Annotated in this window: 50 protein-coding genes and 1 pseudogene (2 of these 51 running past the window's edge); 39 read left to right on the forward strand and 12 right to left on the reverse strand. The window is 46.9% G+C overall.

Annotated elements, in window-relative coordinates; genetic code table 11:
• From aroF to AAIH57_RS14090, 5 genes are all read left to right on the forward strand, one after another.
• Positions 1-151: the 3' end of a 3-deoxy-7-phosphoheptulonate synthase gene (gene aroF / locus AAIH57_RS14070; RefSeq protein ID WP_175399549.1), read on the forward strand. 914 nt of this gene lie to the left of the window's left edge; only the last 151 of its 1065 coding nucleotides appear in the window; its start codon lies off the left edge, out of view; it ends in the stop codon at positions 149-151.
• 404 nt (positions 152-555) lie between these two features.
• Positions 556-1980, forward strand: a complete 1425-nt coding sequence (gene glnA / locus AAIH57_RS14075) for a type I glutamate--ammonia ligase (RefSeq protein WP_095288270.1) — start codon at positions 556-558, stop codon at positions 1978-1980.
• A gap of 232 nt (positions 1981-2212) precedes the next feature.
• Positions 2213-3301 (forward strand): 3-phosphoserine/phosphohydroxythreonine transaminase, encoded by a 1089-nt coding sequence (gene serC, locus AAIH57_RS14080; RefSeq protein WP_430022019.1) that lies wholly within the window; start codon positions 2213-2215, stop codon positions 3299-3301.
• A 147-nt stretch (positions 3302-3448) separates the two neighbouring features.
• Positions 3449-3913, forward strand: coding sequence for a tRNA (uridine(34)/cytosine(34)/5-carboxymethylaminomethyluridine(34)-2'-O)-methyltransferase TrmL (trmL, locus tag AAIH57_RS14085; RefSeq protein ID WP_175399552.1), 465 nt, complete (start codon positions 3449-3451; stop codon positions 3911-3913).
• Between the two features lie 171 nt (positions 3914-4084).
• Positions 4085-4339, forward strand: a complete 255-nt coding sequence (locus AAIH57_RS14090; RefSeq protein WP_024629045.1) for an AbrB/MazE/SpoVT family DNA-binding domain-containing protein — start codon at positions 4085-4087, stop codon at positions 4337-4339.
• Between the two features lie 105 nt (positions 4340-4444).
• Here the strand turns inward: AAIH57_RS14090 and AAIH57_RS14095 are convergent, their stop codons facing one another.
• Positions 4445-5362, reverse strand: coding sequence for a serine hydrolase domain-containing protein (locus AAIH57_RS14095; RefSeq protein WP_175399553.1), 918 nt, complete (start codon positions 5360-5362; stop codon positions 4445-4447).
• Between the two features lie 509 nt (positions 5363-5871).
• Here AAIH57_RS14095 and AAIH57_RS14100 point away from each other — a divergent pair.
• The 7 genes and pseudogenes from AAIH57_RS14100 (at position 5872) to AAIH57_RS14130 (ending at position 17013) form a co-directional block, all read left to right on the forward strand.
• Positions 5872-6593, forward strand: a pseudogene (locus AAIH57_RS14100) (alpha/beta hydrolase).
• Between the two features lie 11 nt (positions 6594-6604).
• On the forward strand, positions 6605-7564 hold the full coding sequence (locus tag AAIH57_RS14105; RefSeq protein ID WP_175399555.1) for an ABC transporter permease: 960 nt from the start codon (positions 6605-6607) through the stop codon (positions 7562-7564).
• An 18-nt stretch (positions 7565-7582) separates the two neighbouring features.
• Positions 7583-8485, forward strand: coding sequence for a carbohydrate ABC transporter permease (locus AAIH57_RS14110; RefSeq protein WP_430022020.1), 903 nt, complete (start codon positions 7583-7585; stop codon positions 8483-8485).
• Between the two features lie 54 nt (positions 8486-8539).
• Positions 8540-10138: an ABC transporter substrate-binding protein gene (locus AAIH57_RS14115; protein ID WP_175399557.1), complete on the forward strand. Its 1599-nt coding sequence runs from the start codon at positions 8540-8542 to the stop codon at positions 10136-10138.
• Between the two features lie 133 nt (positions 10139-10271).
• Positions 10272-12437: a beta-glucosidase BglX gene (bglX, locus tag AAIH57_RS14120; RefSeq protein ID WP_430022021.1), complete on the forward strand. Its 2166-nt coding sequence runs from the start codon at positions 10272-10274 to the stop codon at positions 12435-12437.
• Positions 12438-12564: 127 nt separating this feature from the next.
• Positions 12565-15936: a GH36-type glycosyl hydrolase domain-containing protein gene (locus AAIH57_RS14125; RefSeq protein ID WP_430022022.1), complete on the forward strand. Its 3372-nt coding sequence runs from the start codon at positions 12565-12567 to the stop codon at positions 15934-15936.
• 60 nt (positions 15937-15996) lie between these two features.
• Positions 15997-17013, forward strand: a complete 1017-nt coding sequence (locus AAIH57_RS14130) for a LacI family DNA-binding transcriptional regulator (protein ID WP_175399560.1) — start codon at positions 15997-15999, stop codon at positions 17011-17013.
• A 354-nt stretch (positions 17014-17367) separates the two neighbouring features.
• On the opposite strand, the gene AAIH57_RS14135 is transcribed toward AAIH57_RS14130, so the two are convergent.
• Both AAIH57_RS14135 and AAIH57_RS14140 read right to left on the reverse strand, forming a co-directional pair.
• Positions 17368-18432: a phosphodiester glycosidase family protein gene (locus tag AAIH57_RS14135; protein WP_175399561.1), complete on the reverse strand. Its 1065-nt coding sequence runs from the start codon at positions 18430-18432 to the stop codon at positions 17368-17370.
• Positions 18429-18839, reverse strand: a complete 411-nt coding sequence (locus tag AAIH57_RS14140; protein WP_430022023.1) for a hypothetical protein — start codon at positions 18837-18839, stop codon at positions 18429-18431. Before AAIH57_RS14140 ends, AAIH57_RS14135 begins: the two co-directional genes overlap by 4 nt.
• Before the next feature lie 441 nt (positions 18840-19280).
• Between AAIH57_RS14140 and AAIH57_RS14145 the strand changes: the two genes are divergently transcribed.
• From AAIH57_RS14145 to AAIH57_RS14155, 3 genes are all read left to right on the forward strand, one after another.
• Positions 19281-19937: a response regulator transcription factor gene (locus tag AAIH57_RS14145; RefSeq protein WP_430022024.1), complete on the forward strand. Its 657-nt coding sequence runs from the start codon at positions 19281-19283 to the stop codon at positions 19935-19937.
• Between the two features lie 139 nt (positions 19938-20076).
• Positions 20077-21300, forward strand: coding sequence for a PLP-dependent aminotransferase family protein (locus tag AAIH57_RS14150; RefSeq protein WP_175399564.1), 1224 nt, complete (start codon positions 20077-20079; stop codon positions 21298-21300).
• Positions 21301-21495: 195 nt separating this feature from the next.
• Entirely contained in the window at positions 21496-22173 is a 678-nt protein-coding gene (locus tag AAIH57_RS14155) for an FMN-dependent NADH-azoreductase (RefSeq protein WP_430022025.1), read from the forward strand.
• Positions 22174-22262: 89 nt separating this feature from the next.
• Here AAIH57_RS14155 and AAIH57_RS14160 read toward each other — a convergent pair whose 3' ends face one another.
• Positions 22263-23123, reverse strand: coding sequence for a DUF2161 domain-containing phosphodiesterase (locus AAIH57_RS14160; RefSeq protein WP_175399566.1), 861 nt, complete (start codon positions 23121-23123; stop codon positions 22263-22265).
• Between the two features lie 358 nt (positions 23124-23481).
• Here AAIH57_RS14160 and AAIH57_RS14165 point away from each other — a divergent pair, with 358 nt between their 5' ends.
• From AAIH57_RS14165 to AAIH57_RS14180, 4 genes are all read left to right on the forward strand, one after another.
• Complete coding sequence (locus AAIH57_RS14165; RefSeq protein WP_175399567.1) at positions 23482-25377, forward strand: PrkA family serine protein kinase; 1896 nt, start codon at positions 23482-23484, stop codon at positions 25375-25377.
• A gap of 244 nt (positions 25378-25621) precedes the next feature.
• Positions 25622-26626 (forward strand): globin-coupled sensor protein, encoded by a 1005-nt coding sequence (locus tag AAIH57_RS14170; RefSeq protein WP_175399568.1) that lies wholly within the window; start codon positions 25622-25624, stop codon positions 26624-26626.
• Positions 26627-26754: 128 nt separating this feature from the next.
• Positions 26755-27759: a LacI family DNA-binding transcriptional regulator gene (locus AAIH57_RS14175; RefSeq protein ID WP_175399569.1), complete on the forward strand. Its 1005-nt coding sequence runs from the start codon at positions 26755-26757 to the stop codon at positions 27757-27759.
• Positions 27760-28130: 371 nt separating this feature from the next.
• Positions 28131-30614, forward strand: a complete 2484-nt coding sequence (locus AAIH57_RS14180; RefSeq protein ID WP_430022026.1) for an EAL domain-containing protein — start codon at positions 28131-28133, stop codon at positions 30612-30614.
• 80 nt (positions 30615-30694) lie between these two features.
• On the opposite strand, the gene AAIH57_RS14185 is transcribed toward AAIH57_RS14180, so the two are convergent.
• Positions 30695-32131: a SpoVR family protein gene (locus AAIH57_RS14185; RefSeq protein WP_430022027.1), complete on the reverse strand. Its 1437-nt coding sequence runs from the start codon at positions 32129-32131 to the stop codon at positions 30695-30697.
• Positions 32128-33294 (reverse strand): sporulation protein YhbH, encoded by a 1167-nt coding sequence (gene yhbH, locus AAIH57_RS14190; protein ID WP_095288248.1) that lies wholly within the window; start codon positions 33292-33294, stop codon positions 32128-32130. Before yhbH ends, AAIH57_RS14185 begins: the two co-directional genes overlap by 4 nt.
• A 259-nt stretch (positions 33295-33553) precedes the next feature.
• On the opposite strand from yhbH, the gene AAIH57_RS14195 reads away from it, so the two are divergent.
• From AAIH57_RS14195 to AAIH57_RS14235, 9 genes are all read left to right on the forward strand, one after another.
• Positions 33554-34891 (forward strand): MFS transporter, encoded by a 1338-nt coding sequence (locus AAIH57_RS14195; protein WP_430022028.1) that lies wholly within the window; start codon positions 33554-33556, stop codon positions 34889-34891.
• A gap of 364 nt (positions 34892-35255) precedes the next feature.
• Entirely contained in the window at positions 35256-36527 is a 1272-nt protein-coding gene (locus tag AAIH57_RS14200; protein ID WP_430022029.1) for a sulfotransferase family protein, read from the forward strand.
• Complete coding sequence (locus AAIH57_RS14205) at positions 36524-38461, forward strand: asparagine synthase-related protein (RefSeq protein ID WP_430022030.1); 1938 nt, start codon at positions 36524-36526, stop codon at positions 38459-38461. Before AAIH57_RS14200 ends, AAIH57_RS14205 begins: the two co-directional genes overlap by 4 nt.
• A gap of 58 nt (positions 38462-38519) precedes the next feature.
• Positions 38520-38651 (forward strand): paeninodin family lasso peptide, encoded by a 132-nt coding sequence (locus tag AAIH57_RS14210; RefSeq protein WP_175399575.1) that lies wholly within the window; start codon positions 38520-38522, stop codon positions 38649-38651.
• 137 nt (positions 38652-38788) lie between these two features.
• Positions 38789-39730, forward strand: coding sequence for an HPr kinase/phosphorylase (locus AAIH57_RS14215; protein ID WP_175399576.1), 942 nt, complete (start codon positions 38789-38791; stop codon positions 39728-39730).
• A complete protein-coding gene (locus AAIH57_RS14220) occupies positions 39727-40026 on the forward strand; it encodes a lasso peptide biosynthesis PqqD family chaperone (RefSeq protein WP_430022031.1) in 300 nt (99 codons plus the stop codon). The genes AAIH57_RS14215 and AAIH57_RS14220 overlap by 4 nt, the downstream gene beginning before the upstream one ends.
• Positions 40027-40030: 4 nt before the next feature.
• Complete coding sequence (locus AAIH57_RS14225; RefSeq protein WP_175399578.1) at positions 40031-40513, forward strand: lasso peptide biosynthesis B2 protein; 483 nt, start codon at positions 40031-40033, stop codon at positions 40511-40513.
• Positions 40503-41693, forward strand: coding sequence for a nucleotidyltransferase domain-containing protein (locus tag AAIH57_RS14230; protein WP_175399579.1), 1191 nt, complete (start codon positions 40503-40505; stop codon positions 41691-41693). Before AAIH57_RS14225 ends, AAIH57_RS14230 begins: the two co-directional genes overlap by 11 nt.
• A 6-nt stretch (positions 41694-41699) precedes the next feature.
• Entirely contained in the window at positions 41700-43535 is a 1836-nt protein-coding gene (locus AAIH57_RS14235) for an ABC transporter ATP-binding protein (protein WP_430022158.1), read from the forward strand.
• 116 nt (positions 43536-43651) lie between these two features.
• Here the strand turns inward: AAIH57_RS14235 and cysC are convergent, their stop codons facing one another.
• Positions 43652-44287 carry an adenylyl-sulfate kinase gene (gene cysC, locus AAIH57_RS14240; protein ID WP_175399580.1) on the reverse strand — a complete coding sequence of 212 codons (636 nt, stop codon included), beginning with the start codon at positions 44285-44287 and terminating at the stop codon, positions 43652-43654.
• Between the two features lie 148 nt (positions 44288-44435).
• Between cysC and AAIH57_RS14245 the strand changes: the two genes are divergently transcribed.
• A complete protein-coding gene (locus AAIH57_RS14245; protein ID WP_175399581.1) occupies positions 44436-44834 on the forward strand; it encodes a hypothetical protein in 399 nt (132 codons plus the stop codon).
• Between the two features lie 122 nt (positions 44835-44956).
• Entirely contained in the window at positions 44957-45739 is a 783-nt protein-coding gene (pdaA, locus tag AAIH57_RS14250; RefSeq protein WP_430022032.1) for a delta-lactam-biosynthetic de-N-acetylase, read from the forward strand.
• A 108-nt stretch (positions 45740-45847) separates the two neighbouring features.
• On the opposite strand, the gene AAIH57_RS14255 is transcribed toward pdaA, so the two are convergent.
• Entirely contained in the window at positions 45848-46696 is an 849-nt protein-coding gene (locus AAIH57_RS14255; protein WP_175399583.1) for a DegV family protein, read from the reverse strand.
• Between the two features lie 54 nt (positions 46697-46750).
• Complete coding sequence (locus AAIH57_RS14260; protein WP_175399584.1) at positions 46751-47188, reverse strand: hypothetical protein; 438 nt, start codon at positions 47186-47188, stop codon at positions 46751-46753.
• Between the two features lie 279 nt (positions 47189-47467).
• Here AAIH57_RS14260 and AAIH57_RS14265 point away from each other — a divergent pair, with 279 nt between their 5' ends.
• Complete coding sequence (locus tag AAIH57_RS14265) at positions 47468-47854, forward strand: DUF423 domain-containing protein (protein WP_430022033.1); 387 nt, start codon at positions 47468-47470, stop codon at positions 47852-47854.
• A gap of 234 nt (positions 47855-48088) precedes the next feature.
• On the opposite strand, the gene AAIH57_RS14270 is transcribed toward AAIH57_RS14265, so the two are convergent.
• Positions 48089-48664 carry a hypothetical protein gene (locus tag AAIH57_RS14270; RefSeq protein WP_175399586.1) on the reverse strand — a complete coding sequence of 192 codons (576 nt, stop codon included), beginning with the start codon at positions 48662-48664 and terminating at the stop codon, positions 48089-48091.
• 244 nt (positions 48665-48908) lie between these two features.
• Here AAIH57_RS14270 and AAIH57_RS14275 point away from each other — a divergent pair, with 244 nt between their 5' ends.
• Positions 48909-49211, forward strand: a complete 303-nt coding sequence (locus tag AAIH57_RS14275) for a YunC family protein (RefSeq protein WP_175399604.1) — start codon at positions 48909-48911, stop codon at positions 49209-49211.
• A 151-nt stretch (positions 49212-49362) separates the two neighbouring features.
• On the opposite strand, the gene mtnA is transcribed toward AAIH57_RS14275, so the two are convergent.
• Both mtnA and mtnK read right to left on the reverse strand, forming a co-directional pair.
• Entirely contained in the window at positions 49363-50436 is a 1074-nt protein-coding gene (gene mtnA, locus AAIH57_RS14280) for an S-methyl-5-thioribose-1-phosphate isomerase (protein ID WP_430022034.1), read from the reverse strand.
• A gap of 21 nt (positions 50437-50457) precedes the next feature.
• The gene (gene mtnK, locus AAIH57_RS14285) at positions 50458-51675 is read right to left on the reverse strand and encodes an S-methyl-5-thioribose kinase (protein WP_430022035.1); all 1218 of its coding nucleotides are present in this window, start codon (positions 51673-51675) and stop codon (positions 50458-50460) included.
• 296 nt (positions 51676-51971) lie between these two features.
• On the opposite strand from mtnK, the gene AAIH57_RS14290 reads away from it, so the two are divergent.
• From AAIH57_RS14290 to sufB, 7 genes are all read left to right on the forward strand, one after another.
• Positions 51972-52433 carry a Dps family protein gene (locus AAIH57_RS14290; protein WP_175399607.1) on the forward strand — a complete coding sequence of 154 codons (462 nt, stop codon included), beginning with the start codon at positions 51972-51974 and terminating at the stop codon, positions 52431-52433.
• A 134-nt stretch (positions 52434-52567) separates the two neighbouring features.
• Positions 52568-53143, forward strand: a complete 576-nt coding sequence (locus AAIH57_RS14295; RefSeq protein WP_175399608.1) for a DUF1802 family protein — start codon at positions 52568-52570, stop codon at positions 53141-53143.
• Between the two features lie 368 nt (positions 53144-53511).
• Positions 53512-54294, forward strand: a complete 783-nt coding sequence (sufC, locus tag AAIH57_RS14300) for a Fe-S cluster assembly ATPase SufC (protein WP_095359039.1) — start codon at positions 53512-53514, stop codon at positions 54292-54294.
• Positions 54295-54318: 24 nt separating this feature from the next.
• A complete protein-coding gene (gene sufD, locus AAIH57_RS14305; RefSeq protein WP_430022036.1) occupies positions 54319-55623 on the forward strand; it encodes a Fe-S cluster assembly protein SufD in 1305 nt (434 codons plus the stop codon).
• On the forward strand, positions 55620-56840 hold the full coding sequence (locus AAIH57_RS14310) for a cysteine desulfurase (RefSeq protein WP_175399610.1): 1221 nt from the start codon (positions 55620-55622) through the stop codon (positions 56838-56840). The genes sufD and AAIH57_RS14310 overlap by 4 nt, the downstream gene beginning before the upstream one ends.
• The gene (gene sufU / locus AAIH57_RS14315) at positions 56830-57261 is read left to right on the forward strand and encodes a Fe-S cluster assembly sulfur transfer protein SufU (protein WP_430022037.1); all 432 of its coding nucleotides are present in this window, start codon (positions 56830-56832) and stop codon (positions 57259-57261) included. The genes AAIH57_RS14310 and sufU overlap by 11 nt, the downstream gene beginning before the upstream one ends.
• Positions 57262-57281: 20 nt before the next feature.
• On the forward strand, positions 57282-57671 hold the beginning of the coding sequence (gene sufB / locus AAIH57_RS14320) for a Fe-S cluster assembly protein SufB (RefSeq protein ID WP_175399611.1). The gene runs 1008 nt beyond the window's last position; the window shows 390 of its 1398 coding nt (coding positions 1-390); its start codon is at positions 57282-57284; the stop codon falls past the right edge of the window.

The following is a 57671-nucleotide window of genomic DNA, read 5'->3' on the forward strand; positions in this document are numbered from 1 at the left end:
TTCCATGACCGGTGACGGGGTACAATCGCTGTTCCCTGACCAATTTGCCAACTTGCTGCAGGATCTGGAGAAACTAGCCCCAATTGTGGGCAAAACGTTTAATACGACCAAACAACCGGCTGAGTTTTTCCCGGCAAGAGTAGGCGTTTAATTTTCAAGAATATTGTGAATATACCCGGGCATTTCCCATGTTTCCGTTCTTAGTGAATGGAAGTGGGGGATGTCCGGTTTTTCATATCAAGGGGCTGCTGAATGCATTTATTAATCAATAGTGATAAGAAACATTTATGATGTAATGTTTTTCCCATGTTTTAGGAAATTAAATCAGTCACTTTACCGCATTAACTCAATTAAATGCTATATAAATTCGTTGTTATATGAAGTTTTGGTATTTATAAAATGTGAGTATAGCTAACATACTCGCAAAAAATACCTTACATAAGTATTGACGATGTCATGTTTGAGATTTTATAATGACGACAGAAAAAAATTCGAATATGGACATTTTCTTTCGTGGGGTTGTTTATTGTTCGGAATATTTGGGAGGACGAATACATGTCGGTTGAAAACGTATTGAAATCAATTCAAGAGAACAACATCGAGTGGGTAGATTTTCGTTTTGTAGATTTAGCTGGTCGTGCACATCACATCTCGTTGCCAGCTTCGGCTGTTGATGCAGACACATTCGTAAATGGAGTAGCTTTTGACGGTTCTTCTATCCAAGGTTTCCGTGGAATTGAAGAGTCCGATATGGTTATGATGCCAGATCCTGAAGCGACTTATGTCGATCCGTTCACTGCACACCCTACATTGAATGTTATGTGCGATATCTTTACACCAGATGGCGAGCGTTATGAGCGTGACCCACGCAGCATCGCTGTTAAAGCTGAAGCTTTCCTGAAAGAGAGCGGAGTAGGTACAGCAGCATTCTTCGCACCTGAATCCGAGTTCTTCATCTTCGACGATGTACGTTATGAGAGCGGCACGAACAGCTCTTCCTACTACGTTGATTCCGAAGAAGCATCATGGAACACGAACCGCAAGGAAGAAGGCGGCAACCTGGGCTTCAAAGTTCGCACTAAAGGCGGATATGTACCAGTGGCACCAGTCGACACACAACAGGATATTCGTAGTGAAATGTGTCGTTTGTTGGAAGAAGCTGGCCTGTCGATCGAGCGTCATCACCACGAAGTGGCAACAGCCGGTCAAGCCGAAATCAACTTCCGTTTTGATACATTGAAGAAAACAGCAGATAACCTGCTTGTATACAAATACATCGTGCACAACACTGCACGTCAATATGGCAAAGTAGCTACATTCATGCCGAAACCATTGTTCGGTGATAATGGTAGCGGAATGCACGTTCACCAATCCATCTTCGATGGTGATTCCCCATTGTTCTATGACAAAGCGGGATATGCGAACCTAAGCGAAATGGCTCTGCACTACATCGGAGGAATTCTGTACCACGCACCGGCTCTGATCGCCTTGACTAACCCAAGTACGAACTCATTCAAGCGTCTTGTACCTGGTTACGAAGCACCGGTAAACCTGGTTTACTCCAAAGGTAACCGTTCTGCAGCAGTACGTATCCCGGTTGCAGCCGTGACACCTAAAGGTTGTCGCATCGAATTCCGTACGCCTGACTCCACAGCTAACCCTTACCTGGCATTCTCTGCAATGCTGATGGCGGGTCTGGACGGAATCAAACGCAAAATCAATCCAACTGAGCTTGGATATGGTCCGCTCGACAAGAACATTTATGACTTGTCAGATGCAGACAAAGAAAACATCCGCAGCGTACCAGCTTCCCTGGAAGAGGCACTTGATGCACTGGCAGCGGACAACGAGTTCTTGACTGAAGGTGGCGTATTCACCAAAGAATTCATCGAGAACTACATCAACCTCAAACGTGATGAAGCAAAAGCAGTGGCGATTCGCATTCATCCGCACGAGTACAGCCTCTACTTCGACTGCTAATCCGGTCGGAACAGATTCTGTTCCCAAAATAAAAGCCTCCGGGACTCGCTCTCGGAGGCTTTTCCATGAATGGGTGATGTAGTGCGTTAACTTTGCAGGGTGATAAAGTAATTTGATAACCCTAATCGGTGGCTTCAGTGCTTATTGCCCTTGAAGCGGATGGGGAATACTGATATCATAGCGATAATATTCACTTCATATGTAAGCTACGGATGGAAAGGGTGGGGGAAAAATGACAAATAGAGCGTATAATTTTAATGCAGGACCAGCGGCACTGCCACTTGAGGTTTTGGAGCGCGCGCAAGCAGAATTTGTTGATTTTCGTAATACAGGCATGTCGATTATGGAGATGTCACACCGTGGGGCAGTGTACGAGTCCGTACATAATGAAGCTCAGGAGCGCTTATTGTCGCTGCTAGGCAATCCGAAGGGGTACAAGGTTCTATTTCTTCAGGGCGGAGCAAGCACACAGTTCGCCATGCTGCCGATGAACCTGCTCGGGGCTGGCCAAACTGCAAGTTACGTAATGACGGGCAGCTGGGCCAAAAAGGCGTTGTCTGAAGCGAAGCTGATTGGTGAAACCCACATCGCGGCTTCTTCCGAAGCAGATAAATACATGAAACTGCCGGATGTATCCAATTTGAGTTTGCCTGATCGTACCGCTTACGTGCATTTGACATCCAATGAGACGATCGAGGGTACGCAATTCAAGTCTTTCCCGGATACAGGATCTGTACCGCTAATTGCTGACATGTCGAGTGATATCTTCTGTAAACCATTCGATCTTAATCAGTTTGGCATGATTTATGCGGGTGCACAGAAAAACCTTGGACCGTCCGGAATTACCGTGGTGATTGCCCGTGAGGAGCTGGTAAAAGAATCACCAAAAACGATTCCAACGATGCTTCGTTACAGTATCCATACCGAAAACAATTCCCTGTATAACACCCCGCCTTCTTTCTCTGTTTATATGGTGAATGAGGTTTTGAAATGGATTGAAGAACAAGGCGGACTGAAGGGTATCGAGCAAAAGAACATCAAAAAAGCGGAATTGCTTTATAACACGATTGATTCCTCTGGGGACTTCTATCGTGGTTGTGTGGATGCTGCAGACCGATCCCTGATGAACGTGACGTTCCGCCTTGCTTCGGAAGAATTGGAGAAACAATTTATTAAAGCTTCCGAACAGGAAGGGTTCGTTGGATTGAAAGGACACCGCAGCGTTGGGGGCCTTCGTGCTTCCATCTACAATGCAGCTCCTTATGAAAGTGTTAAGGCACTGACAGACTTTATGAGCCACTTTCAGCAAACAAATGGATAATTGATAAGGGACAAGATGATGAACCTTAGCATTCACATCTAAGCCCTTCCAGAGCCTTCCACATTGACGTGTGGGAGGCTTTTCTTTAGAATTAGAGGATTGCAACAGATACAACAGATACATGAATGTAAAGGAGATTGAACACATATGGCTTTGCATATCGTTCTGGTTGAACCGGAGATTCCCGCGAATACCGGCAATATTTCTCGCACATGCGCGGCTACGGGCACTCATCTGCATCTGGTTCGCCCGCTCGGATTCCGGACGGATGATGCTACCCTGAAACGGGCTGGCCTGGATTACTGGCATGCAGTTCACATTGAATATCATGATTCATTCGCTGAGGTTCAGGAGCAATACCCTGAAGGACGCTTTTTTTACGCAACCACGAAGGCGAAGAACCGATATACCGATTTTACATTCCAGGATGGAGATTTTTTGGTTTTTGGCAAAGAAACCAAAGGGCTGCCTCCCGAACTGATTGCTGCTAATCCGGATACTTGTATGAAAATGCCCATGACAGGGGATGTTCGTTCGTTAAACCTGTCCAATTCGGCTGCGATTATCGTGTACGAGGCATTACGACAGCTTAATTTCCCGGGTATGGATTGATCCTATTTCGTGATCAGGTGACTGTTAGAATTCGCTAAAAAAACATTTTTCAAAAAAAAGGACAAAAAATGTTTATTTCCAGCAGGATTCGACAAAATCTTGGCGAATCTTTAAACATAGTACAATTGTACCTAGAAATTTAGAGTAAGATAGGAGAGGTGTGCCGTAGCTATGAAGCCAGCTGGAGTAGTTCGCAAAGTTGACCAATTGGGTAGGATCGTATTGCCTAAATCTTTGCGTAAAAGGTATCAAATGAATGAGGGAGATCCTGTAGAGATCTTAGTACAAGGGGACCATATCATTCTGGAGAGATACCGTCCAAAATGTATTTTCTGCGGATCGATGGAAGAAGTCAATGAGTTTAAAGAGCGTTACATATGCGCACAATGTCTGGATGAAATGACCCAGCTTCCACAGCACGGGTAAGTAAAATAAAGAAGTATCATGACCGATAAAGGCATGATGCTTCTTTTTGTTATCCGATATTTTTTTGCTGAATAGGGCTAGTCTTGAATAACTTATAAATCAGCTCTATAGATTGGTTTCAAGATGGGGGAGGATCTCGGACCAGATCAGGTCCAAAATGGCCTGCATGTTCAGTTCATCACTATTGATGGCAACAACAGCGTTGAGTTCGGGAAGGACCACGCATAATTGGCCATAGGCCCCGTCAGCGCGGTAGGCGTTATGGGAACACAGCCAAAACTGATAACCGTAGCCTTGACCCCAATCCCCTTCTCCAGACGTGGCGATCTGTCGAGTTGTGGCGAGATCTATCCATTCCGCAGGAATCAGTTGAGTGCCTTTCCAGTTCCCTTTTTGAAGCAATAGCTGTCCAAATCTGCCTAATTCCTCAGTTGTAAGCTGCAAACCCGCACAACCCAGGGTAATGCCCAAGGGAGAGGTCTCCCACTCCACGTTGAAAATCCCCAGTGGTTCAAACAATTTGGGAATTAAATAGTCCTTCACTGTCTGACCTGAGGCTGCCTGGAACATGGCCGAGATCATAAAAGTATCGGCACTGCTGTATGTAAATGCTTCACCAGGGACTCTGTCGAGTGGCAGTGACATGTAATATTTAGCCCAATCCTTTTCCTTAAGAGTAGCCCGCTCCTCTGCCCAGAGCACTGGAACGTCATGCCCTGAAGACATCCGCAGCAGGTCATACAACGTGAGGTCTGAAGGAGAAAAGGCTGTTAAATCAGGGGCAGGTGTCGGCCAAGTAAAATATTCTCCCAGCTTGGATTCAAGCGTCAATATACCTTCATCAAGAGCCATTCCTATAGCCATACAGGTAAACGACTTACTTATAGAATGCTGTAAGCGGCGAGTATCCTCGGTGCGGTTCCACTGTTCCCTTGTTTCACCGTGCTGCAGCACCCGAACAGAGAGTACGTTTAATTGCTGAGCTTCGATATGATGAACAAAAGTATTTACGATGCTGGACATAATAACATCCTTTCTGCAAAAAAAGACGCAATTTTAGAGTTGGTGAAACGTTTCCGCAATCTGTAACCAAAATTAGGGTTTATGTTATTACAAACCTGAAGTGATGTCAATGAAAGATGTGCAACCGGTTACCAAAAGATTATATTTTCACAATAAAAGTGCCTTTTGACGCAAATTTACACTTGAACAAGAAGTTTTTTGAGTAAAAAACGCGAAATTTGTAAAAAGGTTATTGACAGGATTTACTCATCGGGATTATGATTTATTCGAAACGATTCGAAGAAATCGCTTCCAAGTAATAAGTGCTGTTTTTAAGACCATATGAATCAACGTTAGCTATGTTTTGAAACGATTCGAGAAAATCGTTTCGATGACCTAGTAGGCTACGGGGGAATGGCAAGGAGTTGTAGCAGGAAAACAAAAGTAGAGAGAGTACAGGCGACAACTGATGATGAAAGGGGTTCCATATGGCGCACATAACGATCGAAACCGGATCGCCTACACTATGCATGAACACAAGCATACATGTAGTGTCCTGTGACTCCGGAGAGACTTCAGGCGGTACGCTATATCTGCTGCATGGGGCAGGTGATAATGCGAGTACATGGCAACGATTGACTACAATCGAAATGTACGCTGCACAATATGGCTGTACCATCATCATGCCAGAGGCAAACCGAAGCTACTACACCGATATGGAATACGGCCTGAATTACTTCCATTACATTACTCAGGAATTGCCTGAGTTTTGCAGGCGTCAGCTCAACCTGAATACGGATCCTGCGAAGACTTACATTGCGGGTTTGTCCATGGGGGATATGGTGCTTTAAAATGCGCACTGACTTATCCTGAACGTTATCGCAAAGTGGTCTCCTTATCCGGGGTAACCGACATTCGGACACGGCTTCATGATCCTCATATGCCACCAGGCATGATCAAGGAAATGAAAGCGGTTTTTGGAGAACGGTTACAGGTGAAGCCCGATCAGGACATCTACGCACTGACAGCAAAATTGCTGCAAGAGGGCCGGCCCTTACCAGAAGTACTTAGCTGCTGCGGTGAAAGTGATCCATTTGTTGAAATGAACCGCAGATTCGCCGCGTACATGCAGGGGACTGCGTATCAATTCCGGTATGTTGAATCTCCGGGAGCTCATGAATGGAGATTTTGGGAGCAGCACCTGAGAACCATGTTTGATTTTCTGTATAACGACAAGACCATAGTAGAGTGAGGAGATGCAAATTGAAACCTGCAGCCGAAGGACCTAGCAAAAAGCTGAAGGGAAACTTGAAAGGCAATTCGCTCTGGAGTGAAATCTGGAAGCACAGAATGACGTACACCCTGCTTATTCCGGGGCTTGTCTGGCTAATTCTGTTCGCCTACATGCCAATGGGCGGCCTGTCCCTGGCATTCAAAGATTACAAGGCGAACCTGGGCATCTGGGGAAGTCCATGGAGCGGATTTGAGAACTTCAAATACGTTTTCCGGGATCCGACGTTCATAGATGCGGTATGGCGGACATTGTATATCAACATTTTGAAGCTGATTATTCAATTCCCGTTCCCGATTATCCTGGCCCTTTTACTGAACGAATTGCGGATGCGCAGAGGGAAAAAGTGGTTCCAAACCGTTCTTACTTTCCCACACTTCCTGTCCTGGATTATCGTATCCGGGGTTGTCATCAACGTACTGGCGTATGACGGTTTGGTGAATAGTACGCTTGCGCTGCTTGGATTGCCAACCATTAACTTCCTTGGTTCCGAGTCGAACTTTGTACCGATGCTTCTGTTAACTGATATCTGGAAGTCAAGTGGTTGGAGTGCCATCATCTTCCTTGCAGCGATCTCCGGTATCGATCAGGATCAATACGAATCCGCACAGATCGACGGAGCGTCCCGTTTGCAGCAGATGTTCCGAATCACATTGCCGAACATCATGCCGACCATTACGGTTATGTTTATCCTGTCTGTCGGCGGATTAATGTCTTCCGGTTTCGATCAGATCTTCAACTTGGCGAATGCCGCTACCAAAAACGTATCGGAAGTACTCGATGTATACATCTATCGGATTACGTTCCAATCATCAACCGACTTCTCCTTCTCAACGGCGGTCAGCTTGTTCCGTTCCCTTGTGAATATGGTCTTGCTGCTTCTTGCTGACAGATTTGCGAAGCTGCTTGGCGGAGACGGATTGTTCCGATAAGAAAGGAGGAAAAATGAAATGAGCATGAAAGCTACCAAAAAGTCGAAGATTGGTACAGAACGAATGACGCTTCTCGATTATGTTATCTTCGCCATATTACTTGTGCTTGCCTTGATGATCCTGATTCCGTTCTGGAATGTCATTATGATTTCGTTCGCAACACAAAAAGAATATGCCGACAATCCATTATTGATGTTTCCTAAAGAGTTCACTCTGGATTCCTATAAAGCGCTGTTCGCTGACGGAACTATTCTTTCGGGGTACAAAAACACACTGATCCTGCTTGTTATCGGCTTACCTCTTAGTATGTTCCTGACAACAAGCATGGCGTATGGACTAAGTCGGAGCAACTTTCCGTTTAAGAAATTTATCTTTTTCCTGGTGCTGTTCACCATGATTTTCAATGGTGGTATCGTACCACTTTACCTGATCATGAAATCACTTCACCTGACAGGGTCGCTATGGTCCGTTATTCTGGCGGGAAGTTTCAGTGCATTCAACATGATCCTGATGATGAACTACTTCTACACTTTGCCGGAATCGCTAATGGAATCAGCGCGACTGGATGGTGCAGGAGAGTGGAGAATACTGTTCAACGTCGTTCTTCCGCTCGCTACACCTATTATCGCAACGATCACACTGTTCTACGGCGTGGCCTACTGGAACAGTTGGTATGATGCGATGATCTTCCTGCGAAAGGCGGATCAGTTACCACTGCAGAATGTACTTAGGACGATTATCTCTACATCGCAGACCAATGCCTCCAATGCTTCCAGCGTGGATGCAACCCAAGTCAGCAATTTCTCAATGGGTATGAAAATGGCCGCGGTATTTGTCACTATGGTACCGATTATGTGTTTCTTCCCAATGCTGCAAAAACATTTTGCCAAAGGGGTATTAACAGGGGCTATCAAGACCTGATTATACGTATAGGATTTTGACTTAAAATTCTACTAAAAACATGGGGGTAAAAGCATGAAGACGAACAAAAAGTTGTCTGTTAGATCCATTTTTGCCATCACGCTCTGTCTGTTGATGTTGGTGGTGACAGCTTGTTCCAGTGGCAGTTCAGAAGGCAGCAACGAGAAGGATGCAGAGGGAAATTATACAGATAACCTGACCATCTCTGTAGCTAACCTGACGGAAGTGAAAAACGGGAACATGGATAACGAGTTCCATAAATTCTGGACAGACAAATTCAATGTAACTTGGGATTACAACTATATTGATTGGGATTCCTGGGGCGAGAAACTTCGCCTGTGGATCAACTCAGGTGATTTGCCGGATGTATCCGTATGGAACTATGTTCATGGTGATGCCTTGAATAATATTGATCAAGGACTCTTCTACAAATTCCCGGATGACTGGAAGGAACGCTGGCCAAACGTGGCAGCAGCCTACAACTTGACAGGACTCGGAGATAAGTTGGAAGAACTGACTGGCGGAACGTATCTCTTGCCTAGACCAATTTATTATGAGAACAAACCTGCTGATCCGCTGACAAACCAAATCGGGGTTATTGCTCTCCGTAAAGACTGGGCTGAAGCGGTTGGTTTCGAACTGAAAGATGCGTATACAACATCTGAAATTAATGAATATGCTGCGCTTGTGAAAGAAAAAGATCCAGGCAAAGTAGGCAGCAAACTTGTACCTCTGTCCTACAATGCGGCAGACGCTATGACAAACATGATTATGCCGAACAGCGTGCATGCCATGACGGATTCTCCGTTCTATAAAGGTGAAGATGGTCAGTTCCACTGGGGACCAGCAGATCCTGAGACGCTGACAGGACTGAAATTGATGCAAAAAGCCTATAAGGATGGATTGCTCAATCCAGAGTTCTACACATGGAAAAACAATGAAGGTCAAAACAACTTTAAAGTAACAGGTACTGCTGCAGTTACAAGTTTGGGTGGATTGGCTTCATACAGACAAGGTTTGGACACTGATATGAAGAAGAATCTGGGTGTAGATAGTGATGAGCTGGTACACACTGCAATCGTTCTTGGAGATGACGGGAAATACCGCAACCTGGAGCAAGCAAACTTCTGGTCCGCGCTGATTTTCAACCCTGAGATCAGTGACGAGAAATTTGAACGAATTATGGATCTGATCGACTACTCCGCGACAAAAGAAGGACAACTGCTTATTAACATGGGCTTCGAAGGAACGGACTGGAAATATGATGAGAACAACGAACTGGTTAGCTTGTTGCCAGAAGGAACAGTTCTGGAAGACAAATACCCAGCACGCTTCGAAGGTCTGTATCTCTTGGGTGACGACTTCAGTGTTGTAAACCCTGCTATTAAAAAGGATTACCGTGATAGAGCTGTAAAACTGTTCGAGGAAAAAGCAAAACTCGGTACAGAAGGTCAATCGCTCGCAACATACGACTGGGATGTCAACCTGTACGATTCCAAAGCTAAGAGTCAAGCTTCATTCGATTACCAGAACGAATATGCCAACCTGATCCTCAAAAGTGGAGATCTGGAAGCTAACTGGAAAGAATGGGTGAACAGCAAGATGTCCCTGGTTCAACCTTACCTGGATGAACTGAACAGCGAATTCAAGTAATCATTCAGTAGTTAACAAGATGGGACATGACAGGACGATTCTGTCAGCCCACCATTCTGAACCCGGTGCGCGGTCTCTCCCCGAACGCAGCCGGGTTCTTTATTTCAACAACGTGCAGTGGAGGATAATAGATATGAACAATGAGCAGCTGCTTGACCTTGTCAAACAAATGACGCTGGAGGAGAAAACCGCCCAGCTTCTTCAGCTGACCGCCAATTTTTACGAAGGAACAAATGTGGAGGGTCAGATTACAGGACCGATGGAAGAGATGGGCATTACAGAGCAATCTGTCGATGCCAGTGGCTCGATCCTGGGCTTGTCAGGCGCACAGGCCATTATTGATGTGCAGCAAGCTTATATGAAAAAAAGCCGACTTGGCATTCCGCTTTTGTTTATGGCAGACGTGGTTCATGGTTTCAAAACCATTTTCCCGATCCCGCTGGCTATTGGCTGTTCATGGGATACGGACTTGGCAGAGAAAAGTGCAGAGATTGCAGCCCGCGAATCGGCAGTATCCGGTTTGCATGTCACATTTGCACCAATGGTCGATCTGGTTCGTGACCCGCGCTGGGGCCGTGTAATGGAAACGACAGGCGAAGATCCTTATCTCAACAGCCTGTTTTCGGCTGCCTTTGTACGCGGATATCAGGGAGACAGCCTCAAGGATGAGCCGGACCGTCTGGCTGCTTGTGTGAAGCACTTTGCGGCGTATGGAGCAGCAGAGGGTGGACGCGACTACAACACAGTAGACATGTCCGAACGAAACCTGCGTGAATACTATTTGCCGGCTTACAAAGCTGCTTTGGACGCAGGCGTGGAAATGGTGATGGCTTCGTTCAATACTGTAGATGGCATTCCAGCGAGTGGAAATGAGAAGCTGATGCGCGACATTTTACGTGACGAGTGGGGCTTTGATGGTGTATTGATCTCGGATTGGGCCTCCATCCGCGAGATGATTGCACATGGCGCAGCTGAAGATGACCGTGAAGCTGCATACCGTGCCATCCGTGCAGGAGTGGATATCGAGATGATGACTCCTTGTTATGTTAGTCATCTGCCTGAACTGATCCAGAGTGGTGAAGTGGAAGAAAAGCTTATAGATGAAGCGGTATTGCGTATTTTGCAGCTGAAAGAAAAACTGGGATTGTTCGACAATCCAATCCGTGCAGCGGATCCGGAACGTGAGAGCGAAATTGTATTTTCGAAGGAACATCGTCAGGTATCCTATGAGCTGGCAACCAAATCGGCAGTCTTGCTGAAAAATGAGAACGGTGTTCTCCCGCTTCAGCCAGAAGCGAATGTGGCGTTGATTGGTCCCTTTGCCCAAAGCGAAGACATTCTCGGCTGGTGGTCCTGTGAAGGCGTGAAGGAAGATGCTGTCAAACTGGGATCCGCACTGCAGGAGCGTCTGCATGACGGACAGGTTCACATTGCCCAAGGTAGCGGTGTTCACACCATTACAGCGGAACAAATCGCTGAAGCACTGGAAACGGCGAGCAAGGCAGATCTTATCGTTCTGGCTCTGGGAGAAGACGCTGAAATGAGCGGTGAAGGCGGTTCGCGTACCGATATTCGTCTGCCAGCAGCTCAGCTTGAACTCGTCAAGCAGTTGAAGGCAACCGGTAAACCAATTGCCAGCGTGATTTTCAATGGCCGTCCTTTGGATCTGCATGGTCTGTTCGAAGAATCGGATGCCGTGCTTGAAGCATGGTTCCCGGGCAGTGAAGGCGGAGCAGCGATTGCCGATGTTCTTACCGGTGTGGTGAATCCATCCGCACGTCTGACCATGTCGTTCCCGCAATCCGTAGGTCAGATCCCGGTATATTATAACCATTTCAATACCGGACGTCCTCTGAATCCGGAGAAAACAGAAGAACGTTATGTTTCGAAGTATATTGATAGCCCGAACGAGCCGCTGCTTCCGTTTGGTTATGGCTTGTCGTACACCACGTTCGAATACGGTGATTTGGAAGTATCGAGCCAAGAAATGACTGCCAATCAACCGATCAGCATTCAGGTTCGTGTAACTAATACCGGCCAGCGCGCAGGTGTGGAGACTGTTCAACTATATGTACGTGATGTATCCGGTGAAGTGGTACGACCAATGCGAGAGCTGAAGGGTTATGCGAAACTTGCACTCGCACCGGGCGAGAGCGGTACTGCAACATTTTCTTTAAATGAGAAACAACTTCGTTATCATCATTCCGATTTGAGTTATCGCAGTGACAAAGGGACGTTCCAGATTTTTGTCGGTCCTAATAGCCGCGATACGCTGGAAAGTACGTTTAAGCTGGTGTAATTGCTCAGAACGTTAAGAACATTTCAGGTGAATGGACTTCACATAAAAATGCAGTGAAGCTGCACTGCCTTCTTCCTTTGCTGATCGGTAGAGGGACTAGGTAGGATAGGAGGATAAGAAAAAATATATGAATACGATGACTAAGTCGCAAATTAACGTTCAAGCCGGCGAACTGAGTTTTACGTTCTGGGAGAGCGGTGATTTGTTCCAGGCCGTAAGTGGACAGGCCATGATCAATCAATTAATGACGAGCCCGGTGGACGGTGCTATGAACAATCTCTATTTGCGTTTTCATAACAAATCCGGTATTCGTTTTGTTCCAATGCTTGGCATACATTCCGACAGTCAGGTCCATCATGACGGAGACCGTTTGGTGTGGACGGGAAATGCCGAAGGTGTGACGTATCAGGTTGTTTTAGCACCTGCTGCCCAAGGAGTTTGGTTCTGGGATGTCACGGTTAACGGGGAAGGGGAAGAAGTAGATGTTATCTACGGCCAGGACATCGGCATTGCCGATCCGGGAGCTGTACGTAGTAACGAAGCTTATCTGTCGCAATATATTGATCATGCCGTGTTTGAAGATGACAAGCTGGGCTATATTGTAGCTTCCCGGCAAAACCAACCTCAGGGCGGGGTGTTTCCTTATGTGCAGCAGGGTTCATTGACCCGTGCCATCGGTTATTCGACAGATGGTTTCCAGTTCTTCGGCTTAAGTTACAAGGAAACGAATATTCCGGAGAGCCTGCTTAAGCCGTCACTGGCCAATGAAGTATATCAGTATGAATTTGCGTATACGGCCCTCCAGTCGGAGAAAGTGGTTTTGAATGGCGAAACCCGCTTTGTCTTTTATGGCCTTTTCCAGGCGAATCACGCAGCAGCCGTGAAGGAACTGGAATATAAGGAAGTTGTGGAACAAGCCTGGGACGAATATGAAGCGAAACGTACAGCGAACGCAGCTGCAGCAGCTGGCTCTGCCAACGCTTTGCCCAAAGTTTCCCTGAACCCGGCTCTGGGTGAGCCGCTTCGTACTTTGGCTATGTCCGAAGACGAAGTGAATTCCCGTTTCCCGGCTTCAAAAAGACATCAGGAAGAACGCGTCGATGGCGAGCTGTTGGCTTTTTTTACAGACAAGTATGAACATATAGTTCTCAAGGAAAAAGAAATGCGCGTGGAGCGTCCACACGGCCATATTCTGATGAGTGGCAACAATGTGAAACTGGGTCAGAACGTGATCACAACCACTTCATATATGTACGGAATTTTCAACTCCCACATTGTTGTTGGTAATACGAATTTCAACAAGATGATGAGCAATGCGCGCAGTGCGTTGAATGTCGCCAAATCCTCCGGCCAGCGGATTTACGTGGAGATGGATGGAGTCTTCCATTTGCTTACGATGCCTTCCCTCTTCGAGATGGGCTTCAACTATGTACGCTGGTATTATAAAACGGCTCAGGACACGCTGATCGTCACCAACTATACAACATTGGATACTCCCGAAATACGTTTGCATGTGAAATCGGAAAAAGGAATTGCCTATCGCTATCTGATTACCAATCAGATCACCATGAATGTGAATGAATTCGAGCTGCCTGCCCGTGTAACCGAACAGAATGGCGAACTGAGCATTAAGGCAAATCCAAGTTCTCTTAGTGCCAAAGAGTACCCGAATCTGGAGTACCGCATGTCCGTAAGCGGAGCGGCAGTGAAGGTTGGGGATGAAACCCGACTGGCGAGTGGTGTAAATTCGGGCGATGGTTCACTCTTTACATTGCAGCTGGGCAGTACGGAAGAATGGACAATGACGATTCAAGGTCTGCTTGAAGGTGGACATGTGGTGTTGTCCCCACGCAGCTTCGAGGAAGAAGTTGACGCGTATCGTGCCTTTTATGGGGAAGTCATGAACGGGTTCCATCTGTCACGTCCTGGGAAGCAAAATGCGGAAGAGCTGTTCAAGGTCAATGCACTTGCATGGTGGTATACCCACAATATGCTGGTACATTACTCTGTTCCACATGGTTTGGAGCAATATGGCGGTGCTGCTTGGGGAACGCGTGATGTATGTCAGGGACCGGTCGAATACTTCATGGCTACACAGAAATATGAACAGGTCCGCGATATTCTGAAAATGGTGTATTCGCACCAGTATGAGGATGACGGCAACTGGCCTCAATGGTTCATGTTCGATCGTTATTTCAAAATTCAGCAGGAAGAGAGCCATGGAGACATCATTGTATGGCCGCTCAAAGTACTGAGTGACTATCTGATCGCCACCAAAGATTATTCCATTCTGGATGAAAAAGTTCCTTACACCGTTAAACACGGTTTCCACTTCAGTGAGGCTAAGGCAACGGTGCTGGAGCATGCACAAAAAGAGCTGGAGTATATCCGCAGTCACTTCCTGCATGATACGTTCCTTTCTTCATATGGGGACGGAGACTGGGATGATACACTTCAACCGGCAAATGCCCAATTGAAACAGTACATGGTCAGCAGCTGGACCGTTGCTCTTACGTATCAAACGCTGAGTCAGTTATCCAGAGCACTTGTGCCTGTACAGCCGGAACTTGCAGCAGAATTAAGCAGCATGGCAGCAGGTGTGAAAAAGGATTTTAACAAATACATGCTGGATACAGAGGTTATCCCTGGTTTTGTATATATGGAAGACCCGGAACAGGCTAAACGCATGCTGCATCCGGATGACAGCGAGACAGGCATCCAGTACCGCCTTTTGCCGATGACGCGCAGCATGATTGCCGAGCTTCTGGAGCCTGAACAGGCCGCTTCCCACTATCGTCTGATTAAGGAGAAGCTGTTCTGCCCGGATGGCGTAAGGCTCATGAACCGTCCAGCACAATACGATGGCGGGGTCAGCACACATTTCAAACGTGCAGAACAGGCATCGAACTTCGGACGGGAAGTAGGTCTGCAATATGTGCATGCACATATCCGCTACATTGAGGCAATGGCGAAGCTTGGTCATCCAGAGGAAGTCTGGAATGGTCTGGGCATCATCAACCCGGTAGGTATTCAGCAAGTCGTGCCTAACGCGGATCTTCGTCAAAGCAATGCTTATTTCAGCAGTTCTGACGGCAAATTCAACAATCGATATGAAGCACAGGAACAGTTTGGTAAACTTCGCACTGGTGAAGTTCAGGTAAAAGGCGGATGGAGAATCTACTCCAGCGGACCGGGGATTTACATCAACCAGCTGATTTCAAACGCGCTGGGCATTCGTCAAGAGGAAGAAGATCTCGTACTTGACCCGATCTTGCCAGCCAGTCTGGATGGATTGCATTTTGACTTCCAACATAACGGGAAGAAAGTGACATTTGTCTATCATCTTACCGGAGAACCGATACAACACATGCTGTTGAATGGCAAGGAACTGGAAGCGACGAGACTGCAACAGCCATATCGTCAAGGAGGACTGCGCATTTCTCGCACAACCCTTGAACAGAACCTTGGCGAGAGCAATGTGATTGAGATTTACTGCTAAAAAAGAAGTCAGGTCCTCCAACCCGGAGGGCCTGATGAACATAACAGGGGAGCGAAGATTGTGGTCAGTATCAAGGATATCGCCAAAAAGGCGGGAGTTTCGATCTCTACCGTGTCGTATGCGCTGAATGGCAGCAATAAAGTGACTGACGAGACCAGCTCCAAAATTTTGGCCATTGCCAAAGAGCTGAACTATGTTCCAAACGCTGCCGCGAGAACGTTGAAGAAACGCGAGTCCAAAATTCTCGGTGTATTTCTGACAGACTTTAGCGGAGATGTATACGGGGATTTGCTTAGTGGTATGAAGACCGTTTGCAATGCGCAAGGTTATGACCTGATTGTCTGCAGTGGTGAGCAATCACATCGGATGCTTCCGGAGCGAATGATTGATGGAGCGGTTATACTCGACCACACATTTGCCAGCAAGGAACTGCTGCAATATGCCGATCGGGGTCATAAAATTGTCGTTCTTGACCGGGAATTGGATCATCCCAACATTAATCAGGTACTGCTGGATAACAAGGCAGGAGCTACACTGGCAATGGAGCATCTTATTGAACAGGGACATACGAAGATATATGTTGTTACAGGGCCAGAAGGTTCATTTGACTCTGCCCAGCGGATGAAAGCGGTGAGGCAGGTCACCGAGCGTGAAGCGAATGTGGAATGGATAGAGATTGAGGGGGATTTCGAGAAAAGTGGCGGAGAACAGGCAGCTGAGTTGATTATTCGGGACTATACGGAACCCGTTGCAGTATTTTGTCTTAATGACGAGATGGCGATTGGGCTATGTAACCGTCTTGCGGAAACCGATCTGCAGATCGGCCGGGATGTTGACGTTATCGGTTTTGACAATATTGAACTGAGCAAATATGTTCAGCCGAGATTGGTTACTATCGATTATTCCAAACGGAAATGGGGCTCCCTCGCAGCCGAGCAGTTAATCAAAATTATCGCGGGAGAACCCGTGGATCATGAACGGATCTACGTCACTCTGGTGGAAGGCGGCTCCGTTCGCAGCCAGGTTCAACAAGAGACTCGTTTGCCGAATCGCCATGAACGGGCGGTCAGCTATTAATGGCAGGGATTGTTTATTCAAAATGGTTAATCAAGACCAGCTATAAACCGTGCTGTTGCTGCACCTCAAGAGACAAGGCTTAGAAGAATTACAGCATTCTTTTAAGCCTTGTCTCTTGGTATATACACGTATCTAGGCATAAAAAAACCTCTCCTAAGAGAGGCTCGGCCTTTAGAGGCCCTTGGTTTTGTCGTTGTTGTAGGATGCAGTGAAAATGCCTGTCATATACAATGCGAGTACAATTGCAATAATCCAGAATGTCAATGAGAACGACATACACTTGCCACCTCCTGCACAATTAGCACTTTCTTCTATTATAACCAATAAAGGAAGAAAAGGAATGCCTATTGAGGATCATTTGTAAAATAAAAAGTGAGTAGGCACGGGTCTGAGATTGCCATCCGATGGATTGTTCACAACCCGGTTGTTCAGGATCAGCGAGGAGGAACCGCCGCCATCCAGATTATAGGCATCAACCACGCCCAGCTTGTACAACCGGCCTTGAAGCTCTTCAAGGGTGGCTCCCGAGCTGCCGTTTTCGTTATATCCATCCACAACAATAATGAGCAGCTGATCGTCCTTATAATTACCGATCACGGTACGAGGGGCTCTCTTGGGTGAAACTTTCCATTTGGCTGGGATAACTGTTTTCTTACCGTTCTGGAGCAGGACAGGCACAAAGGTTGCTCCGAATTGTGGTTTTAGGCGATCCAGCGAACTTTTATCGAAAAATTTACCGCCGACCAGTTTGCCGGTATCGTTGAGTCCTACAAAAAACAGGTCCTTGAAGCTGGCCTGGAAGCCGTTCACATACTTACCGTCCATGACCGTGGTACTGAGCGGGTAACGTTTGCCGCCACTATCTGCGAATCCGCCGGCATTGATTCCGGCGATTGCACCATTTCGCTTGACGGCCTGCATGGTCGTTTCGGCTTTTCCTGGTTCGCTGCTCAGAGCCATTTTCATGGCCGTAGGGTCTTTGAGTTTTATTTTCATGGCATAGCCCTTATACGAGCCTGGGTTCACTCTGTAGAGTTCGATCGTAAGCCGATCACTGTTAACCCGTTCGAGCGGAACGCCCAGCTTGGCTGAAATACGCTGATTGTAAATTGTTTCCGGACGTGCTGCCTGAACGGATGCCGATTGTACAATGGTAGACATCGTACTGGTCGTTCGATTATACAGCTCTGTCGTTCTTTTAATAGAAGAAGAAGTTTGAACGGCAGCTTCCTTAGCCCCAGCTAGCTCCTGACGAATGGCCTGGGTTTGGGGAGTAATGGTTTCCTCCGACAGTTCAGAATAAATGAAATCCCCGGTTTCGAGCGGGGGACGAAGCAGCAGCAAACAGAAGATCAGTCCAATAAAGGGAGCAAGTGCAAGCATAAAAAAACGATTAACCTGTTTGACGGGTGTAATCATTTGAGCAGGTCCATCTTTTTCTGGAGAGTTTCCAGTTGCTTTTTGACTTCGCTCAGTTGGGTGTACAACTTGTTGCTGTTATCCGTTTTGTCGCTTGCATTATCCTTGGTAAATGTCAGCAGCTCATTGAAGGATTGTACTTGTCCCTGCAGGTCCGCTACTTCCTTAGATATCGTTGTTAGCTGCTTTTCATAGTCCGCCTTTAGCGCGGCAATCTGCTGCTGATTATGGGCCTGAATCTGACTAATCATCTGTTTCTGAAGGTGGTTGCTATAATAGTAGGTTCCCACAACTCCCAGTGCAATGAGAACAATCCACATGACCAGAAATAGCTTGACTGAAGATCCGGCCTTGCCTTTGGCGCTCCGGGTGTGATGGATGTCAGAAGGTTGAGCAGAAGGTTTCATATCATCACTCCTGGTTATTAATAGGTACTAAAAAAATTCCAGTCCTCATTCTATCATGCCACTATTGATTACGCAAAAATGAAATTCTTTAAGTAATAGGATAAAAAGAGATTGCATCGGAAGGAAGTCCTAGGATACAATTTCTTATAGATGCAATAAGTAGGAACTTTGGGCAGGATTTTCGACTTTTTTAGCTAGTGATGCAGGAAAATTATACTATATTTTGCATGGATGAGGTATATGAAGTCCAGTGTCATGACGCTGTTGTGGTGAAATAAAGAAGAAAAATAGAAGCTATGCAGCTGTATCAATTGTTTTCCATCATATTTCGACATTTTTCGACTGTGCTTCCTCTATAAGCGGACTGTCGCAGGTATGGTGGCGAATCAAGGCAAAAAAGCAGAAAAGTATTTGTCCAATACATAACCAGGGGGAACAACCATGAAAAAAGTATGGCAGGTGGTCATCGTAGATATCCACCCGACCAGCATGCTGGGTACCAAATTGATATTGGAAGAGCAGCAGGATTTGCTTGTACGGGGCATGACATCAACAGGTACAGAAGGACTAGAGTTGGTTAAAATCCATCAACCCGACCTGATCTTGATGGATTATCGGCTTCCCGAAGGACAGGCCGATCAGTATATAACCCAGATGAAAAATCTGTCCGCACACAGTCATGTCATTATTTTGACAGATGAAGACAATGTGAAGCTGTTTCGTCATCTGATGGGTCTCGGTGCAAGCGGAATGTTGTCGAAACAGGCTTCCCCTAGCCAGCTGATTCACCTTATTTCGGGGTTGCGGGAGGGATGTGTGTCCATTCCGTTGTCCTGGCTCACAAGCACGGACTGGGCTCAGCCGGCTGACTCTCCGGTAGAAGAGTTTCTTGTTGAACTGACAGAAACTGAAACTTTTATTATGGAAAGAATTGTTCAGGGCGTAACCTATGATAAAATAGCCAGTGAGATTAACGTCAGCCGACGTTCCATTGATAACTACCTGCGCAAAATCTATGTAAAGCTGGATGTAAGCAGCCGCGCGCAAGCGATTGAACGTTACGCCTTATATGCGAGACAGGCCAAGACACTCTCCTGATCACCGTGCTTCATTTTTAAGCGTAAAGGTTTGGAACAGTAGGGAAGGTCAATCGTCATATTCGGCGTTCAGCAGGAATAGGTTGTAGTGGCTGCGGACTGCGAGCACAGTTCGGAATTGATGAAAGGGGAACGGACCGATGAAATATTTCTTCGCCTCCCGTACAAACAGGCTGTTGTCTTCACCACTCCGGGATATTCGTGAGATGTCTGGCCGTGATTATTTCATTTCTCTGGCCGAAGAGTTACCTGCAGAGGAATTATTTCCGTTCAAGCTGCTGGAAGAAGCGGCAGTATCTGTATTCAGTTCTGGACCATCTGCTCTTCAGTATGGTGAGCCGGCCGGCTACAGGCCTTTAAGAGAGTGGCTGGGCAAGGACTGGAATATCCGAAAAGACATACGTACAGTACCTGAACAGATTTTATTAACCACAGGAACCCAGCAGGCGATTGATTTGGTCATGCGTCTGCTGCTGGAGCCGGGGGATTCCGTTTTGGTGGAGCATCCCACCTCTCCAGGCTGTCTCGAAGTTTTGGAAATGCAAGGAGCCAAAATTGTACCTGTCCTTGGCGATTCTGACGGCATTTTACCCGATCTGTTGGAGCACCACATGCAGCAGCTGAGACCCAAGCTGCTTTTTGCTGCACCCAGTTTTTCGAACCCTACAGGCATATTATGGTCCATGGAACGGAGAGAGGCGGTGCTTGATCTGTGCTCCCGTTATGGAGTATTGCTGGTAGAGGATGACTCGTATGGCGAGCTTCACTTCGACGGTCTGGAGACGGCAGACTTTTATCGCAAGTTTCCCTCATTATTTGCGCTGGATACGGCTGATCAGGGCGGGCATGTTTTGTATATCGGCTCGTTCAGCAAAACGGTTGCACCTGCACTTCGTACGGGCTGGGCGGCAGGCCATCCTGCCCTGATACAAGCCATGGCTTCGGTCAAACGGATTGCGGACGGGCAATCCAGTCCAATGAATCAACGGTTGTTGTACCAGCTTCTCGCTCAGTCTCCATTTAAATGGAGTGACCATCTCTCCATGCTGAACCGGGAATACAAGATCAGACTTAAGCTGATGCTTGAATTGCTCAAAAGGCCTGGCTGGAAAGGTGTGCAGTATACGATCCCCAAAGGGGGCATGTACCTGTGGGTGCAGCTGCCTGAGGGTCTGGATAGCGGAGCATTGCTCAAAGTCGCACTGTCCAAAGGGGTATCCTTTCTGCCTGGCTCCCTCTGTTCCACAGGTGTTCCCGATCAGCGTCACATTCGATTGAATTTCAGTCATCCCGGCCGCGATGAGCTGCTGCTTGGAATGAACCTGATCAGTGAGGCCATCTCGGAATTTACGGCGCGCAATTAACCAGGTCAGATGGGAGAGATCGAGAGAGGGCTCCTTCAGATTGCAGCTGCAGCTATGGGGTTTAGGAAGTTTGAGATATTGAATTGTTTATAAAGGGTGTCATATCCCAAAGTAATTACGTTATTGCATCCACTAACATTTTTATATATAATATGTATTAATGAGTTGTTATTTTCTTTATATAAGCTGAATTCAATGCCATTTCAGGAGAAGCACTCATATATTTTAATTAACGGGGGAACGAACATGTCCAACATTTTATTTGTAAAAGCAAACGACCGTCCTGCGGATCAAGCAGTCAGTGTCAAATTGTACGATGCATTTTTGAGCGCATACAAAGAATCCCACCCAGGTGATACGATCACTGAGCTGGATCTCTACAATACAGATATTCCTTACTACGGCAACACTGTAATTACAGGTGGATTCAAAGCAGCTAACGGAATCGAAGCAACTGCTGAAGAGCAACAAGCTGCTGCACTGGCAGCTCAATTGCAAGATCAATTCCTGGCAGCTGACAAAGTGGTATTTGCATTCCCACTGTGGAACTTCACTGTTCCTGCACCACTGGTAAACTACATTTCCTATCTGAGCCAAGCTGGCAAAATGTTTAAATACACAGCTGAAGGCCCAGTAGGTCTCGTTGGCGACAAAAAAGTGGCATTGCTGAATGCACGTGGCGGCGTTTACTCCGTAGAGCCGATGGCATCTGCTGAAATGTCCGTAAAATATGTAACAAACGTACTTAACTTCTGGGGTATCCAAAACCCTGAGCTCGTTATCGTTGAAGGTCACAATGCTTCTCCTGATCGTTCCCAAGAGATCGTGGACGCTGGCCTGAAATTGGCTGCTGAAGTAGCAGCAAGCTTCTAATCGCTATTATATAGAATCATTTCAAAAAGAGCCTGTTATCTCTGAGGAGATAATAGGCTTCTTTGTGCATCATGAGTGCTGCATGCTATTCAATCTTTGGACGCCGGGGCGGAAGTCCCCCCTTGATGCACCAGGTACGGTTCAATTACCTCTGCAATTTCCTCTAGTCCTTCAACGTTGAAGTCATCTATAGAATTCCGGCTGCCTGACACATGCATATTTTGTTCCAAAACCTCGTGGTCTTCCAGCATGTGCGCATGTTCGGTCAGGGCTTGAACCCCCATAATCGTGAGCACGTATTTCCCACGTGACAATCGTTCGAACCAGCCATAATAATTCTTCTGCAAAATGGCCGCAGCTGAGCCGACACCCGTTTGTCTCGCCAATACGGCAGGGGAGGCCTCTCCATGGCTTCGAAGGGCAGAAGCGACGCGCAATGCCTTTTCCCGGTATGCAGTTACCAACTGTCTGCGGGTACTGCCACCCGTATTATAGTCTCCGCTGCGCTCTTCAAACTCTCGCAGCAGCCGTTGACGCCTAACTCCACCTTTGCGGGAAGGGGCACGGCTTGGAATGTTCTGTGCCGCAGGTTCGCACAGCACATCAATGAGTGGTGACTTTGTTTTATAGAACGTCACGGTAATCAGGCCCAGCCCAAGCTGTTGGCACAGTGCTGCAAGTTCACTCCAGCGCTGATTGACAGCACCCCGTTTGCTCCGGTTCCGTTCTACCGCGAGATAAACGAATGGGCTGAGCTTCAATCGCTGCATCCCCTGCAGCAGCAGGGAGAGATTGAACGTTTTTTTCATCTCCACAATAAGTGGTTCATCCTGACCGGGTTTAACCCCAACCAGATCGCAATGTCTGACCTCAGCCTTGATGATGAAGCCGCGCTGCTCGAAGAAGGTTTTTAGCGGCGAATATAACTCGGTCTCGTATTTTACTGCCATCGTTTCTGCCCCTTTCCCAAGAAGTTGTCCGTGGCGGGACGTTGTCCGGTTTCCTGAATTTAGAACCTTTATTATATCATAACTGTGCTTTTTTTTCTGAGGGCACAAGATGTCTGATAGAACAGGGAATAGCCGAAATTAAGACCCTTGAATTGAAAAAAAGAGGTCAACTTATCCGATTTGCCGCATAGGTATGTAATACACTTTTCACAACAATACAACACGTTTGGACAGAGGGTGGCGGGACTAATCCGGACCGCAGATTGGTATTCAAGCAGGAGTTGCAATTCTATTGATTTCTTCATACCATTCGGAATGGTTGACAATCACACTAAAGGAGCCATGGGAGGTACCAAGCATGAATATTTTTGAACGCGTTGCGGAATATCGGGCAGAGAGTGACCGTTTGTCATGGAATGGAACATTTGAAGATTATATTGCATTGTTGAGAGAGGACCCGACTCCGGCAATGACGGCTCACGCACGAGTGTACCAGATGATTGAATCGTTTGGCGTGGAAGAAGTCGGGGGGCACAAACGGTACAAGTTTTTTGAACAGGAGATATTTGGGCTGGATCGCTCCATTGAGAAGCTGGTCGAGGAATACTTTCATTCAGCAGCACGCCGTTTGGATGTACGGAAACGGATTCTGCTCCTGATGGGTCCCGTAAGTGGAGGGAAGTCGACGCTCGTGACACTGCTAAAGCGTGGTCTTGAGCAGTTCTCACGTACAGAGAAAGGCGCCATATACGCCATTGAGGGATGCCCAATGCATGAGGAGCCGCTGCATCTGATTCCGCTTGAGCTTCGTCCAGAAGTGGAGAAGGAAATTGGTGTCCGCATTGAGGGTAACCTTTGCCCATCCTGCCAGATGAGACTTCGGACTGAATATGATGGTGATATCAGCAAGGTGCGGGTGGAGCGGGTCATTGTTTCCGAAGATAACCGGGTGGGAATTGGTACATTCAGTCCATCCGATCCGAAATCGCAGGATATTGCCGACCTGACCGGCAGTATCGACTTCTCGACCATTACCGAGTTTGGTTCCGAATCCGATCCGCGTGCGTATCGTTTTGATGGCGAATTAAACAAGGCAAACCGTGGATTGATGGAATTTCAGGAGATGTTGAAATGTGATGAGAAGTTTCTGTGGAATCTCTTATCGCTCACACAGGAAGGCAATTTCAAAGCGGGTCGATTCGCTTTAATTAGTGCCGATGAAATGATTGTTGCTCATACGAATGAATCCGAGTACAAGTCGTTTATTTCAAATAAAAAGAATGAAGCCCTGCAATCCCGGATGATCGTTATGCCCATTCCCTACAATCTGAAGGTCTCCGAAGAAGAGAAGATTTATGGAAAGCTCATTCAGCAAAGTGACATGAAACATGTTCATATTGCACCGCATGCCCTGCGGACCGCAGCCATTTTCTCCATACTTACCCGCTTGAAGGAAACGAAAAAACAAGGCATGGATCTCGTCAAAAAAATGCGGATGTATGATGGTGAGGAAGTCGAGGGTTACAAGGAAGCCGATCTGCGTGAAATGCAAAATGAGTATTTGGATGAAGGGATGTCCGGCATTGATCCACGTTATGTCATCAACCGGATATCCAGTGCTTTGATTAAGCAAAACCTTCAATGCATTAACGCATTGGATATTCTGCGGGCAATCAAGGACGGTCTGGACCAGCATGCTTCCATTACCAAAGAAGAGCGTGAGCGTTACCTGAACTTTATTGCCTTGGCACGAAAAGAATACGACGAACTGGCTAAAAAGGAAGTCCAAAAAGCGTTTGTGTACTCGTTTGAGGAGTCTGCCCGAACGCTGTTCGAAAATTACCTCGATAACATCGAGGCCTTCTGCAACTGGTCGAAAATTCGTGATCCGTTAACCGATGAGGAGATGGACCCGGATGAGCGCTTGATGCGTTCGATTGAGGAGCAGATCGGCATTTCCGAAAATGCAAAAAAAGCATTCCGGGAAGAGATTCTCATTCGAATCTCGGCTTACTCACGGAAGGAGCGCAAATTCGAATACAGCAGCCATGATCGTCTGCGTGAAGCCATTGAGAAGAAGCTGTTTGCTGATTTGAAAGACATCGTTAAGATTACGACCTCAACCAAAACACCGGATGCGACACAATTGAAACGTATGAATGAAGTGATCAAACGGTTAATTGAGGAACATGGATATACTGCAGCCAGTGCGAATGAACTGCTGCGTTACGTGGGCAGTCTGCTCAATCGTTAATCTGAAACAAACCATTCCGGATCAGGCTCCTGATGTCTGCTGTGAGGCTCCTTCACGGCAGACTAAGGAGTCTTTTTGCGTGAATATTCATTTAAACACCCGAAAAACTGACACAAAAGGTTAAATCCATGACAAATTAGTTCTAAAGATATATGTAAGTTTAGGTAGTTTAGTCTATAATCGGAACAGTAATTTTATAAACTGGAGTATTTTAGTAGTTATTAAGGAGTTGACGGAACTAGATATGAGTATTACTGCAGCAAGACAAAAGCAACTCGATTATATTGGACTTACCAGGGCAGATCTTCAATTGCTTGCAGACCACAGGCCGGTATTTAAAAAGGTTGTGCATGATGTGGTGGATCACTTCTACAATCATGTTGGGAATTATCCTGAACTCGCAGAGATGATTACCCGATTTTCATCCATTGACCGTTTAAAAGAAACACAGCAAATGTACTGGTTGTCCATGACTGACGGCATCGTGGATGAGGCTTATATTGAACAGCGTATTGCGATTGGACTGGTGCATTCCCGCATTGGTTTATCTGAAGATTATTATTTGGGGACATACATGGTTTATCTCGATATTGCCACAAGCATATTTCAGCAGGTCATTCCTGATTCCTGGCATCGTGTCATTCAGGCACTAAGCAAAATGTTTAATCTCGATTCCCAACTTGTTCTTGAGGCTTACGAGAAGAAGGAAAAAGAAAAATTGCATCAGCTCGCCGCGGATCAGCAGCATACATTGCAGTCCGTTACGCAGATTACCCAGCAATTGACGGGCATGATTAGCGAACTGAACGAGAATGCTCAAGCCATCTCGGACGTTGCCAGAGAAACGGCAGCTTCACAAGACCAGGCCCATGAATTGCTGGAGGCATTGACAGGGGAAATCCATCAGATTGGCAAGATGGGAGAACTCATTCGTGAAATCTCGGAGCAAAGCCATCTCGTCGGTCTGAATGCAGCCATCGAAGCTGCACATGCAGGTGAATTCGGCCGGGGATTTGAGGTTGTTGCAAGCGAAGTCCGCAAGCTAGCTGCGAGCTCCCGGGAGGCACAAGGGAAAATTCAGGCGAACCTTGAACAGATTATGAAAAAGCTTGGAAGTGTACAACATGAATCGGAGCACACATCCCAAGGAGCAAGACGCCAGGCTTCACGCTCGGAGGAACTTGCCGTATTCGCAACAACGATGGAGAAACTTGCGCTCGATCTGAAGAAACTGGACCGCCCGCTATAGACATAAGCACCTCCTGATCCTGCGATACCGTTTCTGGCTGTTTTGAGCTATAATGGGGAGACAAACCTGCCGAATGTTATAGTGATGCAGCCGGAGACAGGGGATTTGAAAGAGGTTGAGGTGATCAGGTGGCTTCTATCCATGATGTGGCCAAAGAAGCGGGCGTATCTGTTGCAACCGTTTCCAAAGTGCTGAACGATTATCCCGATGTAAGTGACAAAACTCGCAAAAAAGTCAATATAGCCATCGAACTATTGAAATATCAACCAAATGTGGTGGCACGGGGACTTGTAAAACGCCGTTCTTGGACGGTGGGAGTACTGTTGACGGTTCCTTTTACCAATCCATTTGTTTCGGAATTGCTTGAAGGCATCAAGACAGCACTTGAGAATAGCGGTTATGATCTTGTCCGATTGTCCACACGTTTCGATGATCCGGGGTACTCGTTTATCAAACACTGCCGCAGCCGGAATGTGGATGGCGTTGTTGTGTTCGGGGAAGGCAGAGACAACAAAAGTATCGAGGAATTGGTCCAAGCAGAGATTCCAACCATGTTTATTGACACGGACTTGTTTGGCAAACGGGCAGGGTATATTACTACGGACAACTCCAATGCGATTGCGATGAGCGTCAGACACCTGCATGAGCTGGGGCATCACAAAATCGCCTATATCTCGGGTACACTTGGACCGGCTGTAGCCAATCTTCGGCTGGAAGGGTACCGGGAAGGATTGCGTGAGTGCGGCATTCCGTACTCGACCGTATATCTGGAGGTATGTGACTATTCCTTTGAAGAGGGAAGTAAGGCAGCGAGACGATTGCTTGCATTGAAAGATCAACCGACAGGAATCGTTTGTGCCTCGGACATGGCCGCATTTGGTGCGATCCATGAAATCGAGAAGCACGGCCTGAGTGTGCCTGAAGATATTTCCGTTGTTGGCTTCGATAATACGTATTATGCTCAAGTATTCAAGCCAGGGCTTACAACGATTAACCAAAATATATATTCCATCGGCATTAAGTCGATTGAGTATCTGATTGCGATGATTGAGAATCCGGATTATTCTCCTCCGGTTGTTACGGAGCCATCCAATCTGGTTATTCGTCAGACCACTGCGCCTGTCAAAGCGTGAGGACGTACGAACCAAGCACAGCCGGTTGGCTGTGCTTTTTTTGGCGTGATCATATATTGGTTCTGTAACGTGAAAATACGGAAGGGCTAGGAAGAAACGGTTATAGGATATATCACTGTAAATTTGAAGATTATTAACCTTAATAATCCTTCGTTTACTGGAAAAAAGTGTTGATTTCCGACTCTAGGACGTTTAGACTATACACATCACAAATAAACGGGTTTCTGATGTATGGCTGCGGTGTTTTGAAAGTTAGTGGTCATTAGTCAAAATGATGCGAAGGGAGCGCCTGTCACCCGGACAGTGCGCCCCTTCTTTTTTACATTATGCCTACATACAACAAGATCTTCCCGGTTGAAAGGAAAGACGGAGTGGAACAACACATACATGGAACGTATAATTTGGAACTGGTTATTTTATCATACATTATTGCTGCCCTTGCTTCTTATGCTGCGCTTGACCTTGCCGGCCGCGTAAGTTTGGCCAAGGGAATGTCCAGAATCGTATGGCTTACCAGCGGTGCTATGTCCATGGGACTTGGTATCTGGTCGATGCATTTTGTGGGCATGCTTGCGTTTGTCCTTCCTATGAATGTGTCCTATTCGATGGACAAAGTCGTTCTGTCCGTCCTGCTCGTAGTGGCTGCATCGGGTATTGCGCTACACATTGCGGGGCGTAAGTCTGGCAATTTACGACAAATTATTGTTGCTGGTCTGCTTATGACAGCAGGGATCACCAGCATGCATTATGTGGGAATGGCTGCCATGTCGGTTCCGATTAGTTATGAGGCAGATAGAGTATTTGTATCTGTACTGATTGCAGCAGGTGCTTCCTTTGCAGCATTATGGCTGATGTTTTCTCTGAGCCAGCATCAAACGCGGTTCACTTGGATGTACAAAATGGGTAGTGGGCTCATTATGGGGATCGGTATCACAGGCATGCATTATACAGGAATGTCAGCGGCACAATTTTATCAACATACGCATGTTCCGACGGCAAATTCCGTCATGCAGATTGAACCGGGATTATTGGCATATCTGATCGCAGCAGGTACGTTCATTACGCTTGGGTTTACACTTTTTGGGATTTATATTAATCAACGAATGTCCATAAAGGATCAGCGAATTCGTGAAAATGAACAGTGGTATCAGGCTTTGTATGAAAACCATTCGGATGCCATTATTTCGGTGGATAATGTGGGGATTGTCAAAGGCATAAATGCTGCGGTTACGCGTATTACAGGATATCCGGAGAGGGCGGTTATCCATCGCTCACTGGATGAAATTGTGAAGCACGTCAATATTCAATGGAGTTCCGAAGGGCTCCAGAGCTCGGGCTGGACAAATAGCAGTCTTGAACGTCGTTATTATACGGCAAGCATGAGAGGGTTTCATGGGCAGCATCTGGATTTGAGCATAAGTGTAGTGCCTGTATTAATTGAAGGCAATGATGTCGGCAGTCATATTTTGATCAAGGATATCACTGAGGAGAAGAGGGCGCAGGAAACGATCCGTCATCAGGCTCTGCATGATCCGCTTACTGGACTGCCGAACAGACGTAAACTGGATGAGGTACTTGCCGAAACGATTGCATCTTCAGCAATATCTCAAAGTTCGTTTGCCGTAATGGTGATGGATATCGACCGTTTCAAAATGATTAATGATTCACTGGGACATTCCATCGGGGACGTATTTCTAAGGGAAGTTAGCGACAGAATCCTTAAGGCGATCCGTATATCCGATTCAAAAGGCATGGATAATGTTATGCTGGCCCGTATGGGTGGGGACGAATTTACGCTGGTGGTTACAAACGAGCAGGGGAATGTGGAACGTGTCACCAGCCTTGCGGAACAGATTGTTGGAGCCATCCAGCTGCCATATCGGTTAAAAGAGAATGACTTCTACGTTACAGCGAGTATCGGTATTGCCATGTATCCGGAACATGGAACAGAAGCGGATGCCCTGTTGAAACATGCGGATACTGCCATGTATGAAGTGAAGAAGAATGGCAAAAACGGATTTCAGTTCTATACAACCGAGCTGGATTCGGAATTGTATGAGCGCATTGAACTGGAGGGATATCTTCGCAAAGCGCTGGAACGTAATGAGATGGTGCTGTATTACCAGCCCCAGATTCGCACGGAGGATAGCCGGATGATCGGTGTGGAGGCTCTGATTCGCTGGAAGCATCCGCTCAAGGGGATTTTGGCACCCAATGTGTTCATTCCTCTTGCCGAGGAAACAGGCATTATTTATGACATAGGAAACTGGACTCTGCGTGAAGCCTGCAGGCAGATGAAACGATGGCATGCCAGCGGTGGTCCACTGATCCCGGTATCGGTTAACCTGTCCAGCCAGCAATTTCATCAGTCCAATCTGGTGGAGCAGGTTCAGAGTGCCCTTGCGGAAACGGGGTTGGAAGCCCGCTATCTGGAACTTGAAATAACGGAAAGCATGATGATGGATGCCTCAGTATCAACAGGCATACTAAATGAGCTTACTTCGCTTGGGGTCAAGATTAGTCTTGATGATTTTGGCACAGGATATAGCTCGCTGAGTTACTTGAAGCATTTTCCGATTCATAAGCTGAAGATTGATCGTTCGTTTGTTACGGACATTACGGAGAGCCAAAGTGACCAGGCTATTGTGGCAACCATCATAACCATGGCGCAGAATCTGAAAATGGATGTTATTGCCGAAGGGATTGAAACGAAAGGTCAGCTGGATATCCTGATGCAGAACGATTGCCGGGAAATCCAGGGATACTATTTCAGCCGTCCGCTGCCGGCAAATGAAGTGGAACATGATTTCTTTGTGCCGCTGCGACTACAAGGAGACCCCATCAATCTTGGGTGAGTTTAAATGCCAAGCGGCAAGTCCCCGCCATCTGCCAGGGACTTGCCGCTTTTTTTGTCTTCCATTATATAGAAGGAAGTTCACATAAATTTGCGATGGTGCTTCTTGCCATCATACGTAAACCAGATCGGTTTATCCTCGACGCGTGTCTCGACATGCACGGTTCGCCCCCAGAGCCGGTACAGATAAGGAAGGGTGCGTTCCATATATTTCAGATCGAGCTCAATGCCTTCATACTGGTGTTTGAGCACGAGCTCACCGGTGCGCAGGTAATCTGCATCCTGAACGACCAGATACGGAGATCCTCCGTTAATGCGTGAAAACACAAGTTGATCGCGTATGTTTTCCCAGGACTTGTCGGTAATTTTCCAGTCCGGGCCTTTTTTCTCGAATACGTAGAGGTCGAGGTCTTCGGTTAGCTGCTTGGTCATGTAGTTTCGAATGAAAGAGGTGTCCGAATCAAATTCACGAACCTCGAACATTTTGGCTCGGCCTTGGGCAGGTTTACGGCCCCAACGCTCCTGTTCTTCCCTGGACGGATGATCCCAGCGGCGTTCAATATCTTCAAAAATTTTCAGCCCCAAATAGTAGGGATTCAAACTTTGTTTGGAAGGCTGCACGACAGAAGAGTTCAATTTGGCAAATTCGATCGTGTCTTCACTACTCAGGTCCAGCTCGCGTATAATGCGTTGATGCCAGTACGAAGCCCAGCCTTCGTTCATGATTTTAGTTTCCATTTGTGGCCAGAAATACAGCATTTCTTCACGCATCATGCTCATGATATCCCGCTGCCAATCCGTCAACACTTCCGAGAACTCCTGAATAAACCACATGATGTCTTTTTCCGGTTCTGGTGGGAAGTGATGAACCTGTATTCCTTCAGCAGGGGACTCCTCGTTCTGCACATCATCAAGCGACCATAAGTCGTCATAACGTCCTTCCGGACGTGGTGGTTTTTCGCCACGCTGCTCCCGCATTTTCATCTCCATATAACGTTGTTTGTCCAAATGACGGGGTTTGATGAGTTGGGGGTCCACATGTTCCTGAATGGCAATAACGGCATCAATGAACGCCTCAACCGCTTCAGTCCCATACTCCATTTCGTAGTTGCTGATCCGGTCCGCCGTGGCGGCCATGCTTTCGACCATATTGCGGTTCGATTTGGAGAAACGGGCATTATTTTTGAAAAAGTCACAGTGCGCCAGCACGTGTGCGACAATCAGCTTGTTCTGAATCAGGGAGTTTCCATCCAGCAGGAAGGCGTAACAAGGATTCGAATTGATAACAAGCTCATAGATTTTACTGAGACCAAAATCATACTGCATCTTCATTTTATGAAAAGTTTTTCCGAAGCTCCAGTGACTGAACCGGGTTGGCATCCCGTAAGCCCCAAAAGTGTAAATAATGTCTGCGGGGCATATTTCATAACGCATTGGATAATAATCGAGACCGAATCCATCGGCAATCTCCATAATCTCGGCAATGGCGTATTCAAGGTCGCGGATTTCATCTGTCATCTTACGCTGCCTCCTTCCCGTTTCTGGAAAAAGCTGCGCAAAGCTTTGTACACTTCGCCTTTTTCTTTGATTACATAGTACATAAACTGATCCATCTTAATATGACGATACGCCGACATTAATGTGCTGCTGCGATTATATTGATTGACCTCGCCATATCCAAACATGTTGCTGCGTTTCATCAACTCACCGATCAGTTTTACGCAGCGCTCGTTATCCGAGGTGAGGTTATCGCCATCCGAGAAATGAAAAGGGTAGATGTTGTAGCTTGAAGGCGGGTAACGCCGGTCGATGATATCAAGGGCCTTCATATATACAGAGGAGCAGATGGTGCCTCCGCTCTCGCCACGGGTGAAAAATTCTTCCTCCGTCACTTCTTTGGCTTCTGTGTGATGGGCAAGAAATACAATCTCAACCTTTTCGTACTGACGACGCAGAAACCGGGTCATCCAGAAGAAGAAGCTGCGAGCGCAGTATTTTTCAAAGGAACCCATCGATCCGGATGTATCCATCATGGCGATAATAACGGCATTGGACTGCGGAATAATTTTGTCTTCCCACGTCTTGTAACGCAGATCATCCGGACTGATATGGTGAATGCCCGGATTGCCCGTTGTGGCATTGCGACGCAGATTCTCCAGAATGGTGCGTTTCTTGTCAATGTTGGACTGCATGCCTTTTTTGCGGATATCGTTGAAAACAACCGTGTGGGTTTCGATTTGATCCTTATCTTTCTGCTTCAGATCCGGAAGCTCCAGTTCGGAGAACAGCATATCTTCCAGTTCTTCAATGCTCACTTCGGCTTCTACAATATCATGACCAGGCTGATCGCCGGCTTTTTCGCCTTTACCCGGCTTTTGCGAGGCAGGATCACGACCGATGACATCTCCGACCTGACTGTCACCGTCGCCTTGACCGACATGTTTTTGCTTTTGGTAGTTATACACAAAACGGTACTCATCCAGACTGCGGATTGGTACCTTAATGATTTGTTGTCCATCGGACATGATAATGTTTTCTTCTGTAATCAGATCAGGCAGATTTTGCTTAATGACATCTTTAACCTTTTGCTGATGGCGCTGCTGGTCCTGGTACCCTTTGCGGTGAAGCGACCAATCTTCCCGGGATACGACGAACGAGTAAGGCTGGTGTGAATTTGACATGTAGGCACCCCCCATTGATTACGCGGCACAGTTTGGCCTGTCGGTAATTAAGTATATTCACGGGCGGTGACGATATGTGATGCGAGAGGAGATAAAATGATACAATTATGCGACTGCGTTTTTGGATGCAGCTCCAAATGCCTGCCGTATGCCGAACTTTTTACAGAAACGATGAACAAGCGTGACAAACTTCCTTTACAATAAAAACAGGCATTGAATTGGCATTCTGTCACGGATGCATGCAAAGGAAGGATCTGACTTGGATAAACGGGCAGTTAAAGCTTGGATTATGTATGACTGGGCCAATTCCGCATACGCAACGACGGTGCTGGCCGCGGTACTCCCTGTCTTCTATGCATCGGTAGCGGCAGCAACTCTGGATGCAGACACAGCCGCATCTTATCTGGCCTACACGCATTCGGTCGGAATGTTATGTGTATCCTTGTTAACCCCGCTGCTGGGAGCACTATCTGATTTATCCGGCCGCAAAGGGGATTTTCTACGGGTATTTGCTATAACTGGAATGATTGCAACCCTTGGTTTCAGCGCGGTTGGAGAAGGGGACTGGCTGCTTGCTTCTGCCTTGCTTGTCATCTCGACCATAGGATTTGCGGGTGGTAATACCTTCTACGATGCCATGCTGCCTGATCTGGTGGCTGCAGACCGCAGGGATATGATCTCGTCCAAAGGGTATGCGTATGGTTACATTGGTGGTGGATTGCTTCTGGCCATCAACATGCTCATGATTCAGCAGCCTGGCTGGTTTGGCATGGGGAGCACCCTGGCAGGTACCAGACTCGCCTTTATTTCTGTAGCGCTCTGGTGGCTGTTATTCTCAATCCCACTGTTCCGTCATGCTCCCCGTCGTCCTGCTGCACCGGACATGCCTGGATCCTGGAAAGGTTATGCAGAGGTAGGGATGCGAAGGTTGCGTCAAACCTTTCGCCAGATGCTGCGTTTTCCCCAGCTGATTCGGATGCTGGTGGCTTTTTGGTTTTTCAATGATGGGATTAATACGATCATATTGATGGCGACCATCTATGGGACAAGTATCGGAATCGGGACAGCTGATCTGATGCTTGCGCTGCTGCTCACCCAATTCATCGGTTTCCCTTGCACATTGCTGCTGGGTGCGTGGGCACAACGCTGGGGAGCGAAGCAGGTACTGATGTTAAGTTTGTCTATCTACATATGTATTGTCATACTCGGATATTTTATGACGGAAGCGATCCATTTCTACTTGCTTGCGGGTCTGGTTGGCGTCGTACAAGGAGTCAGTCAATCGACTGCCCGCTCACTGTTCAGCAACCTGATGCCTTCTGGCAGAACAGGAGAGTATTTTGGCTTCGTAAATATTACTGGCAAATTCTCATCCATTTTTGGCCCATTTGTCTTTGGCTGGGTAGGTCAGATTACGGGTTCAAGCCGTTGGGGTATTCTTTCCCTGCTCTTTTTCTTCATTGCGGGTATGGCTGTTTTGATGACAGTAAAAGTCAAGCAGGGCATGAACGACGCACTTGAAGCAGATCGGGAGGATAACCGCATTTTGGAGGGAACCGTGCCTATCCATGGAGCGAATGCTGGACATAGCGGGTAATATTCCGTTATTTCAAGAAAACATAATAAAGAAATAGCTACTCCGGGTCTGTTCGCAAGAGACAGATTCGGAGTTTTTCATGTTTGTGCACAGTCATATTGGAGAGGGGCAGTGGAATAAGTATGGAGTGCTGAACTGATCCGGATGAGAATAGAGTGAAACGAAAAGGAAATTATGAAAAAGTGAAAATAAAAGATTGACATGATACATTTTGTATCATAGAGTAAAACTATGAATACACAACGTATCTAAAAGGTGTCGAAACTTCATAGAATTGCGATCGTACATCTTCTGTTTCAACAAAAAAAGGATGAGAATTCGATGATACCAACTGCATGCTCATTATATTTGGACAGAGGAGGAGATGCCAGTGGTAGATGTTCAAGGTAACGGACTTGTCTTTTTACTCTGTGTCCCTCGTAGTGGAAGCTCACTCTCCACCGTTATGCTGCAAAATCACAGCCGCATATTTGCAACACAGGAAATGTGGTTTCTGATGAGCCTGGTGGATCTGTCAAAAGCGGATGCTCGTCCTTACGGAGGAAGCCCCATTATTCGTCAATTTTATAGTGCCATGGTCTCGGATGATGTATTTGAGAAGGCATGCAGGAGCTTTGCTCTTGAAATATATAACGGATTTCTGCAGGGAAACGGAGCAGATTTCGTTGTCGATAAATCTCCGCGTTATTATTACATGCTTGAATGGCTGGATCGACTTTTTCCAGAGTCCAAGCGCATCCATCTTCAGCGTAATCCACTTTCCATCGCTGCTTCCTACAAGAAAGTAAACCGTAACAATGGAGAAGGGTTTAATCTAATCAGCAGTCTGCAAAGTCCAAACATGAATATGAAGGCCGTCGATCTAACACTCGGATTACTTCGGTTAAATGATTATTTCGCAGTACAACATGCGAACGCGTATGAGCTCCGATATGAACAGCTGGTCTCCCAACCGAGAGAGGAACTGGAGAAGTTATGCGAATTTCTCGGTGTTGGATATGAACAGGGCATGGAGCAATATGGTCGTCATGTGGAAAGTACGAAATCCAATATGTTCTACAGCATGGGGGTCGGCGACCCATTTTTGTCCACACATCAAGAAGCACACAAAAATTCTGTTAACAACTGGAAAAGTATACTGGATGCTCCTGAAGTAGAAACATACTGCCGCGTACTGGGCGCAGACGTATTTCACCGCATGGGTTACTCTGAACAGCTGCATGAGGCGGAACAATGGACAGGGGTCCGTTACGAAGCTGACCCGGATCAGGAAGTCATTGAACGACTAAGCCGTCAGTTTACGGAAGCAACAGGCTGTATATGGCAGCCGCGTTATCACATACAGGGAGCTTCTTCTGCAGGTACACCGATCAATGAGTTACATGGAATTACCAATCCGTCAGAGCCGAATACAGACCCGACACTGGCTGCACTCGCAACGATCAGACAACTGGAAGCTGCCCTCCGTGCAGCAGATAACCGATTGGAGCGAGGCTACAGTGAACGGGAACGATTGAAGCAGCAGCTGGCTTCTGCTCACAGCAAGCTTCAGCGAATTAAATCCTGGATACCCTTTGGACAGCAAATCAGTGCCTGGGCATCCCAGCGTAAGATACTTCGGGGAGGAAAGTCATGAGCGCGATAGCGGGAATTGTTCATACCGATGGTCAGCAAGCGCTATGGGAAGACAGCTGGCACTTGTATGCAAGCCTGGGACATATTCCGGCGGATACAACCGGGGTATGGAAGGGGAATGAAGCATTTCTCAGCTGTCATGCTCAGTGGATCACACCCGAATCGGTCAACGAAAAACTGCCTCTGGCTGATGAGGGCAGCGGTCTCACGATTACCGCAGACGCTATTTTGGATAATCGGGAACAGCTCGCTGATCAATTGTTCATCTCCAGAAGTCAGTTGTCTGTACTCTCAGACAGTGAACTCATTATGAGAGCTTATCAGCGATGGGGTGAAGAAGCTGCGAGCAAGCTTCTGGGAGACTTCGCTTTTGCAATCTGGGATGAGCGCAAGCGGATATTGTTTGTAGCGAGAGATATTACCGGCATGAGGACGTTGTATTACCGTCATGACGGCAAGCGTTTTTCATTCTGCACTCTTATCGCTCCCTTGCTTGACTTGGAAGGGGTAACCAAGGATTTGAATGAGACATGGTTGTCCGAATTTCTGGCCATTCCAGAGATGCATGGATCGGCAGATATCCATATGACGGCTTATCGTGGAGTCAACCAGCTTCCACCTGCACACACCCTTGTCTTCCGGGCTGGAGTGGGAAAAGTGGAACTGAAGCAGTATCACCGCTGGAACGAAATTGAGCCGCTGCTTCTCAAATCGGACGGGGAATACGTCGAAGCGTTTCGTGAAGTGTTCGCTCAGGCAGTCAGTGCCCGCTTGCGAACACATCGGCAGGTGGCAGCTGCATTAAGTGGAGGGCTGGACTCCGGGGCTGTTGCCGGTTTTGCTTCGGGATCACTGCGCAGTCAGGGGAAAAGGCTAAATGCATACAGTTATGTACCTGTGTCTGATTTCACGGACTATACTTCGAAAACGCTGCTCGCTGATGAACGGCCTTTCATTCGCTCCACGATCGATCATATCGGAAATATTTCGGAGAACTACCTGGACTTCGAGGGCAGAAGTCCTTTCAGTGAAATAGATACCTGGCTGGACATGATGGAGATGCCGTATAAGTATTTCGAGAATTCATTCTGGATCCGGGGATTTTACGAAAAGGCAAGTCAGCAGGATGCAGGAGTTCTACTTACTGGAGCCAGGGGGAACTTCACCATCTCATGGGGGCCAGCACTGGACTATTACGCCAGTCTGATGAAAAGTGGACGCTGGCTCCGCATGCTGCAGGAGATGAGACAATATTCTCAGCGGACCGGAATGAAATTTTCGAGGATTGCTCGCATAACGGCGCAAAAGGCATACCCGGAACGTTTCCATAACGCTTCAAAAGGGGCAGCGAGTGCCTCTGCCAACCAACTCATTCATCCGGAATTCGCCAGTAGAACGGGCGTGCTGGAACGACTCGGATCACTGGTTCAGCTTCAGGGAGGCGCCAGAGCAGATGCACTGAAAGTCAGAGCTGAGAAGTTCAATAACCTGGCTATTGCCAACAAAAATGGAGCAGTGGCAACCAAATGTTCCTTGCGTTATCGTGCATGGGAGCGTGATCCGACCAGTGACGCCCGTGTCATTCAATTTTGCCTCTCCGTTCCGATTGAACAGTATGTCAGTAAGGGGACAGATCGCTCCTTAATCAGGCGTGCGACATCGCCCGAACTGCCTGACAAGGTTAGACTCAATCAACGTGTTCGTGGCATTCAGCCCGCGGATTGGCTGCACCGGATGATCCCCGATTGGGGTACCTTTACAGCAGAAGTACAATCTCTTTGTTCTGATAGCCGTGTTGCCGGCATATTAAACACCGAACGAATACAGTCGGCGCTTAAGAACATTCCCGAACCACGACCCGAGCTGGCATCTCACCCGGATATGCGTTTGATGATGCACAGCTTGATCGTATATCGCTTTATCCGCAAGTTCTGACCATGAGAAATGAACATGCGAGGTACCAATGTAAACTCTTGAAGGGAGGTGAACAACAATGGAAAAGAAGGAATGGCAAGCACCTGCACTGGAAGTGTTGGAAGTAAACCAAACTATGGCTGGAACTGGTTACAGACAAATTGACTGGATCTCCGATCATGATGCTGATCTGTACGATCCAACTTCCTAAGTTATTGAGCTTTACGAAGTGCCATCATACTTAAAGGGCGGAAAGACAACATGATCTTTTCGCCACCGCCCTTATATTTGAGTCATATGAATATAAGGGCTTTTTTACATTCAGCTTTGCTAAGGAGGAGTCATCCATTGGTGCCTGTGCAGTATGAAGCATATGGATTGCGTTGGCTAAGCCAATTTCTAATGCCAGAACTCCAGATCGTGCAAGACAGCACGGATGCTGGTGATATCGACGTACATATCCAGTCTGCCGACTTAACCCTACTGTGGGAAGAGTGGAATGTGGGAAATGAAAATTTTGTATCTCGTGACGGCTGTCTGTTTTTTCGAATTGAAGATACAGGCCTGTTCCTGATCGAGCAAGGACGCAGAATTATGGTTAGCCCTTCGCAAGATGCAGATGAAAAAAAGGTCCGATTGTTTATTCTCGGTACATGTATGGCGGTCATTATGATGCAGCGGGGTATTCTGCCACTGCATGGAAGTGCCGTCGTGATCGATGGCTGGGCGTATGCATTCGTCGGGCATTCGGGCGCGGGCAAATCCACTTTATCAGCTGCTCTGGCTTCGCGCGGATATCCGCTTCTAACCGATGATGTGGTTGCCATAACCTGGGACGCCGGAGGGAGAGCCATTGTATCCCCGGGGTATCCACAGCAGAAATTGTGGCAGCCCAGCCTGGAGGGGTTTGGCATGAAAGAACAAAACTATGCCACCGTACATGCCGAGATTACGAAATACGCGATACCGGTGCAGCATTATTTTCATGAGAGAGCTGTTCCGCTTGCCGGCATTTTTGAGCTGAATCCCAAACCGGATGCCCTTCACGAGCCCACCAAGCTGACACAGGTTCAGGGATTGGAAAGACTTCATATGCTGTGCACACATACCTTCCGAAGTGCTCTTGTGGCCAGGCAAGGTCTTGCACAGTGGTTGTTCGAAACAGTCTCCAGACTGTCTGCCAGCGTAGAAGTTTGCAGATTGACAAGGTCAGGCTCTGAATTTACTGCATTCGAGATGGTCGAACGAATCACAGATCATATACGCAAAGGAGTGCATACAGGACAATGAAAAGTACAAAACCATTCGATTGGAAAGATCGTGTGAAGCAGAAGGAAGGCAACCTCGTCAGTGACATGGGCGGGGAAAAAGTCATGATGAGTATCCAAAGCGGAAAATACTACAATCTTGGCAGTGCCGGCGGACGAATCTGGGATCTACTGGCCGAGGAACGGACACTGGCTGACTTGGTTGAAGTGCTGGCCTCCGAGTACGAAATTGATGCGGATACGTGTCACGAACAAGTTGTTCCGTTTCTTGAGCACATGTCCCGTGAGGGAATAATCGACATCGTTCACGAGGAATAGGACGATGCTGCGTAAAATCAAAGCTTATCTTTCGTTGCCACGCGAGGTCCGGCTTATGGTTTGGGAAGCCTACATTCATTTGGGGTGGGCACGAATCCTCAAAGCAAGACCTTTTGCCCAAATCGCCCCAGGGCTCGGTACAGCGCTGTATGAAACCCCTATGAACGGAATGACTCGAAATCAGATTTTAGCGATTAGGAACGTTTCCAAAGCCATTATGCTGGCAAGCAAGTACACCTTATGGGAGAGTCGCTGTCTAGTCATGGCGATCGCTGCAATGAAAATGCTGGAACGCCGCAAAATAGAGAGTACGCTATATATGGGAACTGCGCGCAACAAGCAAGGACAAATGATGGCTCATGCCTGGCTGCGAAGTGGGAAATTAATCGTGACCGGAGCAGATACTATGGACCAATATACGGTTGTCGGCGTATTCGGCAAACGTTGTCCGGAGAAGGGAACTGGAGAAATTGTCTATGAATCTTGAATTTGATGACTACACAAGAGGGTTTCCGCAGGAGCTCAAGCTGATTTTGATCATTATGAAAGATGAGCTGCAGGAGCTTGCTCCGGAAGCAGCCAGAGCTTTGACTGAAGGAACGGACTGGCAGCTCTTTTTGCGACTTGTCTATCATCACAGGTTGTACTCGGTCCTATATATGAAACTCAAATCATTGGAATCTCCATTTATTCCTGCTGCTGTTGTAGAGGGTTTAAGACAGGAATATACGGCTAATACGTTTCGCATGCTGCACTTGACGGCCGAGATGGAACAGGTTTGCACAGCTTTTAATGAAAATGGGATTCGGAGTATTACGTTAAAAGGGCCTGCGCTCGCCCACGATCTCTACGGAGATGTGTCTTTAAGGACATCCAAGGATTTGGATATTCTCATCCCATTTGAAGATGTGGAGTCTGCGGAACAGATTCTCGAAACACTCGGTTATGTATCCAAGGAAGGTAAACGCACGCCAACCGTGCAAAGCTGGAAATGGCGGGAGCATCATATCTGTTACAAGCATCCTCTCAAAAAAACACAAGTGGAAATTCACTGGCGGCTTAATCCGGATTCCGGTAAGGAAACTGATTTTGAATTACTGTGGCAGCGCAGCCGGTTTAGTACGTATACTCAAACTCCGGTACGCATGCTTGAACGAGAAGATCTGTGGGCCTATCTGGTGACTCATGGTGCCCGGCATGGCTGGTTCAGATTGCGCTGGCTCATGGACATCGATCAGATGATTCGCACCATGCCTCTGGATGTAAACCTGCTGACAAGGCGTCTAAAAGCGGAAGGGCGGCTCTCCATTGGTGCACAGGCTCTGCGGCTTGGTTCCGTGCTGCTGAACACACCATTGGATGCGAGTTATCGCGGCTTATTAACTTCTCAGGAACGTGCTGGCGAACGGCTTGCTAAACATGGCGTGTTATTCATGAATGAAATGCTGGAAACTCCGGCGAATTTACGCAGTTACCGTTCTTATCTGTTTGCGCTGAGAAGTACCAGACAGAAAATGTTTTTTTTCATTGAACGATTATATCCGAGTACCTGGGATGTGGAACAGCTGCCGCTTCCTCGCTCTTTGCACTTTCTATATTTTCCGTTACGTCCTTTTCTCTGGTTCTGGCGGCGAATGAAAAGGAACACGATGACGGAAAGGGGTTAATCCATGATTTCAGAACTTCGATTTTATATGCGCAAGCTGCATGATGTAACAGGACCCGTCCTCTATTGGAACTTGCTGGGTATGATCTGCATTAGTTTAATGGAGGGAATCGGCATTTATATGCTTGTTCCGATGTTAAGTTTAATCGGTGTGTTTGAAATGAGCTCAACCGGATTACAGTTACCCTGGCTATCAGAATTACTAGGTCGTCTCTCCGAAAATAGTCAGCTGCTGCTGGTACTGGGCGTTTTCGTTGTAATTCTCTCCGGACAGGCATGGCTTCAGCGTCTTCAGACGATTCGGAACACGCGGATTCAGCAGCAATTCATAAGAACATTGCGTCAGGAAACCTATCGGGCCATCATTATGGCCAAATGGTCTTTTTTTCTCCAAAAACGAAAATCCGATTTTAACCATATATTAACGACCGAACTCGCACGTGTAAGCCAAGGAACGAATTTGATCCTGCAAATGGCTGCGTCTTTAATCTTTACAGGCATTCAGATCGGTCTCGCTTTTTGGCTGTCCGCCAAGTTAACTGCCATTGTACTTGTCTTCGGACTTGTTTTGTTCTTCGTCCTCAAAAAATTCGTCCAGAGAGCCAAGCAGATTGGGGATCAGACATCCGAATTATCCCAGCACTACTATAATGGCATTACAGAGCATTTTAACGGCATCAAGGACATCAAAAGCAACATGCTTGAGAACTCGCATATCGGCTGGTTTGAAAGAATATGCAAACGAATCGAACGTAATGTCATCCAATTCAGCCAGTTAAACAGCGGTACACAGCTTATTCATCGGGTATCTTCCGCTGTGATTATTGCCGCCTTCATTTTTTTGTCACTGCGTGTTCTTGCCGTACCTCCGGCAAGTCTATTGCTTATTATCCTTATTTTTTCCAGGTTATGGCCCAGGTTTACATCCATTCAGTCCAATCTGGAGTATATTAGCTCGATGCTGCCGGCGTTTCAGCTTGTCCGAAAGCTGCAGGCTGAGACTGAAATGAGTCGCGAGATTAGCGATTTCACCAACGTAACCGCAGAAACAAGCGGAAATAAGGGGGGAGAGCTTCATCCCGTTCAACCACTCGAGTTAATGCGTTCCATTGAGTGTATGAATGTCAATTACCGTTATGAGGGCAGTCAGTCTTACTCACTCGAAAATGTTAATGCCTCGATCCCTGCGAAAGGCATGACAGCCATTGTCGGCAAATCAGGTGCCGGAAAGAGCACCCTGATTGATCTCATTATGGGACTGGTTCGACCAGAGAGTGGGCAGATTCTTATCGATGGTGTCCCACTGTCGGAGGAGCTATTATTGGCGTGGAGAAGTTCCATTGGTTATGTATCCCAGGATCCATTTTTGTTCCATACCAGCATCCGAGAAAACTTGAGGCTGGTAGATCCTGATGCGAGCGAGGAACAGATGTGGCAAGCCTTACAATTTTCCTCCTCGGCTGCGTTTGTCCGCAGACTTCCTCAAGGGCTGGATACGATGATTGGGGATCGGGGGATTCGCTTATCCGGAGGAGAACGCCAGCGCCTGGTTCTTGCAAGAGCCATGCTGCGCAATCCGTCTGTACTCATCTTGGATGAAGCAACCAGCGCATTGGATAGTGAGAACGAGCAGCACATTCATGCTGCACTTGAACGTCTGAAAGGCCATGTCACCATAATCGTGATTGCCCATCGTTTATCCACAATCCGTACAGCGGACCGGGTGATCGTATTGGAGGAAGGTCGGGTTATCCAGCAAGGAGGGTACCAACAACTGTCTACAGACCCTGTAGGAACCTTCAGCAAGTTATTAAATATGCAGGCGGGTGTCGTTGGGCAGTAATTGGATGGTTTTAAAAAATAACCCCGTACAATTCAAAAAGGCACAGGATGATCAATCACTGTGTCTTTTATCTGATATTTTCTATAATTATCTTCCTTCTTGTCTGTAAACGTTGATCAAATGTGGCTGGTGGTGGGAGCAAGAGGCAGCTGAAGGGCTCCTGTCAACTCCAGATAACGTACAATCTCCTGTACGGCTTCATGCAAAGACAGCTGTTCTGTATCAATAATAAGGGAAGGCTCTTCCGGTACCTCATAAGGTGCCGAGATGCCGGTAAAATGGGGGATGTCCCCGCTGCGTGCTTTTTTGTACAGACCTTTTGGATCACGTCGCTCACATTCTTCAATGGAACATTGAACATAGATTTCAATGAAATCTTCCGGTTCAAACAAATCTCTGACCATTTTCCGATCCTGTGCATGAGGAGAAATAAAGGCTGAAAGAACGAGCAACCCTGCGTCCACCATTAATTTGGCCACTTCACCAATACGGCGCAGGTTCTCTTGCCGATCCTCAGCTGTAAAGCCAAGGTCGCGGTTAAGGCCATGGCGTACATTGTCTCCATCCAGTACATAACAACGAACGCCTTGCTCATGAAGATGCTGTTCCAAGGCAAATGCAAGCGAGGATTTACCCGCACCGGATAGTCCGGTAAACCACAGTGTACGGCTGCGATGGCCGTTATGTATTTCCCGTTCCTGCCTGCTTAAGCTGGACTGCTGCCAGGTAATGTTGCGTTCTTCCTTCGACATGGATAACCGCCTCTCCTACTCATGATATGTAATATATTTTAACATATTTACAAGAATATAGCACGATTTTTAATGATTTAAGGTGCAGCGTGAACTTCATCATTTTCGGGTATAGATGTAGTACACCCATAGCAGGAGGAAGAGCAATATGAACGATAAAATACAGAACATACAGGTCAGCTTTCAATGTGCGGACTGTGAGCATGACATCCACGTGAGTTTTGCTGTACAGCAGGTAAGTACCGTGCGTTGCTCAGGGTGTAATAGGGCTTACACCTTAATGAAACCGACGATTGGTGAAGAAATATTGCTCGATTGGGAGCAGGAGGCGTTATATCATAAAATGAGGGCAGATCGTTCGGAAATGGATTATCATAATATGTCTGCACTGATCATAAAAGTCATAGAATTGCTGACTTGGCGTGACCGCGGTGACGGTCAGACTCAGGCCATCGAAACGGTTAGGGAGTGGTTATCCTCCAGCGGCAAGCCGCAGACATTGATTGAATTGCTGCATCAGCCCGAACAGAGCAATAAACGCTTCTGATTCTGTAAATCGGCGTGACATGATTCAAAAGTTACATACATTAGCTGTTCCTGTGGCATATTACCTGAAGGGGCTCGTGATAGAAAGCGACAACCAATTATTCAGGAACAGGAGCGGTTGAAATGAAGCGATGGGTTTCATACATGCTGTTGACTGCCGTATTGGCGTTCAGCATTTTTCCGGTGCACACTGAAGCATCGCCAGTTAACGGAGCGTTTCACTTTGGATTCAAGAAAAGCCAGAACGGGCAGCTGCCCTCCATTGATCAGGAAGGTTTCAAATCGATCCTGGAGCATAATGATGCCATCTTTTTGGGAGATACCAAACAGAAAGAACTATATCTCACATTTGATAATGGATACGAAAATGGCTATACACCAGCAATTCTGGATGTGCTGCGCGATAAAAAGGTGCCTGCCGCTTTTTTTGTTACCGGCCATTATCTGAAAGATCAGCCAGAACTGGTTAAGCGCATGGCTGCAGAGGGACATATTGTAGGTAACCATTCCTGGAGCCATCCGGATATGACACGGGTATCCAATGAAAAGCTGAAAACGGAGCTTGAACAGGTTAAGTCGGAAGTAAATCGTTTGACTGGACAGCAAGCAACCTTTTTGCGGCCGCCGCGTGGCATTTTTAACAACCGCACTCTTGCGGAGAGCCACGCTCAGGGGTACATCAATGTGTTCTGGTCCCTTGCCTATAAGGATTGGGATGTCAATGTACAGCGTGGAGCTGACTATGCACGTCAACAGGTACTCAAACAATTGCATCCTGGCGCCGTTATTCTCCTTCATTCCGTCTCCAAAGATAACACACAGGCTCTGGGCTCAATCATTGATGAAGCACGGAAACAGGGATACGCGTTCAAAAGTTTGAATGAACTGAAAACGAAAAGTTATTAGAGGGAAGATGAGCAATAAACAGAAGGGCATCCTTGGCTGGTACAGCCAGGATGCCCTTTGTTGGTTAATGTCAGACGTATAAATATGCTTATAACGTCTAGTTTCTTTTTATAAAACCGTGTTATAGATGATTCCGATTGTTTTTGGACCGCAATGACTGCAGATCACGCAACCTGCTGTAGTTAACTCAACACGAGCACCGGTCTGTTCCTGCAGAGACTTCTGCAAATCAAGTGCATCCTCTTCAGCCATGGTATGTACAACAATGATCAGGTCAGTATCGATCTGATGCTTCTGGCTAAGCGTATTTTGCAGCATTTGATCAAGAGCCTTCTCCCGTTTGCCACGTACTTTGTAGGCGGGCGACATCTTGCCATCCGCTACCCGAATGACAGGGCGAATTTTAAGCAGGCTTCCGATCAGGTTCTGCATTCCCGAACAGCGGCCCCCTTTGTGCAGATACTCCAAGGTATCAATGACAAATTCGGTCCGTACATTCGGTTTAACCGCTTCAACCAATTGGGTAATTTCATTCAGGTTCTGTCCTTTTTCCGCAGCATGCACTGCTTTCATAACAAGCAGTCCAATCCCGGATGAAAGATTGAGTGAGTCCACAACAGAGATGCGGCCTTCCGGAAACTCTGAACTTGCCAGCAGCGCGTTTTGATAGGTGGATGAAAGTTCAGAAGACAGGCTGATATACAGAATGTCGTCCCCTTGTTCTATGTAAGGTTGAAAAGCCGTTATAAAATCGGCAGGTGATGGAGCAGCCGTCTTGGGCAGCCGTCCTTCCTTGCTTACGCGCTCGTACAGCTGTTCTGGCGTAATCTCGGCACCATCCTTCAGGGATTCGTCACCGAATACCACATACAATGGAACAATGCCGATATCGTGAGTTTTAATCCAGTCTGGGGTCAGATCACTGGTGCTATCTGCGAAAATTTTAATTCTTGACATGTCAATCTCCTTTGGATACGAGAATTTGGCAATATGAACGATTTTCAGACCGTTTTATGTCATATACATGCCAGCTAGTATGAGTCCAGCAAATGCCAGAACCATAATCCCATTAAGTATAGTTCCGATGATAGGGAAAACCTTTTTGCGATTTTTCAGCACAAGACCGATGACCCCAAGAATAAGACCTGCCAGATTAAGAACAAGACAAACCAGGATAAATAAGGATGACAGCAGTACAGCCGGATGCAGAGCAATTTCCTCAACCTGCGCAGGTGTTGTCAGAGTTCCGATGACACCACTGAGTGCAATGGCTGCAAGGAAAAAGGTCAGAATATAACCCAGAAGTGCAACGAGTCCAATGACAAAACTGGCGATACCCGGGCCGGAATGTTTCATTCTGTTCTGCATAGGATCAATAGGTTCTTCAGGGTAAGTCGTAAATAGGTCATTGTTGCCGGAATCGGATTCATACGTATTTTTATGTTCCATTAATATCATATCCCTCCTTAATCATTGTTGATTGTTATTAACCTCAATTATGCATGGTGATTCTCCTGACAACTGCAGGAATACAGACCTTTTTACTTTTCCATAATTAACGATAAAAATCAAGGTTTCTCTTCACTCTGTAACCTAGTAAACAAGTCCTGATATAATCAGATCGTCGGGATAAGTATGGATGTCTCTCACAGACCGCTTAACTGGTAAACAGCTCAGAGATTCGCTAGAATATCATTAGTGTGACATGACATAAAGGAGAGAAGTATAATGCAACGAATATGGATGACGATTGGTGCTGTATTGACCATGCTGGCTGTAGCAATTGGGGCGTTCGGTGCCCACATGCTGAAGGAACGAATCGGCGCAGATGCCATTGCTGTGTATGAAACCGGAGTACAGTATCATATGATACATGCCCTTGCACTGCTGATTGTTGGATTGACAGCGGGTCAACTCGGAGCATCCTCCAAGCTTAAATGGGCGGCGCGCCTGCTGTTTATTGGTATTATTGTGTTCTCTGGCAGCTTGTATGTACTTAGTATTACGGACATCAAGGTTTTAGGTGCCATAACGCCAATTGGTGGTGTCGCTTTTATTGCTGGATGGTTGTTCTTCGCCGCAGATGTGTGGCAACGAGGAAATAACCGTTCCTGATTGGGAGCGAGTGCACAACCCCATCCGGTGAGTCTTCCTTGGGAAAATGCTGCGCTTACATAAGCAGTTTGAATCATCCGGATTTTCTACTCACTCCCGGGTCCAAACTATGGACAGGAGGAAGCATCCTGATCCAACCAACTGGTCACATAAGAATGGAAAAAGCAGCCTACGTGGAATGTTGTGAAATTTCCACGTAAGCTGCTTTTTGGTTGTTTGCGCTCGTTGAATGATCTACAAAAATTCGTCAATTTCATTCGTTCGGAATGAATAGACCTGCTTTTCATCAACATGGTAGACACTTACAATGCTGTTATCTCGATCAAAATTCAAAATGCGGCATGGAATGCTCTGATGTTTGCCGTTCTTGTTGTTTACCACAATCCGTGTAAGGCGGTTTTCCTTGATAAGGGTGTCAATCCATTCATCAAAAGAATTCCCTTGAGAAGCACTGGCCGACTCTGGTGCAGACGCCATCTGGGGAGTAACCGTTTCCTTTTGGTCTTGCGGTTTTGCCGAAATCGATGAATTTGTTGATTGATTCGATGGAGCTGTTTTCATTCCGCCCAATTGAGATTTTTTCCGTTCGATGTGAAGGGAGGTAATAGAGTCTTTTTTGGACTGAATCGTCGCTTCAATAATTTTGCCAAGCCCTAAGCCGGATTGAATCCGAAAGTCCGCAATCTGTTCCTCTTTGTTCATGAGCTCCAACAGGGACTGTAGCGCCAAGGCATTCGAGCGGCTCTTGATAAGAATGTCGACATTAAATAAAAAGCCAACTTCTTCTCCGTTGGATAAGGTTTCTTTCATTCATCCCAGCCCCGTTTGTAGATATGTCAGTCAATAAACCATTTCAATTCACTATATCATTAATGTAACAATAATCATAGTACTAAAGATGTAGAAAATAACGCAGCGCACCGGGAATCTAATAACAACTTCTATATGACATTTCTAACCGTTTTGGTTTGTTTTCCGCAGGTGTCCACACCGAGAAACGGAATGGGGCATACAATTATCCTGACCTGTGGAATAGGAGGTGGATCGTGAAATTATGGTGAGCATGGAACCGATTGTAGTTGGAGAGCATGTGTTGGTCGGGGTGGAAGTGAAGCTGCCCAAAACCACGTTACTGACGATAAACACATCCAAAGGATATATCATGTGTGGAGCACTTGATGTCGGATTACTTAACGAAAAGCTTGGGGAACGCAAGATCATTGCGGCTCGGGCAGTAGGGGTGCGCACGTTGGAACAATTGCTGCATGCACCTATGGAGTCTGTAACAACAGAAGCCGAAGCCATGGGCATTACTGTTGGCATGACAGGTGTAGAAGCCTTGCTGAAGATGATCTGATTGTGGACAAATTCCGATGGTAGGAAGACATTTGGATGTAGAGTCGGACGTCATTCTCATTTCTCAACAACAAACTCAAGTTACAAAAATAAGAAGGGCTCCCTCTGGAGCCCTTCTTGAGTATGCTAATCATACACGTGAAGCGATAAAACTAAGCTTCTTCCTTGGCAAACAAGGCTGCAAGATTTTCCTTGAACGGAGCTCGAACAACGCCTTTCTCCGTAATGATGGCTGTTACATATTCATTAGGCGTCACATCAAATGCCGGATTATACACTTTCACACCCTGTGGTGCTGTTCGTTTGCCAAATCCTTCGGTCACTTCCTCCGCAGAACGTTCCTCAATCGGAATGAGATCGCCGGAAGGCGTGGACAAGTCAATGGTGGACAAGGGGCTGGCTACATAGAACGGAATATTGTGCGCTTTGGCCAGTACCGCTACGCTGTACGTTCCGATTTTGTTTGCTACATCACCGTTTGCTGCAACGCGGTCTGTACCAACGATAACGGCCTGGATCCACCCTTTGGACATCACCATGCCTGCCATATTGTCGCACAGAAGCGTAACATCGATACCCGCTTGCTGCAGTTCGAATGCGGTAAGCCGTGCGCCTTGAAGTACAGGGCGAGTTTCGTCCGCGAATACCTTAAGGTTAATGCCGCGTTCCTGGGCGAGATACATTGGAGCGGTTGCCGTGCCGTATTTGGCTGTAGCAAGTCCACCAGCGTTGCAGTGCGTTAACACGCCCATACCATCTTCGAAGAGTGGAAGGGCATGCTCTCCGATCATACGGCAAACTTCTTCATCCTCTTTTTGAATCAGGAGGGCTTCGGCTTCCAGGGCTGCGTTGCTATCTTCAATGCCTGTGCCAGCTTCGGCCAGGTCACTTGCTTTTTGCATCATGCGATCCAGTGCCCAAAACAGGTTCACCGCTGTGGGGCGTGAAGTGGCCAGATGGGCACAGATGGATTTCACATGATCCAGCCAGCCTTGCACAAAGAGTCCATCATATGCTTTTGCACCCAAAACCACACCGAACGCAGCAGCGATTCCAATGGCTGGAGCACCGCGAACTTTCATGGAATGGATAGCCTCCCACACTTCTTCGGGAGTGTAAAGTTTCAGCATTAGTATGGTTTCCGGCAGCAGACGCTGGTCAAGCATTTCGAGCTTGTCCTGTTTCCAGATCAGAGAGGACAGAGGCTGATGTTCAGGGTTTGTCATGGATGTTCCTCCGTTCCTAAGTTAAACTTTGATTGAGGAGATGGCTGTCGACACAAGGTCCAGCACTTCACCGATGGTATTCAAGCGGCGATTGTTTTTAATTAGTGTTTTACCGATAGCGAGCGCTTTCCGCTGAGCATGTTCACGTTCAGCAGCATCCGGTATGGTATCAATATCGGCAACATGGGCAAGGCCCACAATACGACGGACCATTTTGGTGCCCGCAAAGCCGATCGAATCTCTGAATAATTGTTGTACATAGAGGTCTTCATAACCTGGCGCTTTAGCCATCGGATCAACGAGATCAGAAATCCATAATGCGCGGAAACGAGTTTCAAATTCATTCCATACATCACGAACCATGTCCAGCAAAAGTGTCTCACGCTTATGCAGGGCACTTTCATTCTGAATCCATCCTGGCAAAGAAGCGTAGTTCAAAAGCAGGTTGGCGAGTACGGCACCCACGTCAAATCCAATAGGGCCATAAAAGGCAAACTCGGGATCAATAACCTTTGTGGATTCTGGTGTGACAAAAATACTTCCCGTATGCAGGTCTCCATGAAGCAAGGCTTGTCCATGAGTCAGAAATTTTTCCCGTAGCAAAGCTACCTCAAGATGGAGTGCTCCATCTGTTCGAAGCGCTTCAGCTTCATCCTCAATCGATGCATCATAATTATTTTTTTCAGCGATCCGATAAGGCTCATCAAAGATCAGATCTTCCGTTATTTTACACTGATCCGGATTAACGAATCGACCTTGTTTTTCTTTTTTTAATTGTTGGTTCATGCCAAGATCGGATGTGAAAAATAGCGTTCTTGCCATGAACTCCCCGATATGCTGTGCAAAGAGAGGGTAGGTGACACCTTCAATAAGGCCTTTGCGCATGATTACATGATCACTGAGATCTTCCATCACCGTCAATGCGAGATCATCGTCATAGTGATACACTTCTGGCACCATTCCCGGGCAGAGGCGGTACTCTTCCTGAAGAATTTCACGTTCAATTCGGGCACGTACGAGAGATAGTGGCCAAGATTCCCCAACCACTTTCGCATAAGGAAGCGCCTGTTTGATAATGATACTTTTATCGGAGTTCTGATCGGTAATATGAAAAACCAAATTCAGATTGCCATCGCCGATTTCACGACATTCCAGATTCGCATCTGCCGTAAATGGACCCGGTAATGTTTTGGCCAGTTCGATTGCTTCCTGGGGTGTTAAAGGGTGATATTGGGACAAGGATGCCACCTCCATATATATGAAGAAACAGGAAAACCCACTTCTTTGCTTGGTATAAGTCAGTATATCGGAATTAACCCGTTTTTTGTACCCTTTTTTTGAGATGAAAGCAGCCTGTCTTGTTTCGAACTTCATGTGCAAGGGTAAAAACGAATAGGCCGGACGGTTCACAGATTGCTGCCGAAAGGCTCGCCGCCCTATAGCGGTGCCATATTGTTAAATCTCTATTATGCAGGGCAAGTTACACTGTCCACCATACATAATAGACTAATTTTATAATAAAGGATGGGATTCAGATGGCTACAAAAAACAAAACAGATCAAGCGAAATCCGTAGAACAAGTACTTAATCGTCAGGTGGCAAACCTGAACGTCCTGTATGTCAAAGTCCATAACTATCACTGGTATGTAAAAGGACCAAACTTTTTCACACTGCATGTAAAATTTGAAGAGTTCTATAATGAAATCACCGTACAAATGGATGAAATCGCAGAGCGCATTCTTACGCTGAAAGGCAGCCCTGCAGCAACAATGAAAGAATATCTGGAGCTATCCTCCATTCAGGAAGCGGCCGGCGGCGAAGATGCGAATACCATGGTGCAAAACCTGATTGAGGATTTTGCTACATTGTCCAATGAGTATCAGGAAGGTATTGAAGTGGCAGAAGCTGCCGAGGACCAACCGACATCAGACATGCTCACCGGGTTCAAAGCGGATCTGGAGAAACATATGTGGATGCTGCGCTCTTTTCTGGGCTAAGCCAAACTTATAGTGCTGTTTATGTAAGGTCTTTGTCTCACTATCAGGGTGTTTCCCGGATCTCGATCTAAGTTGTCAGGAACAAACAAAGCGTCTATACTGCTGACAAGACTCATTTCGGGAGGAGATACGCCATGTTAGGCACAACGACACCGGCATTAAAAGAGTGGGCTTCCGCAATTAAGGCGCTGGAAAACGGTCGCCAGATCCTGGTGATGCGTAAAGGCGGGATTGTGGAGGAAACCAGACATTTTGAGCTGAAAAGTCCAGCATTTTATCTGTATCCGACTTATGAACATCAGCGTAAAGAACTGATTAAGTCCTCGGATCATTCCTATGTTGAAGAATCATTGGCCGAATGGGTGCCTGAAGCTTCGACAATCCGTATCACTGCATATGCCGAAGTGACGCAGGATTTGGAGATCAGAGATCAGGAGATGCTGGACCGACTTCAGGACTTTCATATGTGGACATCGGATTTTGCCGAGGATCGCTTGAAATGGAAACGGAAAGATCCATTACATGTATTGATACTCCGTGTGTACCGTTTGAATGAACCGATGGAAATACCGGTACTGCCTGAATATAATGGGTGCCGTTCATGGATTTCCATTCCGAATGGTCCGGTGCCGCGCGAAATGACGCCGGCAGTGGATGTTGCGGATTTTGACGAACAGGTACAGAAGATTAACGATATGCTCAAAATATGAATGAAATAATGAAGGGCTTGTCCAAAATATGGATAAGCCCTTTTTTGGCAAGGGTTAATATCGGATGAAATAATGAATCACAGTGATTTTTCTCACTGTGAGTTGGAAGGAATGACTGTTTCTTATTTGATTCAAACCCGCTTTTATTATAGAATCAGGTAGAATCATATTTCCAGGATGGGACAACTGTTCTCGGAAATGACTTGATAATCAATGAGAATCAGTTTAGAATTATTCTAAAGTGATTATTGCTTTGAGAATTGCGGCACTTGTAGAAATTCAGGGGAAGCCCTGTTCAGATATTTAATAGGCGCTTTTTCGTTTTCGACAGCAAACATCAATTTAATCAATGGAGGGAAACAATACACATGGCTACGAATTTCGTCATTGAAGGTCTGAAAGCGACGATCGAAGGTAAAGAAATCCTGAAAGGCATCAACCTGGAAATGAAAGGTGGAGAAATCCACGCAATCATGGGTCCAAACGGAACAGGTAAATCCACATTGGCATCCGCTCTGATGGGTCACCCTAAATATGAAGTAACTGACGGTACAGTTACGCTTGATGGTGAAGATGTACTGGATATGGCAGTTGACGAGCGGGCGCGGGCAGGTCTATTCCTGGCTATGCAATACCCAAGCGAGATCGCGGGCGTAACGAACTCCGACTTCCTGCGCAGTGCAATCAATGCACGTCGCGGCGAAGGAAATGAGATTTCTTTGATCAAGTTCATCCGTCAAATGGAAGGCAAAATGAAAGAACTCGACATGAACCCTGAGTTTGCTCATCGTTACCTGAACGAAGGTTTCTCCGGTGGTGAGAAAAAACGTAACGAAATTCTGCAAATGATGCTGCTTGATCCAAAAATCGTAGTACTCGATGAGATTGACTCCGGTCTGGATATCGATGCTTTGAAAATCGTGGCTAACGGTGTGAACGCAATGAAGAGCGAAGAGCGTGGATTCCTCATCATCACTCACTACCAACGCCTGTTGAACTACATCACACCTGACTATGTACACGTGATGATGCAAGGTCGTATCGTGAAATCCGGCGGACCTGAACTGGCTCACCGTCTGGAAGCAGAAGGATATGACTGGGTTAAGGAAGAACTGGGAATTACAGACGAAACTGTAGGCCAAGAAGCGTAAAGACAAAACGGAGGAGGATAATCAATGACTACACAAACAATTCTTCCGGTTGAATCTGAAGCGCTTCGCGCCTTGTCGGAAAGTAACAATGAACCCGGCTGGTTGACCGAGCAGCGGCTTGAAGCCCTTAAGCTTGCAAGTGGTCTTGCGCTTCCGAAACTGGAAAAACAAAAAATTGAACGCTGGAATATCAGCGAATATGGCACATACAAAGCAAGCGAAGCTATTTCCTCGTTGGAAGAAGTACCAGCTTCGATCAAAGATCTCGTTCAGGACCAAGCAGAAGGCAGTCTGGTTATCCAGCGCAATTCCGGCACAGTTTACTCCAAGCTATCTGCAGATCTGGCAGCAAAAGGAGTTATCTTCACGGATCTGGCTACAGCGGTTCGCGAGCATGGTGATCTGGTAAAACCTTACCTGAACACAGCTGTGAAGGCAGATGAGCATTCACTTGCGGCTCTGCATGCAGCTCTTTGGAATGGCGGGGTATTCCTGTATGTTCCGAAAAATGTTGAAATTGAAGTTCCGCTTCAAGCTGTGCTGCTCACAGATGATGCATCTGCAACATTTGCACCTCATGTGCTTGTTGTAGCTGAGGCAAACAGCTCTGTGACCTACGTGGATAACTATGTTTCCGGTGAATTGTCCGCCCCTGTTTTCCACAACGGTGTCGTGGAAGTGTTCGTTAAAGCCGGTGCAAAAGTACGTTTTGCATCTGTTCACCAGCTGTCTACGAATGTTACTGACGTTTCCTTCCGCCGTGCAGTGGTTGAGAACGATGGAACAATCGAGTGGATCGTCGGGGAAATGAACAATGGCGATACAGCTAGCAACACCATGTCCGTGCTGAAAGGAAATGGTTCCAGCTCGGATTCGAAAGTAATCGCAGTTGGTTCAGGATCCCAAAAAATCAACTACACAACCGAAGCTCGTCACTTTGGCAAAAACACGCCAAGTCAGATGATTACTCGCGCCGTTATGCGTGAAGAAGCTTCTGCCATCATCAACGGAATTACCAAGATCGAAAAAGGTGCAACCAAAGCGGATGGACAGCAAACAGAGAAAGTACTGATGCTGAGCCCGAAAGCACGCGGAGATGCAAACCCAATCCTTCTGATTGATGAGGACGATGTTACAGCAGGTCACGCGGCTTCTGTAGGTCAAGTCAATGCAGAGCAAATCCATTACTTGATGTCGCGCGGGATTAACCGTACGGATGCGGAACGTCTGATTATCTACGGCTTCCTGGCTCCGGTGGTGGCGGATATTCCTCTGGAAGCACTGCGTACCCAATTGCAGTCTCTAATTGAACGGAAACTGGGACAATGAACCCATCGATTCGCGAGCAGTTCCCGATCCTCCACCAGGAAATCAATGGACACCCGCTCGTATATTTAGATAACGCTGCGACTTCCCAGAAGCCGCTGGCTGTTATCGAAGCGATTAAACATTATTATGAATTTGAGAACTCCAATGTGCATCGTGGTGTGCATACACTTGGAAGCCGGGCCACAGATGCGTATGAAGGTGCACGTGAGAAGGTTGCCAAGTTTATTAATGCCCGTCGTACACAGGAGATTATTTTCACCCGCGGGACGACCACAGCGCTCAATTTGGTGGCTTCGTCCTACGGTCGGGCAGTATGCAAGGAAGGCGACGAGATCGTTATCACACCGATGGAGCATCACAGCAACCTGATTCCATGGCAGCAGGTAGCCAAGGAAACAGGTGCGACATTGAAATACATTCCGCTTCAGCCAGATGGAAATATTGATTTGGCGGATGTGGAAAAGACGATTACGAACAAGACAAAAATTGTAGCAATCGCTTATGTATCCAATGTAATGGGTGTCGTTCATCCTGTGAAACAAATTGCTGAAATTGCACACCGCAATGGTGCTGTCATTGTTGTTGACGGCGCTCAGAGCACACCGCACATGAAGGTGGACGTACAGGACTTGGACTGTGATTTCTACGCATTGTCTGGCCACAAAATGTGCGGACCAACCGGGATCGGTGCACTTTACGGCAAAAAGGCGCTGCTGGAGTCCATGGAACCGGTTGAGTTCGGCGGTGAAATGATTGATGATGTCGGTCTCTACGAGTCCAATTGGAAAGAGCTTCCGTGGAAATTCGAAGGCGGAACCCCAATCATCGCAGGTGCGGTTGGTTTGGGTGCAGCGATCGATTTTCTGGAGCAGATTGGCATGGATGAGATTGCCCATCATGAAAGTGTACTGGCAGCTTACGCAACAGAACGTATGGCAGAGATAGACGGGCTGACGATCTATGGTCCAGCGAAGCGTCATGTTGGAGTAGTTACCTTCAACCTCGGGGATGTGCATCCACATGATGTGGCAACGGTTTTGGATGCGAGTGGCGTAGCCATTCGTGCCGGACACCACTGCTGTCAGCCGCTAATGCGCTGGCTGCAAGTCAGCTCAACGGCTCGTGCCAGCTTCTATCTATATAATAATGAACAAGATGTGGACCGGCTTGTCAGCGCCTTAATCCAGACAAAGGAGTATTTTGGCGATGCAACTTGATGATCTGTACCGGCGTGTCATAATGGACCACTACAAAAACCCGCGTAATCGCGGAACGTTTGATAATGACGCTGTCACGGTGAATTTGAACAATCCAACGTGCGGCGACCGGATTTCATTGCAGCTTTTACTGAAAGGCGGAATCGTTCAGGAAGCCAAGTATACGGGAGAAGGCTGCTCCATCAGCATGTCTTCGGCATCGATGATGACGGAGGCAGTCAAAGGCAAAACAATGGATCAGGCACTCGACATGGCTAACCGTTTTTCCTCACTGATGAAAGGGGAAGAAGTCGATTTCGACGATTATGAAGATCTCGAAGCCCTATCCGGTGTGAACAAGTTCCCTGCACGCATCAAATGTGCCACTCTGGCCTGGAATGCTTTACGCAAAGGAATTGACGAAGAGGACAATGTACAATAACGATAGGGAGGTAGAGCAAGATGGCTAAAAAAGCACCAGAAATGGAAGAGTATAAATATGGTTTTCGCGACGAGCACAAATCCATCTTTCAAACCGGTAAAGGTCTGACTGCAGAAGTGGTTACCGAAATTTCCCGGATTAAGAACGAACCGGAGTGGATGCTCGAATTCCGTTTGAAATCCTTGAAACAATTTGAGAAAATGCCAATGCCAAAATGGGGCGGAGATCTCGACGGTCTGGATTTCAACGACATTCAGTACTATGTTCGTCCTTCTGAGAAGCAAGGGAAAACATGGGAAGAGGTTCCTTCCGAAATCAAGGAAACCTTCGATAAACTGGGTATTCCGGAGGCAGAGCAAAAATTCCTCGCAGGTGTATCAGCTCAGTATGAATCCGAGGTTGTATACCAC

This window comes from Paenibacillus sp. MABNR03, from assembly GCF_050455445.1.
GTDB classification, from domain to species: domain Bacteria; phylum Bacillota; class Bacilli; order Paenibacillales; family Paenibacillaceae; genus Paenibacillus; species Paenibacillus xylanilyticus.

Excerpts from the sequence above, each read along its gene's own strand:
- glnA (WP_095288270.1), top strand. The coding sequence starts at position 556 with ATGTCGGTTGAAAACGTATTGAAATCAATTCAAGAGAACAACATCGAG.
- sufC (WP_095359039.1), top strand. The coding sequence starts at position 53,512 with ATGGCTACGAATTTCGTCATTGAAGGTCTGAAAGCGACGATCGAAGGT.
- AAIH57_RS14260 (WP_175399584.1), bottom strand. The coding sequence starts at position 47,188 with ATGGAACATAAAAATACGTATGAATCCGATTCCGGCAACAATGACCTA.
- AAIH57_RS14265 (WP_430022033.1), top strand. The coding sequence starts at position 47,468 with ATGCAACGAATATGGATGACGATTGGTGCTGTATTGACCATGCTGGCT.
- mtnA (WP_430022034.1), bottom strand. The coding sequence starts at position 50,436 with ATGACAAACCCTGAACATCAGCCTCTGTCCTCTCTGATCTGGAAACAG.
- AAIH57_RS14135 (WP_175399561.1), bottom strand. The coding sequence starts at position 18,432 with ATGATTACACCCGTCAAACAGGTTAATCGTTTTTTTATGCTTGCACTT.
- AAIH57_RS14090 (WP_024629045.1), top strand. The coding sequence starts at position 4,085 with ATGAAGCCAGCTGGAGTAGTTCGCAAAGTTGACCAATTGGGTAGGATC.
- AAIH57_RS14185 (WP_430022027.1), bottom strand. The coding sequence starts at position 32,131 with ATGACAGATGAAATCCGCGACCTTGAATACGCCATTGCCGAGATTATG.
- AAIH57_RS14275 (WP_175399604.1), top strand. The coding sequence starts at position 48,909 with ATGGTGAGCATGGAACCGATTGTAGTTGGAGAGCATGTGTTGGTCGGG.
- AAIH57_RS14220 (WP_430022031.1), top strand. The coding sequence starts at position 39,727 with ATGAAAAGTACAAAACCATTCGATTGGAAAGATCGTGTGAAGCAGAAG.
- pdaA (WP_430022032.1), top strand. The coding sequence starts at position 44,957 with ATGAAGCGATGGGTTTCATACATGCTGTTGACTGCCGTATTGGCGTTC.
- AAIH57_RS14225 (WP_175399578.1), top strand. The coding sequence starts at position 40,031 with ATGCTGCGTAAAATCAAAGCTTATCTTTCGTTGCCACGCGAGGTCCGG.
- trmL (WP_175399552.1), top strand. The coding sequence starts at position 3,449 with ATGGCTTTGCATATCGTTCTGGTTGAACCGGAGATTCCCGCGAATACC.
- AAIH57_RS14170 (WP_175399568.1), top strand. The coding sequence starts at position 25,622 with ATGAGTATTACTGCAGCAAGACAAAAGCAACTCGATTATATTGGACTT.
- AAIH57_RS14140 (WP_430022023.1), bottom strand. The coding sequence starts at position 18,839 with ATGAAACCTTCTGCTCAACCTTCTGACATCCATCACACCCGGAGCGCC.
- AAIH57_RS14115 (WP_175399557.1), top strand. The coding sequence starts at position 8,540 with ATGAAGACGAACAAAAAGTTGTCTGTTAGATCCATTTTTGCCATCACG.
- serC (WP_430022019.1), top strand. The coding sequence starts at position 2,213 with ATGACAAATAGAGCGTATAATTTTAATGCAGGACCAGCGGCACTGCCA.
- AAIH57_RS14210 (WP_175399575.1), top strand. The coding sequence starts at position 38,520 with ATGGAAAAGAAGGAATGGCAAGCACCTGCACTGGAAGTGTTGGAAGTA.
- AAIH57_RS14295 (WP_175399608.1), top strand. The coding sequence starts at position 52,568 with ATGTTAGGCACAACGACACCGGCATTAAAAGAGTGGGCTTCCGCAATT.
- AAIH57_RS14145 (WP_430022024.1), top strand. The coding sequence starts at position 19,281 with ATGAAAAAAGTATGGCAGGTGGTCATCGTAGATATCCACCCGACCAGC.
- AAIH57_RS14230 (WP_175399579.1), top strand. The coding sequence starts at position 40,503 with ATGAATCTTGAATTTGATGACTACACAAGAGGGTTTCCGCAGGAGCTC.
- AAIH57_RS14155 (WP_430022025.1), top strand. The coding sequence starts at position 21,496 with ATGCCATTTCAGGAGAAGCACTCATATATTTTAATTAACGGGGGAACG.
- AAIH57_RS14245 (WP_175399581.1), top strand. The coding sequence starts at position 44,436 with ATGAACGATAAAATACAGAACATACAGGTCAGCTTTCAATGTGCGGAC.
- AAIH57_RS14095 (WP_175399553.1), bottom strand. The coding sequence starts at position 5,362 with ATGTCCAGCATCGTAAATACTTTTGTTCATCATATCGAAGCTCAGCAA.
- yhbH (WP_095288248.1), bottom strand. The coding sequence starts at position 33,294 with ATGTCAAATTCACACCAGCCTTACTCGTTCGTCGTATCCCGGGAAGAT.
- AAIH57_RS14160 (WP_175399566.1), bottom strand. The coding sequence starts at position 23,123 with ATGGCAGTAAAATACGAGACCGAGTTATATTCGCCGCTAAAAACCTTC.
- sufU (WP_430022037.1), top strand. The coding sequence starts at position 56,830 with ATGCAACTTGATGATCTGTACCGGCGTGTCATAATGGACCACTACAAA.
- AAIH57_RS14165 (WP_175399567.1), top strand. The coding sequence starts at position 23,482 with ATGAATATTTTTGAACGCGTTGCGGAATATCGGGCAGAGAGTGACCGT.
- AAIH57_RS14205 (WP_430022030.1), top strand. The coding sequence starts at position 36,524 with ATGAGCGCGATAGCGGGAATTGTTCATACCGATGGTCAGCAAGCGCTA.
- bglX (WP_430022021.1), top strand. The coding sequence starts at position 10,272 with ATGAACAATGAGCAGCTGCTTGACCTTGTCAAACAAATGACGCTGGAG.
- AAIH57_RS14150 (WP_175399564.1), top strand. The coding sequence starts at position 20,077 with ATGAAATATTTCTTCGCCTCCCGTACAAACAGGCTGTTGTCTTCACCA.
- AAIH57_RS14270 (WP_175399586.1), bottom strand. The coding sequence starts at position 48,664 with ATGAAAGAAACCTTATCCAACGGAGAAGAAGTTGGCTTTTTATTTAAT.
- sufD (WP_430022036.1), top strand. The coding sequence starts at position 54,319 with ATGACTACACAAACAATTCTTCCGGTTGAATCTGAAGCGCTTCGCGCC.
- cysC (WP_175399580.1), bottom strand. The coding sequence starts at position 44,287 with ATGTCGAAGGAAGAACGCAACATTACCTGGCAGCAGTCCAGCTTAAGC.
- AAIH57_RS14200 (WP_430022029.1), top strand. The coding sequence starts at position 35,256 with ATGCCAGTGGTAGATGTTCAAGGTAACGGACTTGTCTTTTTACTCTGT.
- AAIH57_RS14290 (WP_175399607.1), top strand. The coding sequence starts at position 51,972 with ATGGCTACAAAAAACAAAACAGATCAAGCGAAATCCGTAGAACAAGTA.
- AAIH57_RS14310 (WP_175399610.1), top strand. The coding sequence starts at position 55,620 with ATGAACCCATCGATTCGCGAGCAGTTCCCGATCCTCCACCAGGAAATC.
- AAIH57_RS14125 (WP_430022022.1), top strand. The coding sequence starts at position 12,565 with ATGAATACGATGACTAAGTCGCAAATTAACGTTCAAGCCGGCGAACTG.
- AAIH57_RS14110 (WP_430022020.1), top strand. The coding sequence starts at position 7,583 with ATGAGCATGAAAGCTACCAAAAAGTCGAAGATTGGTACAGAACGAATG.
- AAIH57_RS14255 (WP_175399583.1), bottom strand. The coding sequence starts at position 46,696 with ATGTCAAGAATTAAAATTTTCGCAGATAGCACCAGTGATCTGACCCCA.